This window comes from Rhizobium sp. H4 (genome assembly GCF_003013335.1).
Lineage (GTDB): Bacteria > Pseudomonadota > Alphaproteobacteria > Rhizobiales > Rhizobiaceae > Rhizobium > Rhizobium sophoriradicis.
Window position 1 is genome coordinate 114,221 of the sequence record NZ_PSOW01000010.1, and the last position, 54,896, is coordinate 169,116.

Below are 54,896 nucleotides of genomic sequence, written 5' to 3' on the forward strand. Positions count from 1 at the left end.
GATCCTGCAGCGCTTGAGCGACGGCCAGCTCTATGTCAATTCGGAAGGCGGCCCCGTTCTCGTGCAGGGCGGCACGGAGGACGAGCCGACTTATTCCGACCCGATCACCGGCGAGGCGGTCGCCGACATCGATCCCGACATGATGTCGAAGGTCAAGATCAACAATGCGCTGCGCACCACGATCACGACCATAATGAGTCAGTTGACGCTGCTGAGCCCGGATCGCTCCGCGCGGCTCGCAGCGGCCGAGGGCATGCTCAAGGACGCCGATCCCGCCAATCTCGATCTCCTGAATTCGGCCCTCTCGGCCGAGAAGGACGGCGAGATCAAAAACACGATGGAAGCGGCGCGCGCCGTGATGGTGCTGAAGAGCGACGCCGGCATCGAGGAGAAGAAGGCCGCGATTGAAACGGTCGCGGCGCGCGGCGGCCGCAATGCGCTGACGATCCTGTCGATGGCGATGGCGACCGCGCCCGACGATCTGAAGCCGGCAATCCAGGCCGAGATCGACTCGATCAAGCGCGACGTGGCGCTTTGGGATGTCGTCCAGAACGTCTGGTACGGCCTGTCGCTCGGCTCGGTGCTACTGCTTGCTGCAATCGGCCTGGCCATCACCTTCGGCGTCATGGGCGTCATCAACATGGCGCATGGCGAAATGGTGATGATCGGCGCCTACACGACCTATGTGGTGCAGGAAACGATCGCCTCGGCCTTTCCTTCGCTCGCCGATTATTCGCTGGCCTTCGCGGTGCCGGCCGCCTTCCTCTTCACCGGCCTCGTCGGCCTCGTCATAGAACGTTCGGTGATCCGCTATCTCTATGGCCGGCCGCTGGAGACGCTGCTTGCCACCTGGGGCGTTTCGCTGATCCTGCAGCAGGCAATCCGCAGCTATTTCGGCCCGACCAACCGCGAGGTTCGCAATCCGAGCTGGATGTCCGGCGCCTTTGATTTCGGCGGGCTGGTCATCACCTGGAACCGGCTCTGGATCATCGTCTTCTCGATGGTGGTGTTCCTGACATTGCTGATGCTGCTCAAGCGGTCCGCCTTCGGCCTGCAGATGCGGGCGGTAACGCAGAACCGGCGCATGGCCTCCTCCATGGGCATCCGCACCGGCTGGGTCGACGCCTTCACCTTCGCACTCGGCTCGGGCATCGCCGGCATGGCGGGCGTGGCGCTCTCGCAGATCGACAACGTCTCGCCGAACCTCGGCCAGAACTATATCATCGACAGCTTCATGGTCGTCGTCTTCGGCGGCGTCGGCAATCTTTGGGGCACGCTGGTCGGCGCCTTGTCGCTCGGTGTCGTCAACAAGTTCCTCGAGCCCTTCGCCGGCGCCGTGCTTGGCAAGATCCTGGTGCTCGTCCTCATCATTCTCTTCATCCAGAAGCGTCCGCGCGGGCTCTTCGCACTCAAAGGAAGGGCGGTGGAAGCATGATAACGGCCTTCCTTCTCCGGTCTCTCGATCGCAGGATCTCTATCGCCGTCGCCTTGTTGCTGGTGGTCGCCATCCTGGTGCCGGTTCTGAACCTTGCGACTGGCCCGAGCCATCCGCTGCACATTCCGACCTATATCATGGCGCTGTTCGGCAAATATCTGACCTATGCGCTACTGGCGCTGGCGCTCGATCTCGTCTGGGGTTTCTGCGGTATCCTCTCACTAGGCCACGGCGCTTTCTTCGCGCTCGGCGGTTATGCGATGGGCATGTATCTGATGCGTCAGATCGGCTCGCGCGGCGTCTATGGCGATCCCGTGCTGCCCGACTTCATGGTGTTCTTGAACTGGAAGGAATTGCCCTGGTTCTGGTACGGCTTCGACCAGTTCTGGTTCGCGGCGTTGATGGTGCTCGCCGTGCCCGGTCTGCTCGCCTTTGTCTTCGGCTGGTTCGCCTTCCGCTCGCGCGTCAACGGCGTCTACCTCTCGATCATCACCCAGGCGATGACCTATGCGCTGCTGCTTGCCTTCTTCCGCAACGACATGGGGTTCGGCGGCAATAACGGCATGACCGACTTCAAGGATATCCTCGGTTACAACATCCAGGCCGACGGCACGCGTGCCAGCCTCTTTGCCGCGACCGCGATCTTCCTGGCGCTGTCACTGACGATCGCCTCGGCGATCGTGCGCTCTAAGTTCGGCAAGGTGCTGGTCGGCGTACGCGATGCCGAGAGTCGCACGCGCTTCCTCGGCTACCGCGTCGAGCATTTCAAACTCTTCACCTTCGTTATATCGGCGATGATGGCGGGGATAGCCGGCGCGCTCTACGTGCCGCAGGTCGGCATCATCAATCCCGGCGAATTCGCGCCGGCCAATTCCATCGAAGTCGTGATCTGGACGGCGGTCGGCGGACGAGGGACGCTGATCGGGCCGATTATCGGCGCGATCCTCGTCAATGGCGGCAAGACGATCTTCACCGGCCTCTTTCCGGAGTTCTGGCTATTTGCGCTCGGCGGTCTTTTTGTCGCCGTCACGCTGTTCCTGCCGAAGGGCGTCGTCGGCACGGTCTCGCATTATTTCGCCAAGCGGAAAATCGTCACCGAGCCTGTGCCGCCGGCGGTGCAGGAAGACGGCATCGAGCCGAAAATTCAGGCAGCGGAGTGAAGGTCATGATCCCCGACGTCAAACCCACCAGCGTGCTTTATCTCAGCGGCGTCTCGGTTTCCTTCGACGGCTTCAAGGCGCTGAATTCGCTGTCGATCGTCATCGAACCGGGCGAACTTCGCGCCATCATCGGCCCGAACGGCGCCGGCAAGACGACGATGATGGACATCATCACCGGCAAGACCAGGCCTGACGAAGGCGAGGTGTTCTTCAACGGCACGATCGACCTCACCAAGAAGGACGAAGCCGATATCGCTGAGCTCGGCATCGGCCGCAAATTCCAGAAGCCGACGGTCTTCGAAAGCCATACGGTCTGGGACAATCTGGAGCTGGCGCTGAACCGCCGCCGCGGGGTGTTCTCGACCCTGTTCTACCGGCTGTCCGGCGAAGACAAGACGCGTATCGAGGAGATCCTGGAGACAGTGCGGCTCACGCATCGCCGCGACGAACTGGCCGCCAACCTCTCGCATGGGCAGAAGCAGTGGCTGGAGATAGGCATGCTGCTGGCGCAGGAGCCAAAGCTGCTGCTCGTCGACGAGCCGGTGGCCGGCATGACCGATGCTGAGACGGCGGAGACGGCGATCCTGCTCAAGGATATTGCCAAGACCCGTTCGGTCGTCGTCGTCGAACACGATATGGGCTTCATCCGCGACCTCGGCGTCAAGGTGACGTGCCTTGCGGAAGGCTCGGTGCTGGCGGAAGGATCGATCGATTTCGTGAGTTCGGATCCGAAGGTGATTGAGAACTATCTGGGGCGGTGAAGAATGCAACTTCGAGTCTTGAACCTGACAAGAGAAGACGCTCTAAAAGAGCGGGTTTATTGTGGGGTTTCATCATGGCTTTTCTCGGCATTCTGGTCGCGGCGATCAGCGGCGCGGTCATCTGGTATTGGCGTTTTAAAATGATGCGTGAGGCGGGAAACGAGATCATCGATTCCGTCGAGCGTATGCGGGCTGCCTATAAGCGCGGAAAGCTTCGCAAGCAGGCGGAGGCAGCGCCGCTGGCATCGATTGCCGATCCGGCAATTGCGGCGGTGGCCTTCTTCTTCTGCCTTGCCAAGGAAAAGCCGATCCATCTCGACGCTGCGAAGGATGTCGTCCGCAACCGCATGAAAGGTGTCATAAGGCCGGGCGACATGGAAGAGGTGTTGGTTTTCGGCGAGTGGGCGTCCAAGAATGTCACCAGTCCCGAAGATCCGATCCGCCGGTTCCGGGATCTCTGGATAAAGGCGCTCGACATGCAGGAACGCCAGCAGCTGATCGGTATTGCCGAGGACGTGGCCGCGGCCGGCGGCGAAAGAACAAAAGAACAGGAGTACGCCTTGCAGACGCTGAGGCGCACGCTGATGAACTGATGGGGAATGGGTGAACGAATGCTGACAGTCGAAAACGCAAATCTGCATTATGGCGCGGCGCAGGCGCTGCGCGGCATCTCGATCAAGGCGGAGATGGGCAAGATCACCTGCGTGCTCGGGCGCAACGGTGTCGGCAAGAGTTCGCTTCTGCGCGCGGTCACCGGCCAGCATCCGCTGTCGGCCGGCACCGTCACCTTCAACGACACCAGGCTGAACGGCCTGCCACCCTTCGCCCGCGCCAAGCAGGGCATTGGCTACGTGCCGCAGGGGCGGGAAATCTTCCCGCTGCTGACGGTCAAGGAAAATCTCGAAACAGGTTTTGCTCCGCTTGGCCGCCGCGACCGCAACATTCCCGACGATATCTTCAGTCTTTTCCCGGTGCTGAAGTCGATGCTGTCGCGGCGCGGCGGCGATCTTTCCGGCGGCCAGCAGCAGCAGCTGGCGATCGGCCGGGCGATGGTGACGCGGCCGAGGATCCTCGTGCTCGACGAGCCGACCGAGGGCATTCAGCCGTCGATCATCAAGGATATCGGCCGGGCAATCCGCTACCTGCGCGATTCCACCGGCATGGCGATCCTGCTCGTCGAACAGTACCTAGATTTCTGCCGCGAGCTTGCCGACTACGTCTACATCATGGATCGTGGCGAGATCGTGCATGAAGGACTTGCCGAGACGCTGGATACGCCGGAGGCTCGCCGTCATCTGACCGTCTGACCGGCAGCTGCCGCTTTTTACGGCAGACAGCGCAATGCTTTGCCAATCACCCGCGCGGGCTGACGGTTCTTGCCAGGCGGCATGGGAATTGCTTCCTTTCCGTCATCTGCGCGATTGAATGGAAGCGGCGGCGCGACTGAAAGGAACGATATGACGATTGTGGCGACAGCCACGCGACCGCAAAGAGCAGAAGGACGCGGGCATCTGGCAGCAAAACTGCTCGATGGCCGTACGCGTCTCCGTGAGCTCTATCAGGAGGGGGCGGCGAAGATCCGCTTGCCGGATACGTTCGACGCCTCGATGGAAGCCGTCATCATCAACACCGCAGGCGGGCTGACCGGCGGTGACCGGATGGACTGGAGCGTCGTTGCCGGCGCCGGCACGAAGATCGACGTCACCACCCAGGCCTGTGAAAAGATCTACAAGGCATCGGCCGGCGTCGCAGAGGTGGCGACCCGCATCGAGGTGGGGGCGGGGGCGCGCCTCGACTGGCTGCCGCAGGAAACGATCCTGTTCGACCGGGCAGCACTCTTCCGCCGGCTCGATGTGGATCTGGACGAGAGCGCCGAATTCCTGGCCGTCGAAGCCGTGCTGCTCGGCCGCAAGGCGATGGGCGAGACGGTGGACACGGGTCTCTTTCGCGACCGCTGGCGCATCCGCCGCGCGGGCCGGCTGATCCATGCCGAGGAGCTCAGGCTTTCCGAAGGTGTTGCGGCGCTGGCGGCGCGCCAGGCGGTGCTCGGCGGGCAGGTTGCCTTTGCGACGCTGCTTTATGCCGGGCCGCTGGCCGAGGCCTATCTCGGCAGGGTCCGTCCGCTCGTCGAGGGAATGATGGGCGGTGCAAGCGCCTGGAGCGACAAACTGATCGTACGCCTTGCGGCGGCCGACGGTTTCACGCTGAGAAAAATCCTGATCCCTGTCATTTCCGTCTTGCGCAATGGCGCGCGTGTGCCGAAAGTCTGGAATCTCTAAAGCTAAGCATCAAGCAGATGGGCAAGCAATGAACCTCACTCCGAGAGAAAAAGACAAGCTGCTGATTTCAATGGCGGCGATGGTGGCGCGGCGGCGGCTCGAGCGCGGCGTCAAGCTGAACTATCCCGAAGCGATCGCGCTGATCAGCGATTTCGTCGTCGAAGGCGCCCGAGACGGCCGTCCGGTCGCCGAGCTGATGGAGGCCGGCGCCCATGTGATCGGCCGTGATCAGGTGATGGAGGGAATTGCCGAGATGATCCACGATGTGCAGGTCGAGGCGACATTCCCCGATGGCACCAAGCTCGTCACCGTGCACGAGCCGATCCGGTGAGGAAATAGAATGCTGGAGCTCAGACCCAATTGCGAATGCTGCGACAAGGATTTGCCGCCGGAGAGCACCGAGGCGCGGATCTGCACCTACGAATGCACCTTCTGCGCCGATTGTGCAGACGATGTGCTGAAGGGCACCTGCCCGAATTGCGGCGGCAATCTTGTTGCCAGGCCCATCCGGCCGACTGATATGCTCGCCAAACATCCGGCGTCGACGAAACGTGTGCTGAAGGCCGAGGGCTGCGCGCCCAGGGCAGCTTGAGGGGAACAACATGATTCCAGGCGAAATCATTGCCGCAACCGGCGACATCGAACTCAATGCCGGCGCACCGACGGTAACGCTGGAAGTTTCCAATACCGGCGACCGGCCGGTGCAGGTCGGCAGCCACTATCATTTCGCCGAGACCAATGCCGGCCTCTCCTTTGACCGCGCGGCGGCGCACGGCAAGCGGCTCGACATTCCGGCGGGAACGGCGGTGCGTTTCGAGCCGGGGCAGACGCGCTCGGTGACGCTGATCCCGCTTGCCGGCAAGCGCGAGGTCTACGGCTTCCGTCAGCTGGTGATGGGCAAGCTTTAACGGGAGGGATGCATGCGTTTGAACATCTGCCTCATCGGGGCGGCGATGCTGCTGGCGGCGGGTAGTTCCTTTGCTCAGGACATCGATTGCCAGAACCCCAAGACGCAATCGGATATGACATCCTGCGAGGCGGCGCGCCACGAGACCGCGGACAAGGCGCTGAACGAGCAATACAAGAAAACCCGCGCCGCCATGGTGGCGATCGACAAGGATCTCGACGGCGACATGAAGGGCGCGGAAAAGGCGCTGGTGAAAGCGCAACGTGCCTGGATCGACTATCGCGACGCCCAATGCGACGCCTTCGGCTTTCAGGCTCGCGGTGGCACGATGGAGCCGATGCTGGTTGCGGGATGCCTGGCAGAAGAAACGGACAAGCGCACCAAAGAGCTGAAAGAGCTCGAAGAGACGATGGGCAACTGAGGTGATCAAGAAGATCGTGATCGTCGGCAATGGCGAGGTCGCAGAGGCGGAAGCACGCGTAATCGATGCCGCCGATTTCGTCATCCGCTTCAACGATTGCCGCTCCTATGGCGCCGGCGGTGGTCGCACGGATGCCGTTGCGGTCTGCAACACCGGCCGGCCGGCCAAGGCGATGCTCAGTTCGCCTGAGTGGCGCGCTCATCCCGGCGTCGTCTCGGCCCGCGAAATCTGGAGCGTGCGTGACCCGGAAAAATTCGCCGCGATGCGAGCGCCGCTTGCCATCTCGCATCCCGATCTCGACGATTTCTGCGACGACTATACGGAGGCGTTCGGCGCCTTCTGCGCGGAGGTCGGCAAGAAGCATGTGGTGATCGATCAATCAGTCCACGACGCCGTCGATGCCTCTCTTTCGGCCTTTGCGCCCACCCCCTATGTCGTGCCGAGCAGTGGCATGATCGTCATCGCCCAGGTACTGAGCAAATTTGCCGAGTCCGAGGTGGCGCTGGCCGGCTTCGGTCATGCCGGCTGGGAATGGCACCCCTTTGCCGCCGAACGGCAGCTTGTCGATGGTTATATTGCCGCGGGCCGCCTCAGGCGGCTCGGCGGAAAAATGCTTGTCTCTTCCTCCTACGGAGTCTGATGGATGCCCTATAAGATCTCGCGCGCCGCCTATGCCGGCATGTTCGGACCGACCACCGGCGACAAGGTGCGCCTCGCCGATACGGAGCTCTTCATCGAGATCGAGAAGGATTTCACCACCTATGGCGAGGAGGTGAAGTTCGGCGGCGGCAAGGTGATCCGTGACGGCATGGGCCAGAGCCAGGTGACGCGGGCAGACGGCGCGGTCGATACCGTCATCACCAACGCGGTGATCGTCGATCATTCCGGAATCTACAAGGCCGATATCGGCCTCAAGAACGGGCGCATCGCTGCGATCGGCAAGGCGGGCAATCCCGATACGCAGCCCGGCGTCAATATCATCGTTGGCCCTGGCACCGAGGCGATTGCCGGCGAAGGCAAGATCGTCACCGCCGGCGGCATGGACAGCCATATCCACTTCATCGCTCCGCAGCAGATCGAGGAAGCGCTGATGTCGGGCATGACCTGCATGCTCGGCGGCGGCACGGGACCGGCGCACGGCACGCTCGCCACGACCTGCACGCCCGGCCCCTGGCATATCGCGCGGATGATCGAAGCGGCAGACGCCTTCCCGATGAACCTCGCTTTTGCCGGCAAGGGCAATGCTTCGCTGCCGGGCGCGCTGACGGAGATGGTGCTGGCCGGCGCCACTTCGCTGAAGCTGCACGAGGACTGGGGCACGACGCCGGGCGCGATCGACTGCTGCCTCTCAGTCGCCGACGACTATGACGTGCAGGTGATGATCCACACCGATACGCTGAACGAAAGCGGCTTCGTCGAGGATACGATCGGCGCCATCAAGGGTCGCACCATCCATGCCTTCCACACGGAAGGGGCAGGCGGCGGGCATGCGCCGGATATCATCAAGATCTGCGGCCAGCCGAACGTCATCCCGTCGTCCACCAATCCGACGCGGCCCTATACCGTCAATACCATCGCCGAGCATCTCGACATGTTGATGGTCTGCCATCATTTGTCGCCATCGATCCCTGAGGATATCGCCTTTGCCGAAAGCCGCATCCGCAAGGAGACGATTGCGGCCGAAGACATCCTGCACGATATCGGCGCCTTCTCGATCATCTCGTCCGACAGTCAGGCCATGGGCCGCGTCGGCGAAGTGGCGATCCGTACCTGGCAGACGGCCGACAAGATGAAGCGCCAGCGCGGTCGGCTGAAGGAAGAGAAAGGCGACAACGACAATTTCCGCGTTCGCCGCTATATCGCCAAGTACACGATCAACCCGGCAATCGCGCACGGTCTCAGCCATGAGATCGGTTCCGTCGAGGTCGGCAAGCGCGCCGACCTGGTGCTTTGGAACCCGGCCTTCTTCGGCGTGAAGCCCGACATGGTGCTGCTCGGCGGCTCGATCGCGGCAGCGCCGATGGGCGATCCGAACGCCTCGATCCCGACGCCGCAGCCGGTGCACTACCGGCCGATGTTTGCTTCTTACGGCAAGAGCCTCACCAGTTCCTCCGTCACCTTTGTCAGCCAGGCCTCGCTCGATGCCGGTCTCAAGGGCAGGCTCGGAGTTGCGAAGGAACTGTTGGCGGTGAAGAATACCCGCGGCGGCATCTCCAAGGCATCGATGATCCACAACGACCTGACACCCGAGATCGAGGTCGATCCTGAGACCTATGAGGTCAGGGCGAACGGCGAGTTGCTGACATGCGAGCCGGCGACGGTGCTGCCGATGGCGCAGCGCTATTTCCTGTTCTAGGCCCCCTCGTTCCGTGCGCCGGACGGTTCCGATGAAAACAGGCATCCGCTGGATGTTGCGGACCATATTGCTGGTCGTCGCTCTGGCGACGGCCGGAACCTTCATTCCCCGGCCGCTGATCGCACCGGTCGAAGCATCGTCCGCGGTGGCAACCCACCGGATTCTGCTTCTGTCGGGAACGATCCATACGGATATTGCGATTCCACTCGACGAGGAGACGCGGGCGGCTTTTTCCTTTCTCGACGATTCCGGCTTTCCGCTCGGCCATCCGAACGCGGAATGGCTAGTCGTCGGCTGGGGCGGCCGCGCCTTCTATCTGGAAACGCCGACATGGTCGGAGCTAAAGCCGATGCCGGTGTTGCGGGCCCTGACGATCGACCGTTCGGTGCTGCACGTGGATCTCGCCGGTCATATCACCGAGCCGCAGCCGGCCATTATGGCCTTCGATATCGGTGACGAACAATTGGCGCGGCTGCGCAATTTCATCTCGGATAGTTTTGTCCGCGACGCGGGCGAGGTGAAGCCGATCTCAAACGCAGGTTACGGCGAGATCGACCGGTTCTTCGAGGCGGAGGGATATTTCAACGCCCTCTTCGGCTGCAACACCTGGACGGCTGCCGCGCTCCGCTCGGCCGGACTTCGAACCGGCTTATGGAACCCGCTTCCACAATCATTGCGACTATCTGTTGGTGTCTACAATTGACGCAGCTGTGGACCGGCGCGCCGTCGTGCACGAACGAGAGGGTCTCCATCATGCCTGGCACGGACTCGCCGATAATGGGCTCGATGCCAAGGGCAGGGGCGACAACGTGATGCAGGCTTACGGGACATAAAAGTCCTGACCTGAGAAAAAGGCCATTGGTGCTTGCATCGGGAAAGGCTATTTTGCATGGTCGTCTTAGCAATACGGACATATCATGCAGCGCGTCACTTCCTATCTTCCCGCCGGTACCCCATCCTCCCATCCGACCGCCCAGGTCAAGCTGCCGCACGATCTGCGCCATCTGCGCCGCAAGCTGCTGCATCTGGAAAATGGCGAGATGGTCATGCTCGATCTCAAGGACCCGGTGCTTTTTGCCAACGGCGACCTGCTGGTGCGCGAGGATGGCGAACTGATCGAAATTCTGGCTGCCGACGAGAAACTCTTCGAAATTCGCGGACGCGACCGCACGCATCTCGTCGAGCTCGCCTGGCATCTCGGCAACCGGCATCTTGCCGCGCAGATCGAGGAGGACCGCATCGTCATCCTGCGCGACCATGTCATTCGCTCGATGCTGCAGGGCCTCGGCGCCACCGTCCTCGACATCGACGAGCCCTTCCAGCCGGCACGCGGTGCTTATCATTCCCATGCCGCCCATTCGCACGATCACGGTCATGCGTCTCATGACCATAGGCATGAGCACAAACATGATCACGGCCACGACCATGTGCATGGGCCGGGATGTGACCATGACCATGATCATGATCACCACCACGGGCATCACGGCCACAAGCACGACTGAGGCTCGATGACTGGGGATCGCGAGCTGCAGGCAATGCTGCGCTTGACGGCATGGCTCTCGCCGGCCTTTCCGATCGGTAGCTTTGCCTATTCGGGAGGGCTGGAGCGGGCGGTGGCTGACAGGCTCGTCACGGATGCGGCCTCGCTTGCGGCGTGGATCGGCACGCTGATCGGCCATGGCGCGATCTGGAACGATGCGGTGCTGCTTGCCGAAAGCCACCGGTGCCAGGCAGAAGCCGCGCGCCTCGCCGAGGTTGCCGCACTCGCAGAGGCGCTTGCCGGATCACGCGAGCGCCATCAGGAAACCATGCTGCTCGGAGACGCCTTCCTAGCGGCGGCCCGGGCTTGGCCGGACGAAGTGTTCGAGAGGCTGACCGGCAAGACCGCTTATCCCGTCGCGGTGGGCGCGGTTGCCGGTGCGCATGGCATAGGGTCCGAACAGGTGCTCGCAGTCTTCCTGCACGCCTATGCCTCGCAAGCGGTTTCGTCCGGTATCCGCCTCGGCGTCGCCGGGCAGAGGGACGGTGTTGCCCTTTTGGCCGGCCTTGAAGGGCACATTGCGGAGGTTGCCCGGCGGGCGGCAGCGTCGTCGCTCGACGACCTCGGCTCGGCCACCGTGCAGGCCGATATCGCCAGCCTGCGCCACGAGACGCAGGCGACGCGGTTGTTCCGCTCGTGAGGAAGTCAATTATCCGCAGAAACTGCGTCATTTGACGGTGGCGCTCGCCGCCGCCGTCGCTATCATCCGGTTCGATTGGAGTGAAACACATGAAATCAAGGAACGGACCTCTGCGCGTCGGGATCGGCGGGCCGGTCGGCTCGGGCAAGACGGCGCTGACGGAAAAGCTCTGCAAAGCGATGCGCGACGATTATTCCGTCGCCGTCGTCACCAATGACATCTACACGACCGAGGATGCCGAGGCGCTGGTGCGCATGCAGGCCTTGCCCTCGGAGCGGATCGTCGGCGTCGAAACCGGTGGCTGCCCGCATACCGCCATCCGCGAGGATGCGACAATCAATCTGCAGGCGATCGCCGGCCTCAACGAGCGCATTCCCGATCTCGACGTCGTCTTCATTGAATCCGGCGGAGACAATCTGGCGGCGACCTTTTCGCCAGATCTCGCCGATATCACCATCTATGTGATCTCCGTCTGCCAGGGCGAGGAAATCCCGCGCAAGGGCGGGCCCGGCATCACCCGATCCGACCTGCTCGTCATCAACAAAAAGGATCTGGCGCCCTATGTCGGCGCCGATCTCGAGGTGATGGACCGGGATGCGACGCGCATGCGCGCGAGCCGCCCGTTCGTCTTCTCGGACATGAAGCGCGGCGACGGCATCAGTTCGATCGTCAATTTCCTCAGGGAGCAGGGCGGGCTCTGAGTCAAACCGCCGCCGGTCGAAACCGCCGGTGGCATGATTGACAAAACAAAACGGGCCGGGAGATCGCTCCCGGCCCGTTTGTTTTTTCTTGGGCTTTGCTCACTCCGCCGCAAACGGCGGTAGCCGGAGCACGTTGGTGTCGTTGCCTTTGGCGGTCTTGCGCTTGCCTTCCGGCTTTTCGATCGCCGTCAGGCGCTCGTCCAGCGCATCGATATCGCTGCGGTTCTCGCGGGCCACGCGGGTGAGATCCTCGGGCGACAGCGGCAGTTCCTCCTCGTCCTTCCTGCCGACCATGCGGCCGAACATCCAGCCGAGCAGGCGGGATAGATCGTCCATGATCAGGAAGAAGGAGGGCACGACAACAAGCGAAAGCACCGTCGAGACGATGATGCCGCCGATCACCGCGATCGCCATCGGCGCGCGGAACGAGCCGCCTTCGCCGACGCCGAGCGCGGAAGGCAGCATGCCTGCCGACATGGCGATCGAGGTCATGATGATCGGCCGGGCGCGCTTGCGGCCGGCTTCGACCATGGCCTCGACGCGGCCCATGCCCTGATGACGCATCTCAATCGCGAAATCGACGAGCAGGATAGCGTTCTTGGTGACGATCCCCATCAGCATCAGAATGCCGATCATCACGGGCATGGATAGCGGGTTGTTGGTTATGATCAGGCCCGCCGCAACGCCGCCGATGGCGAGCGGCAGCGAGAACAGGATGGTGAAGGGCTGGATCACATCCTTGAAGAGCAGGATCAGCACGGTCAGCACCAGCAGCAGCCCCATCAACATGGCGTTGACGAAGCTCTGCTGCATCTCGGTCTGCACTTTGGTATCGCCGCTTTCGGCAAGATGCACGGTGGCCGGAATGTTGGTCTCCTTGACGATCTCGCGGAAACGGGCCGAGGCGGTGTCGAGCGCCACGCCCTGCGGTAGGTCGGAGCCGATCGAGACGACACGGTTGCGGTTGTTGCGCTTAATCGAGCTGACGCCTTCCGAATAGTCGATATTGGCGACGCTCGAAAGCGGAACGGTGCCGCCGCTGGCGGTCTGGATCTTCAATGCCCGGAGGGCCGCAAGATCGCGGCGCATGTCGAGTGCCGCCTGCACCCGGATCGGGATCTGGCGATCGTCGAGCGAGATCTTGGCAAGCGCCGCATCGACATCGCCGATGGTGGCGACACGGATCGTTTCGGAGATCTGCTGCGGGGTGATGCCGAGGCGGGCGGCCTCGTCCTTGCGCGGGTAGACCTGCAGTTCCGGGCGGGGCAGGGCGCCGTCGGCGCTGACATTGGCGAGCAGCGGGTCGGCGCGGAGCTTGGATTCGAGAATGCCGACGGCGTCGTTCAAATCCTTCTCGTTTTTGGAGAGGAAGTTGAAGGAGAGGTCGCGTTCGCCCCGATCGTTGAGCTTCAGGATATGGACGTCGGGAATGTCGCGCACCTTGGCGAAGACTTCCTTTTCAATATCCCATTGCGGGCGTTCACGGCCGTGGACTTCCACCTTCGGCAGCATTGGGCCGATGACCGGGATGTCACCGAGCACATCGTTGACCACCTTCTTGACCAGCGACTGGTCGAGCTTGTGGAGAGCCAGCGTGATGGTTGCACGGCGTAGTTCGAGATCGCCCTTCGGCGACGCGCCGCCGAGGACGAAGACACTTTCGACGCCGTTGATGTCCTTGACCCTGTCATAGATTGCTTTTGTCGTCGTCTCGGTGTCGTCGAGCCGTGCGTTGGGCGGCAGTTCAACGGAGAGAACGATGCGCGAGGCGTCTTCGGGCGGCAGGAAGCTACCCGGAACCTTCATCAGCAGCATAACCGAACCAACGAGGAAGCCGACCGCCGCCAATAGTGTCAGATACCGGGAATATTTATGCCCGGTCGTCGCGCGGATCAGGCGCGTGTAGCCCTTCATCAGCAGACCGTCATTGTCGTGATGGTCGTCGACACCGTCTTCGGCGCGCATGAGATAGGCGGCCATCATCGGGGTGATGAGGCGCGCCACCATCAGCGAGAAGAAGACGGAGAAGGCGACGGTCAGGCCGAACTGAATGAAGTACTGGCCGGGAATGCCCGGCATGAAGGAAACCGGCACGAAGACGGCGATGATGGTGAAGGTGGTGGCAATGACGGCGAGGCCGATTTCATCAGCCGCCTCGATCGCCGCCCGATAGGGCGTCTTGCCCATCTTGATATGGCGGGCGATGTTTTCGATTTCGACGATCGCGTCGTCGACGAGGATACCGGTCGCCAGCGTCAGGGCCAGGAAGCTGACGAGGTTCAGCGAGAAGCCCATCATGTCCATGACCCAGAAGGTCGGGATCGCAGACAGCGGCAGCGCGATCGCCGAAATCAGCGTCGCGCGCCAGTTCCGGAGGAAGAGCAGGACGACGATGACGGCGAGCAGCGCGCCTTCGAGCAGCGTATGAATGGCCGCTTCGTAGTTGCCGTAGGTGAAATACACCGAATCGTCGATCATCTCGATCTTCACATTCGGGTTTTCGCTTCTGACCTTGTCGAGGCTCTGCGCTACGGTTTCGGCGACGCTGACCTCGCTGGCGCCCTTCGAACGAAAGACGCCGAAGGTGACAACAGGCGTATCGTTGAAGCGCGAGAAGGATTTCGGCTCCTCATAAGTGTCCTTGATGACGCCGAGGTCGGACAGCTTGACGAAACGGCCGTTCGGCAGTGCGATCGTCGTGTCTGCGAGTTCGGCAACATTGCGGGCATCGCCGAGTACGCGGATCGCCTGTTCGCTGCCCGCCACCTGGCCGCGGCCGGAGCCGAGGTCGACGTTGGTGCCGCGCAGCTGCTGGTTGACGCTTGCGGCGGTGATACCATGGGCATCGAGCTTGGCGGGGGTGAGTTCGATGCGCACTTCGCGCTCCGCGCCGCCGTAGCGGTCGACGCGGCCGATACCGGCCTGGCCCTGCAGGGCGCGCTTGACCGTATCGTCGACGAACCAGGAGAGTTCTTCGAGCGACATGTCGGGCGAGGAAACGGCGAAGGTCTGGATCGCCTGGCCCTCGACGTCGACTTTGGTGACGATCGGCGTTTCGGCTGTCGCCGGCAGATCGCTGCGGATGCGGTCGATCGCATCCTTGACGTCCTGCACGGCCTGTTCCGTCGGCACTTCCATGCGGAACATGACGTTGGTCTGCGAGCTGCCGTCGGTTACCGTCGACTGGATTTCGTCGATGCCGGTGATCGAGGCGATCGCGTCTTCGATCTCCTTGGTCACCTGCATTTCCAGTTCGGCCGGCGAAGCGCCGCTCTGCGTCACGCTGATCGAAACCAGCGGCACGTCGATGTTTGGGAAGCGTGTGATCGGCAGCGTGTTGAAGGACTGGATGCCGATGAATATCAACAGGCAGAAGGCCAGCAGCGGCGCGATCGGGTTTCGAATGGACCAGGCTGAAAAATTCATCGGATGGTCTCTTTAGTTGGAAGCCGAGGGCTGTTCACGCACCGGCGTGATGCGGTCGCCGTCGCGGACATAGGCGCCCGCCTTGGCCACGACCTCATCGCCGCTCTTCAATCCATTGACGATCTCGACATAGGCCCCGTCCTGGATGCCGGTCTCGATCTTGGCGAATTTTACCACACCATCCTCGACCTTCCGGGCCGACGAGCCTTCATTGCCGGTCAAGACCGCGGTCAAGGGAAGCGATACGCCTTGGGTCTCGCGCACGATGATCTCGGCACTGCCATACATGCCGGAGCGCGCCTTGCTGTCATCGTCGATGGAGATATGGACAAGGCCGAGGCGGGTGCCCGGATCGACGGTCGGCGACACGAGGCGCACGGCGCCGGAAAGCTTCTCGCGGCTGCCGGAAAGCGAAATCGTCGCCTTCTGGCCGGCCATGATCCTGACGATGTCGCTTTCGGCGACCTCGGCGACGAGCTCGATATCGCCGTCGCGGATGAGTGTGAACAGCGGGTCGCCGTTACCGGCGGCAATGGCGCCGACCTTGGCGTTCTTTGCCGAGATCGTGCCGGCGACCGGCGTCTTCACATCGGTGCGCGCCAGCTTCAGATCGGCATCGGCGATCTGGCTGTCGAAGACCTTGAGGTCAGCTTCAGCGACCTCGATCGCCTGCTCGGCGGAGACGACGCGGGCATTGGCGGCGGCGGCGGTCGCATCGGCCTGCTCGACCTGGGCGGTGGAAACCGTGCCCTTCTTGACCATTTCCTGGGCGCGGGCCTGCTGCTGCCTAGCCTGTTCGGCATTGGCCTGCGCCTCGATGAGCTGGGCGCGCAGCTGGGCGAGGCTTGCCTCGCCCTTGGCCTTCGTCGCCATCATCTGGCTCTTCTCCAGGACCAGCGCGTCATCGTTGAGCGTCGCCAATGTGCTGTCGGCCTGAACCTTGTCGCCGATATCGGCTCTCAGCGTGCGGATCGACAGGCCCTCGACCTGCGGCTGGATATAGACTTCTTCGACTGGCTTGACCGTTCCCGTGCCGATGACACGGTCGACGAGGGTGCGATTTACAGCCGTGGTGACGACGATCGCCGGCAGGTTCTGCTGCGGTTTTGCGACCGGCGTTTCCTGCGAAAAGGCGGAGGATGCAGCAAGTGCGGCTGCAAAGAGGGTGGATGCGCCTAGAATTCCAATCGGCTTGCGTGCCATTCGTCTTCGTCCAATCTTGTAACAAGGTTGGCCGAATTCGCGCGTCTGCAGATCAGCTCGCGATCAGGCCACTGCCTTCCTGTATTCTCAAGGGTATCCGCACTTCATTTGCCGTCTTCGTCCCTCACCGGAAAATCGGTCTCTAATTGGTATCGATTTGCTCGATATGCAAGTCCGGCAGAAAACAATTCCCCACGAGCTCATAATAATTACCATGCTAACTTGAATCAATCATCGGAAGGTTATGTGAGCATGACGATGATTGATCTCGCCTCTACCCAATGACGTTTGACGTCCGACAAATGCGACAGACGCGGGCCATTTATTTTCTAAGCACGGAAAAAGACGAAACGCGCGGAAATCTCCCCGCGCGTTTCCCGTTGCATTGCAGCGGATTTACTTGGAGGCGGCGTCGGTGATGTCGTGCGTCCAGGCGCCAGATGGCTCCTTGCTGATGATCTTCTGGTCGAGCAGCGCCTTTGCCGTGCGGGCATAGAGAGCTTCATCCAGCTTGCCGGAGCCGTCCCCGACGAGCTTGGCTACTTCGCCCATCATGCGCTTCTGGTGGTTTTCGTCCTGGCCGCCATTGTCCACGACGATCTCGGCGGCCTCGTCAGGATTATCGGTCGCATATTTCCAGCCCTTCATCGAGGCGCGGACGAACTTGACCATCTTCTCCTTGAAGGCCGGGTCCTTCAGCTTGTCCTCCATCGCATAGAGGCCGTCTTCCAAGAGGTCGTTGCCCATCTCGGTATAGTTGAAGACCGTCAGTTCCTCCGGCTTGAAGCCGGCATCGATCGCCTGCCAGTATTCGTTATAGGTCATGACCGAGATGCAGTCGGCCTGCTTCTGGACGAGTGGCTGCACATCGAAGCTCTGTTTCAGCACGGTGACGCCGTTCGGGCCGCCTTCCGTCGACAGGCCGAGCTTGTTCATCCAGGCGAAGAAGGGGTACTCGTTGCCGAAGAACCAGACGCCGAGCGTATGACCCTTGAAGTCGGCCTCGGTCTTAACAGGGCCGTCCTTCCGGCAGATCATTTGCAGGCCCGACTTCTGGAAAGGCTGAGCGATGTTGACGAGCGGAACGCCCTTTTCGCGGGCAACCAGAGCGCCGCCCATCCAGTCGACGATCACATCGGCGCCGCCGCCGGCGATCACCTGTTCGGGGGCGATATCAGGACCGCCCGGCTTGATGTCGACTTCGAGACCTTCCTCCTTGTAGAAGCCCTTGTCCTTGGCGACGTAATAGCCGCCGAACTGGGCCTGCGTGACCCATTTCAGCTGCAGCACCACCTTGTCGGCGGCCATCGCGTGCGCGGCGGCAAGCGTCATCGCGCTCGCCATCATTGCAACCATCAACTTTCTCATTTTCTTATCCTTACCCTCTGAAGTTATGCCCGGACCCGTTTGCGAGCCCGCGCGCGTCTAGCCACCACGGATAGACGGATGCCAGAATGTCATCGCCCGTTCGGTCAGGGCGATGACGCCATAGAAGATCGAGCCGGCCAGCGCCGCGACGGCGATTTCCGCCCAGACCATGTCGACATTCATGCGGCCGATCTCGGTGGAGATGCGGAAGCCCATGCCGACGATCGGCGTCCCGAAGAATTCGGCAACGATGGCACCAATCAGCGCCAGCGTCGAGTTGATCTTCAGTGCGTTGAAAATGAACGGCATGGCCGCCGGAAGCTTGAGCTTGAGCAGCGTCTGCCAGTCGCTCGAGGCATAGGTGCGCATCAGGTCGCGTTCCATGCTGCCGGAGGCTGCAAGCCCGGCGACGGTATTCACCAGCATCGGGAAGAAGGTCATGATAATGACGACGGCCGCTTTCGACGGCCAGTCGAAGCCGAACCACATGACCATAATGGGGGCGACGCCGATGATGGGCAGGGCCGAGACCATGTTGCCGATCGGCAGCAGACCGCGGCGCAGGAAGGTGATGCGGTCGGCCAGCACGGCGACGACAAAGCCGCTGAGGCAGCCGACGATATAACCGATCAGCACTGCCTTGAAGATCGTCTGCCTGACGTCGGCACCGAGGATCGGCAGGGAGGCGATGATACGGGCGCCGATGGCGCTCGGCGGCGGCAGGATGATGAAGGGAATGCCGGCGCCGCGCGTGGCTGCTTCCCAGAGGATCAGGATCCAGGCGCCGAAGATTGCCGGGATCAGCAGTTGAAGCGTCGATTTGCCGAAGGCGGTTACGGGCTGCTGTTTCGAAAGCTCGGTGACGCATCGCCAAGCCAGCAGCCAGCAGGCGAAGAGCAGCAGGAAGAACGCCCGACTGGCCATGCCCTCGTTGCCGGAGAGAGCGGAAAGCAGCATCCAGGCGGCGCCATGGGCGCCGATGAACAGCACGGTGGCACGATAGGCCGGCGGCTGCGGCGCAAAGGACAGCAGGGCGGCGGCGATAACGATGATGAAAACGAGGCTGGCCGCGCCGTCCGTCAAGGGCCGGGGTGCGCCCTCGGCCAAAAGCGGCAAGTTGATCAGTGCAGCCATACAGAGAAGGAGAGCGGTCACGCCCTGCCAGGAGAAGGACAGATGTCTCATGCCGGCCTCCCGCCCATGGCGCGGTCGACCATCTTCGCAGCAAGGCCGACGATTGCAACCAGGATGCCGGCCAGCAGCGATCCGGCGACGAGGGCCGCCCAGATGTCGACCGTCTGGCTGTAATAGGAGCCGGCAAGCAGCTTCGAACCGATGCCGGCGGTGGCCCCCGTCGGTAGCTCGCCGACGATGGCGCCGACCAGGCTTGCGGCGATTGCGACCTTCATCGAGGTGAAGAGGAAGGGGATCGATGCCGGAACGCGCAGCTTCCAGAAAGTCTGCATCGGGCTGGCATAATAGGTGCGCATCAGGTCGAGATGCATGATCTCAGGCGACCGCAATCCCTTCACCATACCGACGGCGACGGGAAAGAAAGAGAGGTAGGTGGAGATCAGCGCCTTGGAGGCGAGGCGGGAGGCGTCGGAATCGAGGTTCAGGAGATGGGCGAGCGCATTGTCGCCGGTCAGCACATTGTAGGAAATGATAACGATCATCGGCGCGATGGCGAGGATCGGTATGGTCTGGCTCGCCACAAGCCACGGCATCAGCGAGCGGTCCATGGCGCGGTTGTGCACGATCAGCACGGCAAGGAGAATGCCGAGCAGCATGCCGAAGCCGAAGCCGAGCAGGGTGGAGGAGAGCGTGACCCAGCTGTGATAGACGAGACTGCGATTGCTCGACAGGCTGCGCAGCACGGTGTTCTCGTAGACATTCTGCGCCACCTGATGCGGCGCCGGCAGGATCGGTTTCGGCTGCGCCAGCGTCTTGCCGATGAATTCGAACGTCGTCGGTGTGGCGCCGGCACGGCTGTCCATGTCGCGCTGGAACGGCGCGTTCATCAGGACCGCGGCGACATACCAGATGGCGACGAGGACGAGCAGGATGGTGGTGACGGGGACGACCTTGTTTTTGAAAGTATCGGGTTTCACGCGACGCGCTCCTTCAAAAATGGAGCGGCGTGTTTTTCGATGGTGATAAACACGTAGTCGGGTCCGTCGAGCACCAGGGCGTTGTCGAAGCGCAGCACTGTGAAACCTTGACTGCGCAGGAATGCATCGCGGGCGAGATCATGTCGCCGACCCTCGACCGTCTCGTGACTGTCGCCGTCGACTTCGACAATCAGTCTTGCTGAAAGCCAAGCGAAATCCGCGATATAGGGACCAATTGGCGTCTCACGCCTGAATCTCGCGCCATAGGGCCTGAGATCGCGCAGCATGTCCCCCATCGCGGCCTCGGCTTTCGTGAGTTCACGACGAAGGCGCTTTGCCGTGTCGCGGGTTTTGGGGGTGATGTTTGAATGTGGCATTTAAACCCCTCCCCAACCCCTCCCCACAAGGGGGAGGGGCAAACCTGCCGCGCTCGCCGAGTTCTCCAGCGACGGTCGCGAAATAGAATCAAGGCTGGCGGCGGGTTCGGCGCTCAAGCCCCTCCCCCTTGTGGGGAGGGGTTGGGGAGGGGTCTTTTCCGACAACACGCGCCTAAACCTCATGGCTATGCCCCGTCCTCAGCCCCTCGCGGACGCGATGGGCGATCTCCAGGAATTCGGGGGTGTCGCGGATGTCGAGCGGGCGTTCGGCCGGCAGGGGCGAGTCGATCACGTCGGTGACGCGGCCCGGGCGCGGCGACATCACCACGATCTTGGTGGAGAGATAGACCGCCTCGGGAATGGAGTGGGTGACGAAACAGATCGTCTTGTTGGTGCGCGCCCAGAGTTTCAGCAGCTCTTCGTTCAGATGGTCGCGGACGATTTCATCCAGCGCGCCGAAAGGCTCGTCCATCAACAACAGATCGGCGTCGAAGGCGAGCGCGCGGGCGATCGAGGCGCGCTGCTGCATGCCGCCGGAAAGCTGCCAGGGGAATTTCTTCTCGAAACCGGAAAGGCTGACGAGATCGAGCGCTTCGGCGATGCGCCTCGCCCGGTCGGCGCCGGAATAACCCATGATCTCCAATGGCAGGGCGATGTTGTTTTCGATGGTGCGCCAGGGATAGAGCGCCGGCGCCTGGAAGACATAGCCGTAGGCGCGAGCCTTGCGGGCTTCTTCCGGCGTCATGCCGTTGATCGAAATCTCGCCCGACGTGCTCTTTTCGAGATCGGCGATGACGCGCAGGAAGGTCGTCTTGCCGCAGCCCGACGGGCCGATGAAAGAGACGAAGTCGCCCTTGCGGACATCGAGATTGACATCGCTGAGGGCCTGCACCGGGCCGTCATTCGCCTGGTAGGTGAGACAGAGATCCTTGGCGGATACGACGGAGGGTGCTTGCATCAATGCGACCGTTCTTGTTTTCGCCGCGGGGAGGCGGTTTGCATGTTACCATCGCCACAGGCACTGCCGGCGGCACATTTCATGGAGGAAGAGAATGGACGCGACATCACAACCTACCTGCCACATCGTTCGCCCCAAGCATGCCTATGACGGCAAGCAGGGGCTCAGCTACTTCGAAGGGATAGCGGCCGAGACGGTCGGCGCCAAGGGCATCTGCATGCACCTCCTGACGATCCCGCCCGGCGTACGCGCCAAGGCGCATCTGCACGAGGCGCACGAGACGGCGATCTACGTCCTCTCCGGCGAGGCCCATACCTGGTACGGGGACCGGCTGGAGCATCACGTCATCACCCATGCCGGCGAGCTCTTCTACATCCCGGCCGGCGTGCCGCATATGCCGGCGAACCTCAGCAGCACGCCATGCACGGCAGTTATTGCCCGCACCGATCCACACGAGCAGGAAAGCGTCGTGCTTCTCCCGGAGCTGGACGCGCTGGTGCCGGCGTGAGGTCATCCGCATGAAGGCGTCGTTCCCCGGTTGATGGCCGTATCATTATGCTCCATCGTCATACGCCGGTTGCCGGAATGCCGCTTCGTTCCACCTTGCGCGGAGAGGTGATCTCCTTCCAGGTGGATAGTGCCTTGCTGACGGCAGTGACCGGTTCGCGCCTCACGAATTCGCCGTGGCCCTCGCGGGTTTTGATCGTGCTTTCCTCGATGGCGACCACGCCGCGCGTCAGCGTGAAGCGTGGCAGGCCCGTCACTTCCTTGCCCTCGAAGACGTTGTAATCAATCGCCGACTGCTGGGCCTTGGACGAGATGACCTTCGAACGGTTTGGGTCCCAGACAACGATGTCCGCATCGGCGCCGACGAGGATCGCGCCCTTCTTCGGATAGATGTTGAGAATCTTGGCGATATTGGTCGAGGTGACGGCGACGAATTCGTTCATCGTCAGCCTGCCGGTGTTGACGCCGTGGGTCCAGAGCATCGGCATGCGGTCTTCGAGACCGCCGGTGCCGTTCGGGATCTTGGTGAAGTCGCCGACGCCGAACCGCTTCTGTGCCGTGGTGAAGGCGCAATGGTCGGTGGCGACCACCTGCAGCGAGCCGGAGGCAAGCCCGGCCCAGAGGCTGTCCTGATGCTGCTTGCTGCGGAAGGGCGGCGACATGACGCGGCGGGCGGCGTGATCCCAGTCGGGATTGGAATATTCGCTTTCGTCCAGCGTCAGATGCTGGATCAGCGGCTCGCCATAGACGCGCATGCCCTTGGCGCGGGCGCGGCGGATCGCTTCATGCGCCTGTTCGCAGGAGGTATGGACGATATAGACTGGGCAGCCGGCCATGTCGGCGATCATGATGGCGCGGTTGGTGGCCTCGCCCTCGACTTCAGCCGGACGGGAATAGGCATGCGCCTCGGGGCCGTTATTGCCTTCGGCGAGCAGCTTTGCCGACATCGAGGCGACGACGTCGCCATTTTCGGCATGCACGAGCGGCAGCGCGCCGAGTTCGGCGCAGCGCTGGAAGGAGGCGAACATCTCGTCGTCATCAACCATCAGTGCGCCCTTATAGGCCATGAAGTGCTTGAAGGTGTTGATGCCCTTGTCGCGGACGATGGTCTCCATCTCCTTGAAGACCTGCTCGCTCCACCAGGTGACTGCCATGTGGAAGGAATAGTCGCAATTGGCCCGCGTCGATTTGTTGTCCCACATGGTCAGCGCTTCGAGCAGCGACTGGCCCGGGGCGGGAAGGGCGAAATCGACCACCATGGTCGTGCCGCCGGAAAGGGCCGCGCGCGTACCGCTTTCGAAATCGTCGGAGGAATAGGTGCCCATGAAGGGCATTTCCAAATGGGTGTGCGGGTCGATACCACCAGGCATGACATAACAGCCGGAGGCATCGAGCGTCTCGTCGCCGGAGAGGTCCGGACCGATCTCGACGATCTTGCCGCCGTCGATCTTGACGTCAGCCTTATAGGTGAGGTCGGCCGTGACGATGGTACCGTTTTTGATGACTGTGGTCATGATCGTTGCCTATCCTTATTTGTGAATGCGGCTGGCGAATAGAAGCCGGGCAGTTCGGGACTGAATTCGAGTCGGCCCTGCAAGGCCGCAAGGATCGTTTCGAGTACGGAGCGCCGCTCGCGCGAGATTTCCTGATTCCAGAAGCGCAGGACCGAATAGCCATTTGGCATTGAGCCATTCGGTTCGGCGTTGATCCGTCGTGGTTTCGGCGTGCTGGAAGCCGTCGACTTTGGGAGAAGGGGGAAGACGCAACGTTAGCCGCTCCCTTCTCCCCAGCGGGGAGAAGGTGGCCGAAGGGTCGGATGAGGGGGCTCCGGGCGAGACATCAGACATCACACCACGATCTCCGCCGTCTCGACCACCGCATGGAACAGCACATCGGCGCCCGCCGTCGCCCATTCCTTGGAAATCTCTTCCGCTTCGTTGTGCGAGAGGCCGCCGACGCAGGGGCACATGACCATCGTCGCGGGCGCGACCTTGGCGGCCCAGCAGGCGTCGTGGCCGGCGCCGGAGATGAGGTTCATGTGGGTGTAGCCGAGGCGTTCGGCGGCGGAGCGAACCGCGGTGACGAGCTTTTCGTCGAAGCTGACGGGGGCGAAATGGCCGATCGCCTCGATGGAGCAGCCGACACCCAGGGCATCGCAGATGCCAGGCGCTTCCGACTCGATCTTTGCCCGCATGCGGTCGAGCTTGGCCTTGTCGGGCGAGCGGATATCGACGGTGAAGACCACCTTGCCCGGCAGCACGTTGCGGGAATTCGGCGAGAAGAAGACTTGGCCGACGCCGCCGACTGCGCCCGGTTGCTCGCCCATCGCCACGCCCTGAACCATTTCCAGGATGCGCGACATCGCAAGGCCGGCATTGACGCGCATGTTCATCGGCGTCGAGCCGGTATGGGCCTCCTTGCCGGTAAGGGTGAATTCCAGCCACCACAGGCCCTGACAGTGGGTGACGACGCCGATCTGCTTGTTCTCGGCTTCGAGGATCGGGCCCTGTTCGATGTGATATTCGAAATAGGCGTGCATCTTGCGGGCGCCGACCTCTTCGTCGCCGACCCAGCCGATGCGCTTCAGCTCGTCGCCGAACAGATTGCCCTCGGGATCCTTGCGATTATAGGCAAAGTCGAGGCTGTGCACTCCGGCGAAGACGCCCGAGGCCAGCATGGCCGGGGCAAAACGGGCGCCTTCCTCGTTCGTCCAGTTGGTCACAACGATCGGGTGTTTGGTTCTGATGCCGAGGTCGTTCATGGTGCGCACGACCTCGAGAGCCGCGAGCACCCCGAGAACGCCATCATATTTGCCGCCGGTGGGCTGAGTGTCGAGATGCGAGCCGACATAGACGGGCAAAGCATCGGGATCGGTGCCGGGGCGGGTGGCGAACATCGTGCCCATCTGGTCGATGCCCATGGTGAGGCCCGCGTCGTCACACCATGTCTTGAACAGGCTGCGGCCTTCGGCATCCGAATCCGTCAGCGTCTGGCGATTGTTGCCGCCGGCGATGCCCGGTCCGATCTTCGCCATGTCCATGAGACTGTCCCAGAGACGGTCGCCATTGACGCGCATGTTCTCGCCTGGTGCTGCCACCATTTTTCAAGCCCTCACCTGTTTGCGGCAGTCATGCGAAGTGGCATGCCTGCCTGTTCCCGTGGTCTATTCCTGCGCCTCTTATTGGTTTTGTCGAGCGCCGGAAAATCGCCAGTTGCCTTTGTTTTTCATCTGGCGGATAATTTGACCGATTGGTAAACATTACAACTTCCATCGCCGGGCTCAAGACGAAAATCACGAAAATTGCCGATAAAAATACGGGCAGTTGCTCAAGCAAGCGGCAGGGTCGCCGCCAGTCGAAAACTTGAGCGAAGAAGTTGAATTTCAAGGGGAAACGACAGCCTGTGACCATACCGAGAGCAGCGAAAACCCTGAGGCGGACGCGAATCCAGGAGGAGAAGGAAGAGCAGATCCTGGAAGCGGCGCTCGACGTGTTTTCGGCAAGCGGCTTCCGCGGCTCGACCATCGACCAGATCGCCGAAGTGGCCGGCATGTCGAAACCCAACCTGCTTTATTACTTTCGCACCAAGGAAGCCATGCACCGGGCGCTGATCGACCGGGTGCTTTACACCTGGCTGGAGCCGTTGCGCGCCTTCGACGCCGAAGGCAATCCGGAAGAGGAAATCCGCAGCTATATCAGACGCAAGCTGGAGATGGCCCGCGATTTTCCACGGGAAAGCCGGCTCTTCGCCAATGAGGTGCTGCAGGGCGCGCCGCATATCGAGGACGAGCTGAAGGGTCCGCTGAAGGAACTGGTCGACGAGAAGGCGGAGGTCATCCGCGCCTGGACGAAATCGGGCAAGATCATCGAATGCGACCCATACCACCTGATCTTCTCGATCTGGTCGACGACCCAGCATTATGCGGATTTCGACGTACAAGTGCGTGCTGTGCTCGGACAGGAGCATGCCGGCGAGGGCCGCTTCGAGGATGCGGCGCGGTTTCTGGAACAGCTCTTCATCGGCGGGCTGCGGCCGGATCGCTCCGAAAGCTGATGTCTACCTACGTTTAGGAAGCGGCAGACGGGCGAGACTGTCCGTCACAGCTTCCATCGTATAGGGCTTTTGTAAAACGGGCGCATCCGAATGGCTGTTCGCCTGGGCGATGCCCTCGCCATAGCCTGTGGCAAAAATGAAGGGCACACCTCCGGCTGCCAGTCGGTCGGCAATCCCGAAGCTGGTCTCATCGCCGAGATCGACATCGAGAAGCGCCAGGTCGAAGGACCGGTGGTCCAGGATTTCCATGGCCTCGGCAACGCTTGGTACGGTTGCTACTTCGGCGCCTAGCCGGCGCAATATATCTTCGCCGTCCATGGCAATGATCAGGTTGTTTTCCACCAGCAGCACGCTCAGGCCGGAAAGCGGCTGTCGACCGCCTGCAATCAGCTTGGGTGCAGCTGCGCCGAACGGTGTTGAATCTGATCGCTCACTCGTCGGGCGGACAACATACCGCCCCGGAATGAAGAAATCCGCTTCGAGCCCGTTCCTGTTGTAGCGCACTTCGGCCTTGCCGCCGAGGTCATAGGGAATTGAGCGCCGAATGATCGTCGAGCCGAAGCCGTGATGCGTGGGTTCGGTGACGGGGGGGCCATCCTTTTCGCGCCAGCCAATGCGCAGATTGCCTTCGTCATCGCGGGACCAGCCGAGTTCGACGATGCCGCTGCCAGTGCCGGAAAGGCTGCCATATTTGGCGCTGTTGGTCATCAGCTCGTGGAAAACAAGGGCAGCGGTGGAAAAGGCCTGCGGCTCTAGCAGCACGTCCTCGCCGCGCATCTGAATGCGTTGCGCATATTTGCCAAGATAGGCGGCGGTCTCGGCCAGCAGCAATTGCCGAAGCGAAGCAGGCGCCCAGTGATCGCGGGTAATCTGGTCATGAGCACGGGCGAGTGACTGGACGCGGCCCTCGATCTGGCGGATGTAGTCGCTGAGGCTCACGGAGGTTGTCTGCGACTGGCGGATGATGCCGGTGATCAGGCTCAGTATGTTGCGGACGCGGTGGTTGAGTTCGGCGATCAGCAGCTCTTGTCGCTCATTTGCCATCTGGCGCGCCATGCTGGCCTCGTCCGTCAGGCGCAAAACCACCTCGATCAAAGTGGCGCGGATCGTTTCGGCGACGCGGCGCTCCGCTTCCGTGAACGGAAGTGAGCGGCCGCGCACCAGTTCCGACCAGGCCTCGAAACTCTTGCGCGGCGTCAGCCTCGGGCCGTTGGGTCCATATTCCACCGGCTTGTGCGGGTCGCCGCCCCAACGGACGGTCCGCACCAGCTCCTGGCGGAAGAGCACGACATAATCGCGCGGCGAGCGCGAGATCGGGATCGCCAGCATGCCCGCCACCGCACCGTCGATCCCCAGCTCCGGATAGGTTTCGGAAAGCCTGTCGACGGCATAGATGCGGCCGGCGGCGTTGCGATTGAGATGGCGGACGAGAGCTGCAAAATTTTTCTCATCCGGCCCGATGCCGGCAAGCGCCAGCCGTCCGTTGATCCACACACCGATCCCGTCGGCAGGAATGGCGTCGGCGAGCGCCTCGATCAGCCAGGCCGGGTCGTCGAGCAGACTGGCATTGTCGGCGACGGAGGTGAGAAGCCGGTCGGCGATGCGACGCGCCTTGGTCTCATAGTCGAGCGCCAACCGCCGTTCCCGGCTTTCCAGACGCGACGCGAACATCTGACCGAAGAGTTCGGCGGTGGAGCGGCTTTGAGCCGACGGCAGGCGCGGGCCGTAATGGTGGCAGGCAAATAGGCCCCAGAGCTTGCCATCCACCACGATCGATATGGAGAGCGAAGCGCCGACGCCCATATTCTTCAGATATTCGATGTGGATCGGCGAAACCGAGCGCAGCACCGACATGGAGAGATCGAGCGGCTGGCCGCGTTCGTCGCGTTCCGGAAGGACCGGGACCGGAACGGCATCGACATCGGCAATGATGCGGAACAGGTTGCGCAGGTAAAGCGCTCGCGCCTGCACCGGGATGTCGGAAGCGGGATAATGCAGTCCCAGGAACGAGCCGATGCCGCTGCGGGCGGCTTCGGCTACAACCTCGCCGGAACCGCCTTCGTCGAAACGATAGACCATGACCCGATCGAAGCCGGTCAGGGCGCGCGCCTGTCTTGCCCCCTCGCGGAAGAAGGCATCCAGCGTTTCCGTTTGGTCGAGGCGGGAGATCATGCTGCGCATGGAGAGGGAAGGGGCGTTGCGCCTGTCTTCCTGGCAGCGCTCGCCTTCGATGATGACCTGATCTTCATTGAAGTGCACGGCAACGTCAAACTTGGATTGATCGGGCGTCAGGGCGATCGCGAAAATGCGCTCGACGACATCGGCACCGCGCAAGGTGGTGAGCTTATTGCGGATCGCATGGAGCGCTTCGGGCATGATCAGCGTGGAAGCGGGACGGCCGAGAGCATCGGCCTGTGTCACGCCCAGAAAGTCTGCAAGGTTTACGGAGGCGCGTGTGACGATCCAATCCGAAGATACTGCCAGCAGAAAGCCGAAGGGCTGGATTGCGCCGAGCTGATGGATCGGCTCGCGGTCGCAATTGGTGAGGTCGACGGGTTCGCGTGTGCCGCTCATGGGACGGCTTCCAGTTCAAGCTGACCGGCTTTGAGGAAGAGATCGAAGACGGTGCGGGCCGCGGAGACGGCTGCCGCGGGGTCGTCGACATCGCTCGCGTCGAGGCGCTCCATGAAGAGACGCATGGCGCCCTTCGGCCCTCGCGGCGCGAGATAGCTGCTCGGCAGGTGATCCGGCACGGACTTGGCGAGCAGAGCGCCGCCGAGCTTGGAGCCTTCGAGCACATAGAGCGCTCCCCAGAGTGCCGCTTCGCAGCCGAGCGCCGGCGGCGGAAGGAGCGCCGGCATTTGATCGCCGAGCGCGCGGATATCGGCAAAGAGCAGCGGCGCGCGTCTGCGTTCCGACCAGTCGGGCAGCAGGCGGAGGATTCCGGCATTCTCGATCGCATTTTCGGCGGCCGGCACGATCCGGGCATGCGCGCGCAGGAATGTCCTATACCGCTCTCTATTGGAAAGATCGAACGTGCCGAAAAGCATATCGACCTCGGCGTGGCAATCTGCTGTTTGTGCGCGAAGCACGCTGCGAAGTGACATGCGGACCGGTCTACGGATTATGGCATAGGGTGCCGTTCATCTGAGGATGAACTAGCGATATATTGCAGCATTCCCGTATTTCCAGGGAAACCCATAGAAAAACATGGGCTTCCCTCAACTCCATGTGACCGCATGATGAGGGCATTGTCCGTCTTATTCGGCAGCTATGGCCGCGCTTTCGAAGGCAAAGCCCTCGTCGGCCCAGCCGGTCATGCCGCCGATCATCAACTTCGTCCTCAGGCCGAGCTTGGCGAGGCGGAAAGCGGCCTTATCGGCGCCGTTGCAGTGGGGACCGGCGCAATAGACGACGAACAGCGTGTCCCTTGCCCATTCCGACATGCGGTGCGCGGTCATCTTGCCGTGCGGAAGATTGATCGCGCCAGGTACATGGGATTGCGCAAACAGGGCCGGCGAGCGCACGTCGAGGAGAACGAAATCGACCTTGGCGCCGGCAAAGGCAGCATGGACATCCGAGCAATCGGTTTCGAAGGCGAGCTTGGCGGCATAATGGGCGGCGGCGAGATCGGGCTCGGCGGCGGGTATTTCGGCGACAGGGCTTGGCATATGTCTTTCCTTTCGTGTTGGAATTGCAGCCTGGTATCGCCGATGCTACAGCTTTGCGAAATTGGCCATCATGACTGACACCGTAAAAATCATGCCAAACACATCGCCGCATCAGACGAAAGGCCCCCTGGTCGCAGCCCTTGCCTATGATGGGCTTTGCACCTTCGAATTCGGCATCGCCTATGAGGTCTTCGGCCTGCCGCGCCCGGAGATGGGCGAAGGCTGGTATCGCTTCTCCGTCTGCGGTATCGAGCCGGGGCCGCTGCGCGCCGCCGGCGGGTTGACGGTCGCCGTCGGCAAGGGACTGGAGGTGCTTGAGGAGGCGGACCTGATTGTCGTGCCGGGCTGGCGGGCGATCGATGCGCCGGTGCCTGCGCCGCTCGCCGCAGCGCTTAGGGCAGCCCATCAGCGCGGCGCGCGCATCATGTCGCTCTGCTCCGGCGTTGCCGTGCTTGCTGGGGCCGGTCTGCTCGCCGGACGGCGGGCGACCACGCATTGGCGCTACGTCGCCTCGGTCGCAGCGCGTTATCCCGACATCACTCTTGACGCCGATGTTCTCTACGTGGACGAGGGCAGCATTCTGACGGCGGCGGGAAGCGCGGCCGGCATCGATCTCTGCTTGCATGTGGTGCGCAGTGATTTCGGCCCGGATGCCGCAAACAGCGTTGCGCGACGTCTCGTCGTTCCGCCGCATCGTGAGGGCGGGCAGGCGCAGTTCATCGCGGCTCCCGTGCCGGAAGAGCGCGAGGGCCTCCGTCTCGGGCCGCTGATCGAATGGATGCGGGAAAGCCTGTCCGAGGAGCAGCCGATCAATCTGCTCGCCAAAAGAGCGGGCATGAGCATGCGCACCTTTCAACGCCGCTTCGAAGCCGCAACGGGTGAGAGTGTCGGCGAGTGGCTGCTGAAGGAGCGGCTGCGGCACGCGCGCGATCTTCTCGAGAAAGAGCTTGCGGTATCGCTCGACGACATCGCGATATCAAGCGGCTTCGGCACGCTGGCGACCATGCGGCATCATTTTCGTCGGAGGCTGGGGACGAGCCCAGGCGCCTATCGGAAATCATTCTGCGGTTAGCACGCCTCATGCTTGCAATTCCCAGCACCGCAACAAAGCCCTGGCGCTTCGGCGCCTTCAAGCAATGTTGCACCAAATCGAGGCTGAGAAGCAGGCGGCGGCGAAATCCGGACGTTTCGTCGCCAACCGGACCATCGAGCGGGGCAACGAGGTCAAGGCTTTCCAGCTGTGATCCGGCATGTTGCTCTGCCCGCATGATGAGGGGGCGCCCTTCTGTAAAGGGCGCCGCCACCTTCAGTCACGGTTTCTAAAAATAGTAATCCCGTTGAATGCCGTCATAGCGGCCGGAATGCAGGCAGCAATTCTTGAAACCGCCTCCTGGAACCGCAGGGGCAGGGATCGTTGCGGCCGAGTTTTTCGATCAATTCGACATCGCCATGAACGATCTGCGAACCGGTCTTGACCCGGGCTTCGGACGGGAAGGATTTACGTCGTTTCGACGTGACCTCAAAAGCTGAAGTCGGTGAGGTGTTTGCGAGCCATGGCTGCCTCCTCTGCGGTACACGCTGCGATCGTGCAGCGAGTTCGACATAAATCTATTGCCGGTTCAATGCAACGCTGCGGATCACCTTTGTCAACGGCGTTGCAAAGCCGTCACTCTGGTCCCGGCGAGACCTGCCATGTTCGTTTCGGAGCTTCACTCAGACGCTTATGGCGAACGCCTCGTATGGCTTGAGCTCAATGGTTTCGCTGATCGTCGCTATCGAGCGTACGGGTATAGACGAAGACATTGGGGTGTTGGTCGAGCCAGGATCGGTATTCGCGGTAGACGATGAGCGGGTGCGTCTTCCGGAGGGCGATCAGCTTGCGATAGTGGTTCCAGATCGACTTCTCGTCCATAGTGGCCGCTTCGGCATTGACTTTCGAATAGTTGGGATTGACTTCGATCCAAGGCACACCGGTCGAAAAGCCGCCATAGGGGGCGGTGCTCCAATGCATTGGAGTGCGAGCGCTATCGCGGCCGTTCTCGTTTGCTCCGCGGATGAACTCCTCCGGTGCCGGCAGGTTCCGACAGGAAAAACACCCTCCATCATCCTGCGACGCCAGTGAACCTGAGAGGATCCAAGGAACTCAGCCCCTCCGGAACCGTTAGATGTTTCCAGCAAGGACTAACAGGAGACCGTCGTGGAGCCGAACCGAAGCAGTAGCTGGTATAAGGAGGCCGTGATCTACAGTATAGATGTTGAGAAATTTGCGGATGGCAATGGCGACGGCATTGGTGACTTCATCGGTCTTGCGGAAAAGCTGACATATCTTTCGGAGCTTGGCATCACCTGCATCTGGCTCCTTCCGTTTTATCGCAGTCCTGACCGCGACAACGGTTATGACGTCAGTGATTTTTACTCGATCAACCCGAAGGTGGGGACGCTTGAAGATTTCCTGGCTTTTCTGCACAGCGCTGGTGAGCACGGCATTCGCGTCATTATCGACCTCGTCGTCAATCACACCTCTGATCAGCACCCCTGGTTCCAAGCCGCCAGACACGACGACGAGACGCGCTACCGCGATTACTATGTCTGGAGCGCCGACCCTCCACCCGTCGCTTCCGGGGCGAAGTCGATTTTTCCGGGCGAAGTGAACAGCCTCTGGACCTACGATGAGGTGGCGAGAGCCTATTATTTCCATAACTTCTACGACTTTCAGCCTGAACTGAATATTGCAAATCCGCAGGTGCGTGAAGAGATATTGCGTATCGTCGATTACTGGATTGCATTCGGCGTCAGCGGGTTCAGGCTGGACGCGGCTCCACTTATTATTGCCGACAAGGGGTTCGAACACGCCAACCCCCGCGATCCACATGGCGTATTGAGGCAGATTGGAAGCTATCTGCACAGCAGGCGACCGGGCGGTGTGCTTCTCGGAGAAGTCAATCTTCGGCCGGAGGCTTCCGACGCCTTCTTTGGAGAGGGGGACCAACTTCATCTTCTGCTGAATTTCATGCTCGCCTGCTACCTCTTCGCAGGTTTCGCCAGAGAGGACGCGGCCTCCATCAACCAAGGACTGAGCCTGCTTCCGGAGCCGCCAGCGGGTTGCGGCTGGGTAAATTTCTTGCGCAACCTCGATGAGCTCGATTTTTCACAGGTTCCGGCGGATTTGAAGAAGAATGTCTTCGACGCCTTTGCGCCGAAGGAAGAGATGCAGGCCTTCGGCCGCGGCATCCGCCGCCGCGTCGCGCCCATGCTAGGTGGCAATCAGCAGCGGATCGAACTTGCCTTCAGCATCATCTTTTCTCTGAGCGGGCCGCCGCTTATCGTCTACGGGGACGAGATTGGCATTGGGGAGGACCTCTCTCAGCCCGGACGCAGCACCGTGCGGGTACCGATGCAGTGGTCAGGGGAGAGGAACGCGGGGTTCTCCAGCGCCAGCAGCGGAAAGCTATGCCAGCCGCTCGTCGTCGAGGGGCCGTTTTCCTATAGAAAGGTGAACGTGGCCGACCAGTGTGAGGACCCGAATTCTCTATTGAACAGGGTTAAGCGCTTTATTTTCCTACGCAGGAACCAGCCGCTTTTCACCAAGGGCCGGCTGGTGAGGCTGAGCGCCGGCGATCCGGCTGTTTTGGTCCACGGTTTTGAAGCGGCCGGCGCGCTTCTGCTGCTCGTCCATAATCTTGCGGATCGGCACATCAGAACAGAAATCAACTTCGGCGGCATGCAACCCAAACGCTTTCGAGATCTCATAGGCAACATGGAGTACGAGGGGGTCGCCCATCCGCGCCTTGAGCTTGAGCCCTACGCCTATCACTGGTTTATTTCGGAAGGGAACGGATCATGACGCTGATCGGTTATCACGCGTCCCACGAACAATTTTCGCCAAGCGAGCTCCTCGGACATGTGCAAGCCGCAGAGGCCGCAGGTTTCCAGGCGGTGATGTCGTCGGACCACCTGACGCCATGGAGCGAGAGGCAAGGTCAGTCTGGCTTTGCATGGGCTTGGCTAGGGGCGGCGCTCCAGGCCACGCACTCTATTCCGTTCGGTATCATTACCGTTCCGATGGGCTGGCGTTATCATCCGGCAATGACCGCACAGGCGGGCGCGACGGTCGCGCAGATGTTTCCAGGGCGCTTGCCGTGGATTGCCGTCGGCAGCGGGCAGGCGATGAATGAGCATGTCACCGGCGACCGCTGGCCCTCGAAACCCGAAAGAAATGAGCGGCTGAGGGCGGCGGTGGAAATCATGCGGGATTTATGGTCGGGGAAGCTTGTCAGTCGCGCAGAGCCCATCAAAGTCGATCAGGCACGCGTTCATACACTTCCCGACGACCTTCCACGGATTGTCGCCGGCGCGCTGTCGCCAAACACGGCAGAGTGGGCAGGCAGTTGGGCGGATGCGCTCATCACCATCAATCAGCCGCGGTACAAGCTTGGCGAGATCGTCGATGCCTTCCGGCGTGGAGGCGGGGCAGGAAAGCCACTCTACTTACAGACGCACATTTCCTATGCCGGGTCCGAAGACGAAGCCAGGACAAACGCCTACGACCAGTGGCGCAGCAACGCGATTTCCGCCGCTATCTCCGAGACGCTTCGATTGCCGGAGGAGTTCGACGAGGCCTGCCTCAAGGTGCGGCCGGAGGATATGGATGAGCACGTTCGCATCTCGGCCGAGCCGCATCGGCATGTCGAATGGCTGGAAGCCGATGTCGCGATGGGATTCGAGCAGATCTATATTCACAATGTCGGGCGCAATCAGCGCGAGTTCATCGAAATCTTCGGACGCGAGGTACTGCCGAACTTCCAGGCTGGAGCGTCGGTTGCTTCCTTCGATCGCTCTGCGCGGGATGACTTGGAAGGCAGGTCAGGGATCAGCTGATGAGCATGTCGGCAAATGCGGCTGGTCTCTCACACAACCGCACTCGAGAATAGACCTGTCTAAGGAGGTATCATGTTCAAAAAGTACGCCTATGCCTGGATCACCGTTGGCTTCTTCCTATTTTCGCTCGCCGGCCATTGGCTGTTTGGCTGGTTCGCCTTTGTCGGCGAGCAGCAGAGCCACGGGCAAACGCCTGAGATCAACGCCTACCTCATGGAAATGAGCAGAGACACTTTTGAAAACTGGCAGTCCGAATTCCTGCAATTGCTCTGGCAGGTCGTTGGTCTTGCCTACTTCCTCTATATCGGCTCCCCCTCTTCGAAAGAAAACGACGATCGTACGGAAGCAAAATTGGACGCTCTCATCAGATTGAATGGTGGAGAGAAGGCTGAAGCGATCATCGCTGAGATAGATAGGCACTTCATGAGAACGGGCGGGCATGCCGGCCCATACGCTCACGAACTGGAGACGCGCCGGGGACGTGAAAGGATCGGTGACGCCACCTGAACCGCTCAGGAGGATGGCGCCCGCATCGCATATCGGCTCGATCACGGTTGAGCTGGGCAACCCGTTCGTTGCGCCGGAATATCGATGAGCGTCGGCTTGTCGTCTGGACCCGCCTTATCGACCGCATGTCGGTTTTCTTTGCCCTGAGAGGATGCTGCACAAACCGGCCTCTACAGAGCGAGCGATGTTTTCGGTTAGGGGCCGGAGTTTTCGTCTCGCGAGATTCCGGCTTAACGGTCGTTCGTGGGGCCGGGTGAGGCCGGTCGACCGTTGCTCACCTTTACGGAGGCGAGAACCAAAGCAATATCCCCATTCAACACCCAACGCTTCTGAAAGTCATAAGGTCGGCGTCCGCTGCCGCCGTAAGAAGCGTCCTCGCTCGACCAGCAAAGACGCCATTGCTGGCATTGTGGTGGAGCAAAAAGCGGATCCGGCAGACTATCGATGACGAGGTCCTTGCCGAAGTTGATTAGCAGCAGCCTCTCGTCAGACTGTTGCTCAGCGAAAAACCTCAGGAGAAAGGCGGAGCTCGATAGGACGCTGCCGTCTATCTGGCCATCACGAGCGCAGGCTTGGCGAGAAAAGGCCTTGTGTGTTTGACGCAGTTTGAGCAGGTCGCGATGAAGAAGAACGACAGCCGCGTTGTTTTCACATTCAGCCCAATCAAGCTTCGCGCTGTCGAACGTCTCGCGGGCACATGGGTCCGCCATCTGGATGATGAGCCGTTTGTCCCTCAGATTGGGGAATTGGCTGATGAATTCACGCCGACCCTGCCGTACAGTGTCGGCGAATTCTCCGTCATGATCTGCGAAATAACAGAAGGGAGATGAGGCGCCAAACTCCTGCCCTTGAAAGAGCATGGGTGTCTGCGGGCCCAGCAACTGGAGAGCTGTCAGGGCCCGAAGGCGGGCTGGCGACGTTATCTGGCCGATCCTGGCGCCGGTGCCGGAATTGGCGATCTGGTCGTGATTTTGGAGGAAGTGCACGAAATTCCACGGTTTGAGGTCGAGCCCGGCGGTTCCCCTCGGTCGGTCTTGCCAGTCATATCGCTGCCCCTGAAACAGACAGCCATATTTGGCGGCGGACACGAATTCCTGCGCTGTACCGCGATGATCATGGTAGTACCCTTCGTTGCGCCCGGTCAGAGCGACGGTGGCGGAACGATGGAAATCATCATTCCACAAGGCGTCCAGCCCATGCCCTCCCGTCGCTGCCGGCCGCACCATGTCGGTTTGTTGCGGCTCATTTTCGCTCACGAGATAGATCTGCCGTTGTCCTGCCGCGGCCCGCGCTTCCCTGGCGATGACCGTGACGATGTGTTCCAGGCTCGAGTCGAACAAGGCCTGGGTTGCATCGATACGCAGACCATCGAAATGGTATTCGTCGATCCAATAGGCCGCGTTTTTTGCGACATATTCCCGAACGCCGTGGCTGTTCGGGCCATCGAAGTTGATCGACTTACCCCACTCGTTCGAGTAGCGCTCGGTGAAATAATCGGGCGTTAACTCGCAGAAACGCTCGCCGTGACCGAAGTGGTTGTAGACCACGTCGAGGATCACCCCGATGCCGATCCGGTGCGCCTCGTCGATGAAGGCGCGCACGTCATCCGGAGTTCCATAGAGGCGCGTCGGAGCATATAGCAGTGTGCCGTCATATCCCCAGCCGAATTCGCCTTCGAATTCATTGATCGGCATTATTTCAAGGCAGTTGATGCCGATTGCGCGCAGTTTCGCCAGCTTCTCCTTGGCCGCGACAAACGTACCTTCCCTAGTGAAGGTGCCGATGTGCATCTCGTAGAGAACAACTCCGATTGGGCGGATGCCTCGCCAATCACGATCATTCCACTGATAACGCCCCGGATCCACGACAACAGAAGGCCCCGATGGGCCATCGGGCTGAAAGCGCGAAGCAGGATCGGCAAGAAGATCGGTCGCGTCTCCGAAGTGGAACCGGTATCTCGCGCCTGCAGCGTGACCAACGAGATAAAGGTGAAAATATCCGCCATCCTCCGCCGTCATCTCATACTCGACGTCGTCAATCACGAGGAAACAGCGTTCCCGCGCAGGAGCCCATATGCGGAATGAAACACCTCCAGCATCAACCTCCGCTCCGATCGGGAGACGTCGGCCTGAACCAGGGGGCATCGATTTCAAGTTTTCGCTGCTAGGGTTGTCGCGCATAGGTCTCTCGTGGAGATCGCCTGCGCTAACTTCGGCAGCGTCATGATGTTCCCAGAAGCGCCCTCGTCACCTCCGAGCTGCCAATCAAGCTCGGATGGCATTCGCGGCAGCACAACGCCGCGGACTAGGCATGTCCGCAGCGTTGCAAAGCCGTCACTCCGCCGCCTGGCGGGCCATCGGATTGTTCGGGTGGGTCGTCCAGTTGGCATAGTTCGGATCGACGACGCGGCCGGTGCGTTTGTCGAGGCTCCCGGCGGCCAGCGGTTCCATGGTGATGCAGTTCTCGACCGGGCAGACGTTGACGCAGAGATTGCAGCCGACGCATTCCTCTTCGATCACCTCGAAATGGCGCAGGCCATTGACGACATTGGTGATCGCCTGGTGCGAGGTGTCCTCGCAAGCGATATGGCAGCGCCCGCATTTGATGCAGGCATCCTGGTCGATCTTCGCCTTGGCGATATAGTTGAGGTTCAGATACTGCCAGTCGGTGACGTTTGGCACGGCGCGGCCGGTGATGTCGTAGAGAGTGCGATGACCCTTTTCGTCCATCCAGTCGGAAAGGCCCGAGATCATCTCGTCGACGATCTTGAAGCCGTAGGTCATCGCCGCGGTGCAGACCTGGACGTTGCCGGCGCCGAGAACGAGGAATTCGGCGGCGTCGCGCCAGGTGGTGATGCCGCCGATGCCCGAGATCGGCAGGCCGTAGGTTTCAGGATCGCGGGCGATCTCGGCCACCATGTTGAGGGCGATCGGCTTGACCGCCGGGCCGCAGTAACCGCCATGGCTGCCCTTGCCGCCGACCGTTGGGTTGGGGGCGAAGTTGTCGAGGTCGACGGAGACGATCGAATTGATCGTGTTGATCAGCGAGACGGCGTCGGTGCCGCCGGCCTTGGCGGCGCGGGCTGGGCGGCGGATATCGGTGATGTTCGGCGTCAGTTTGGTGATGACGGGCATGCGGGTGTACTGCTTGCACCAGCGCACGACCATTTCGATATATTCCGGCACCTGGCCGACTGCCGAGCCCATGCCGCGCTCCGACATGCCGTGCGGACAGCCAAAATTGAGCTCGATGCCATCGGCGCCGGTCTCTTCGACGAGCGGCAGGATCGATTTCCAGGCCTGCTCTTCGCAGGGCACCATGATCGAGGCGATCAGCGCCCGGTCCGGCCAGTTCATCTTGACCTGCTTCATCTCCCGCAGGTTGGTGTAGAGGTCGCGGTCGGTGATGAGCTCGATATTGTTGAGGCCAAGCAGGCGGCGGTCGGCGCCCCAGATGGCGCCGTAGCGGGGGCCGTTGACGTTGACGACGGGCGGGCCTTCTTCGCCGAGCGTCTTCCATACCACGCCGCCCCAGCCGGCCTTGAAGGCGCGCTCGACATTATAGGCCTTGTCGGTCGGCGGCGCAGACGCCAGCCAGAACGGATTCGGGGATTTGATGCCGACGAAATTATTGCGCAGATCAGCCATGGTTCATTCTCCCCTTCAAGCAACCGCGACAGCCGGAGCGGCTGCTGCGGAGAGGGCGCGATGGATGGATTCAGCCGCGTCGCGGCCATGGGCAACAGCGGAAACCGTGAGGTCCTCGCCGCCGAAGACGCAGTCGCCGCCGGCCCAGACGCCGTCGAGGGAGGTGCGGCCTTCGACATCGACGGCGATGCGGCCGGATTCCATGCGCAGCGAACCGAGGCCGGAGGCGTCGAAGCTCTGGCCGATCGCCTTGAAGATCTGGTCGGCGGCGATCACGCCGGTCTCGCCGGTACCGACCAGGCGACCTTCGACGAGCTTGGTGTATTCCACTTCGATGGCGGCGACCTTGCCGTCCTGCGCCAGGATCGATTTTGGCGCCAGCCAATGGCGGATAATGACCCCCTTGGAGCTGGCCAGATCCTGCTCGAATTCCGAGGCGTTCATATGCTCCTTGCCGCGGCGGTAACAGATCGTCACCTCTTCGGCGCCGAGCAGCTTTGCCTGCACGGCAGCGTCGATCGCCGTCATACCGCCGCCGAGCACGACGACACGGCGGCCGATGGCGATGTCGCCCTTGTCTTCGGCCTGGCGCAGTGCGGCGATGAAATCGACGGCGTCGTCGACCCCGGCAAGGTTCTCGCCCTCGATGCGCAAGGCGTTCACGCCGGCAAGGCCGATGCCGAGGAAGACGGCATCATATTGCGCCTGCAGGTCGGCAAGCGAGAAATCGCGGCCGAGAAGGGTGCCGTGGCGGACTTCGATGCCGCCGATCGAAAGGACGTAATCGACTTCCTTCTGGGCGAAATCGTCGACCGTCTTATAGGTGGCGATGCCGTATTCGTTGAGGCCGCCAGATTTTTCCCTGCCATCGTAGATGGTGACGGAGTGGCCTTTCACCGCCAGGCGATGGGCGGCGGCAAGGCCTGCCGGGCCGGCGCCGACGACGGCGATGTTCTTTCCCGTGGCGTCGGCCCTGATATAGAACTGTCGGCCTGCCTGCATGGCGGCATCGGTCGCATAACGCTGCAGCCTGCCGATCTCGACCGGACGCTCTTCGGCGGTGTTGCGCACGCAGGCCTGTTCGCAGAGCTCTTCGGTGGGACAGACGCGGGCGCACATGCCGCCAAGGATGTTCTGATCGAAAATCGTCTTCGCCGAGCCGATCGGGTTGCCGGTTGAGATCTGCCGGATGAACAGCGGAATGTCGATCGAGGTGGGACAGGCCGTCATGCACGGCGCGTCATAACAGAAATAACAGCGATCGGCGGCGACCAGCGCCTCGTGATTGTCGAGGCGTGGATGAAGATCGGAAAAGTTAGCCTCATACTCGGCGGGCGAAAGCCGGCCGGCATGAATCCCAGTTTCCAGTCGTTCCATTGAAGTTCCCTCATTATTGGTAAACGGCCTGTGAGGGAAAGCCTAACTCAGGTTTAAAAATTTATCAAACGGTAAAATTTCCACGATCCGCTCTTACGGGCGTCCGCGCAAGCTTCTGTTTTCACAGGAGAAATTCTCCCGCTTTGGGTAAGTGAAATATTTGCGGGTTCGGCTCAGGCAGGGCGTCCGAAAAAAGATTCAAAAAGTGGATTTTTTTTACGATCCCAGGGAACCAAACTTGGACGTCCTCGTTAATGCGATATCCGGATGGTGATCGCATCGACCCAACATGCGCGCCCCCAACCCACTATCCGGACGTACTCACGGTCCCCTCCCGGTGAGTGAAGACAGCCGGTGCGCCGCCCTCGCACCGGCTGTTTTTCCGTTTGCCGTTTATCATTGAGGCTTTCACACACGCCTGAAGATTTCGAATTCTGTTTCCGGAATGCACAGCCGATATTCGATGCGACCGGGCACAAGGTTCAGTTCCGCTTTGCCGTTGACCGACGAGGGCACGACACGCTCCAGCACGGTGCGGCCGAAGCTGTTGTCGCTGAATTCGTGGACTTCCGACTGATCCTGCAGCACTTCAGCCCAGGCGATTTCGATCGCCCTTCTGTCGCCAATCGCAGCCTCCCGGCAGTTGAGCGTGATGGAGGCAGCGCCGCCGGCAATTGCGCCATAGGAGGCGGAGTTGACGATGAGTTCGTGGAGGGCGAGCCCGAGATGTACGGCGGCATTCGGCGTCAGATGCGCGTTGATGCCGTAGATCGGCATGGAGCCGGCTGTCTCCGGCCAGTAGGGGGCGAATTGTTTTTCGGCGAGTTCGAAGAGATAGGCGCCGCGCCAGCTCGAATCCGTGATCAGGTCCTGGGAATTGGAAAGCGATTGCAGCCGCCCGCGGAATTTCAGGAGGAAGCTGTCGAGAGAGAGTGTGTTGCGCGCCGTCTGCGTAGCGATGCCCTGGATGATGGCGAGAAGGTTCTTCGAACGGTGCGAGAGTTCGCGCAGCAGCGATTTCAGTACTTTTTCACGATGCCGGCTTTCGGTGACCTCAGTCATGACGGACAGAAGCCCGTGCCTGCCACGGTCACCGGTGCGCTGGATTTTCAGTTCATAGGTGCGCATTTCGCCGTCGACGTCGATCTCGACCTCGGCATTGTTGGGGATGCCGGTCTCCAGAACCTTGTGTTTCAGCGCTGTCAGATACTGCCCATGGATGTCACCGAAAAGGCCGGCATCAGTGCCGCCGGGCATGAAAAGCGCTGCGAAATGCGGCGGCAGATTTTCAGCGTAGAAAATCGAAAGCCGGGCGTCCTGGCAGAGAATTGAAATACCGGCGCTCCCGAGCGCCCGTTCCATCATTGCGGCTTTGCCTTCGAAGGTGAAAGGCGTGCCCGACAATGGTTCAGTCGTATTCACTCGGCCGCCTTTCCTTGTGACATCTTGAACGTCGCTGAAGGGAACGCCTTCCAGAAACCGCCTGCCAACTCTAGAACAAAGCGCTGCAAAAACCGTTAAGGCCGTCAGCGCGTCCCGGCAGCACCGGAACGCCTGTTTCGACGGTTTGGTTCCGAAGGCCGGAAAATTGCGTCTCAGGCGGCTACTTTGGTCGATTCATTGAAGAAAAGCGCTTGGCTGATCAGTGCCTTGACCATGTCGGGGTTGAAAGGTTTGGTGACGAGGAAAGTGGGTTCGGGGCGCTCGCCCGTCAGAAGCCGTTCCGGGAAAGCGGTGATGAAGATCACCGGCACGCTCGACGTCTTGAGAATGTCGTTGACCGCATCGATGCCGGAGCTGCCGTCGGCAAGCTGGATGTCTGCGAGCACCATGCTTGGCTTCGTCTTGTTGTAGAGCGCGACGGCTTCGGCATGGGTGCGGGCGATGCCGGTGACGCGGTGGCCGAGGCTTTCGACCATCTGTTCGATATCCATGGCGATCAACGGCTCGTCCTCGATGATCATGATATCGGTTGCCACCTGGCGGGAAATCTCCTGCGAAGCCTTGTCGAGCAGCTGCATGACATCCTGTTCGTCGAGCTCGAGAATTTCTGCGATTTCAGCGACCCGGAAATTCTCCACGGAAGCGAGCAAAAAGGCCTGACGGGCGCCGGGCGAAACTTTGGACAGATTGAGGGTGGCGCGCTGTTCCCACGCATATGGCGAGGTCGGCTCTGGAATCTGGACTGCAGTGGAACCAAACAGTTGCGTAAACAGTTTGTAGAGGGCGACCCGGTCATTCGCCGTATCCGGGAAAATCGACAGATCGGCGATGATTGCTTCAAGAACGGCGGCGACATAGGCGTCACCTGAAGTCTGGGTACCGGTCAGCGCGCGGGAATAGCGACGCAGGTAAGGCAGGTGCGGCGCAATTCGAGTAGAAAGTGTCATAAATGGCTCCTGTATACAGGCCGGCATTGGCTTCAATGAGCGGTTAACGTCATCTTGATAAAAAAGTTCCGGAAAAGCAGGAACTTTTTTGGGCGCGCCGCATTATTCCAGCCGACAAAGAAAGGGCGTAGCATTTTGACCCACGCCGCGGCAAACTCGGCGACATCGACAGTCGAAAGCCTCGGTGTCGCGGGTTCAAGTTGTGATTATGCCGTGCACGCCTCTGGAACAGACAACCGGCGAGAAGACGAATTGATGACCACACGCAAGAAAGAAGCAGCCGATCAGCGACAGCTGGAGCTGCGGGCAAGCGATATCCTGGACCCGAACAATCAGATCGGCGTCAAATTGCGCTCGCTTTATGCGGCCGCACAGGGTGAAGCGATCCCGGATCGTTTTCTCGATCTTCTCGAAAAGCTCGACCATGCCGAGATGATGGCTTCCGCCAAGATGGCCGAATAGGACCGCCCGCATGGAAGATAAAGTGCAACCCAGCTTCAAGCGGGAACTGCTGGCGGCCCTCCCAAGCCTTCGCGCATTCGCTATTTCTCTGATCGGCAGGCATGATCGTGCCGACGATCTCGTTCAAGACACCATCATGAAGGCCTGGGCCAAACAGGATCATTTCGAGATGGGCACCAATATGAAGGCCTGGCTCTTCACGATCCTGCGCAACGAACTCTACAGCCAGATGCGTAAAAGCGGCCGCGAAGTGCAGGATAGCGACGGCCTGTTCACCGAATCGATGGCGATGCACCCCTCGCAATATGGTGCGCTCGATCTGCAGGATTTCAAGAAGGCCCTCGACCAGCTGCCGCCTGACCAGCGCGAAGCGATTATCCTCGTCGGCGCCTCGGGTTTTTCCTACGAGGAGGCCGCCGAAATCTGCGGCTGCGCCGTCGGCACCATCAAGAGCCGCGTCAACCGCGCCCGCCAGCGGCTGCAGGAGTTGCTGCAGATCTCGGGCGAAGCAGATTTCGGCCCGGATGCCACATCGGCGCCGCTGACGTCGAAGGCGTTTGCGTTTTGAGGAGAGATCGAGAGGCCGGCTGCCTGTTGCGGCGCCGGCTTTTTGCATCGTTTTAGAGAGCGATCGTCATTCGGGCATTACCTCTCCACCCTCATTCCTGTGCTTGTCACAGGAATCCAGCGCGCCCAAGTCCTTGGGCGCGAAAGACTCATGCCATTCCGATATGATTCAATCACGGCGCGGACTGACGATCTCGGCGCCGTGGCTGGATTCCTGTGACAGGCACAGGAATGAGGAGGAGAGGTGAATGCTTCACCTCTTCGGAATCGGGGACATCTCCTTCTCCTCAACCCTCCCGCTTCGACCCCACCAGATTGGCCGCGACAATGGCCGCCAGCACGCCGGCGGTCAGGAGCGGCTGGGCCCGGACGAGGCCGAGCCCAACGGCTGCCAGCGATTCCAGCGCTGCGCGGCGCTCGCGGGCGCGGCGTTTGTCCTGGGCGTTGATCATCACCATCACCACCACCAGGATGACGGCGATCAGCAGCGCGCAGGCGGCCAGGAAGAGGGCGGCGCCGACCGGGCCGTAGATGCCGGCGAGCCAGATGGCGCCGGCAGTGACGGCCAGCGCATAGGCGGTGAGAATGAAGAGCAGGGCGAGCGCAAGGAAGATGCTGGTGCGCTTGGCGCGCGCGACGGTCCGGTGCACGCTTGCGCCCGTCAGCAGGCTGAGGATCGAGAGCATCGCGCTTCCTCAGCGCCGCGCGAGGAAGGCGATGGCCAGGCCGAAGGCGGCTGCGGCGCCAATCGTTGCCAGTGGATGTTTGCGCACGGTCTCGCGCATCTCGGTCGCGCCGCGCTCGTAACCATGCTGCAATTCGCGTAAGAGATCTTCGCTGCGGGCGAGTAGTTCGTCATAGCCGGCGCTTGCCTGGCCGCGGATTTTATCGCCGTGAAGGCGGGAACTCTTGCCGACGAGGCGCGTCAGTTCCGCGAGTTCGTCGCGTAGTGCCTCGATCTGTTCCTCGATGCCGGATTCGAAATTGTGGAAGGTGCCGTTGCGGCGGCTGCGGCCGGAGTGAAAAATGGAATAGGTCATGGCTGTCTCCATTTGGCTGGGGCGCGCGCAAGCCCGCCTGTTTTGCACGGGGTCACGACCGTTCGTTGCATAGATGAGGCCGCCCGGCATAGACTCAAATCACTGCCGACAACGTGCTGGGGGCTCAAAAGTTCCGCCCTACGCGGTGGTTAGCGCTGGGAAGCGGCGCTGTGGGCGAGCACGAAGGGCGTGCCGTCGGCGGGCACCTGATTGATGCGCAGCGCGCAGCCGAAGACCGAGAGCATGGCCTCATCGGTCAACACCTCATTGATGCCGCCGGCGGCGGCGAGGCGGCCGGATTTCATCAGCACGACTCGGTCGGCAAAGAGCGCCGTCAGGTTGAGGTCGTGCATGACGGCGATGACTCCGCCGCCGCGTTCGCAGAAATCGCGGGCGAGCGACATGATGGTCAACTGATGGCTGATGTCGAGGCTGGAGACCGGCTCGTCGAGCAGCAGCCAGCGGGACTTGCCGTCGACGACGGGCTCGGCGATCTGGCAAAGCACGCGGGCAAGCTGCACACGCTGTTGCTCGCCGCCTGAGAGTTCCTGATAGAAACGGCCTTCGAAGCCAGTCAGGTCGACGGAAGCAAGAGCTGCAGCCGCCGTCTCCTCGGCCTTGTCGGGACTGAGATTGATGCCCGAGGTCAAGCCCATGCGGACGATCTCGCGCACGGTGAAGGGAAAGGAGATGTTACTTGCCTGCGGCAGCACGCCGCGAATGGCGGCAAGCTGCCAGGGTTTCAGTCCTCGCACCTCGCCGCCGCCGATGCGCACCGAGCCGCCATAAGCAAGCTCGCCGGAGATCGCTTTCATCGTCGTCGTCTTGCCGGAGCCGTTCGGCCCGGCAATCGCCATCAGCTCGCCGGCCTTGGCGGTGAAGGCGACGTCGCTGATGATTAATTTGCCGGAAAGGCGCACGGAAAGGCCGGACACTTCGATCATCTGCACGTCACTCACAAGATCGCTCACAGGGCAAGGCGCGAACGCTGCTTCAGCAGGATCCACAGGAAGAAGGGGCCGCCGACCGCCGCGGTGATGATGCCGATCGGCAGTTCGGCAGGGGCGACCAGGGTGCGCGCCAGCACGTCCGCGAAGATCAGCAGCGATCCGCCGAGAAGGGCTGCGGCCGGCAGCAGGAAACGGTGATCCGGGCCGATCGCCATGCGCAGGATATGCGGCACGACGATGCCGACGAAACCGATGCCGCCGCTGACGGCGACGGACGCGCCGGTCGCCGCGGCGACGCCGACGATCGCGACATTCTTCAGCCGCTGCACCGGCACGCCCATATGAAAGGCGGCTGCCTCGCCGAGCGTGATGGCATTGAGGCCGCGGGCCATGAAGGGCAGCGCCATGAAGGACAGCAGGATGATCGGGCCGGCGGCGGCGATCTTCGTCCATGTGGCGCCGGCAAGCGAGCCCATGCTCCAGAAGGTCAGGTCGCGCAGCTGCTGGTCGTTGGCCACGTAGATCAGCAGGCCGGTCAGGGCGAGGGTGAGCGCGCCGAGCGCGATGCCGGCAAGCAGCATCGTCGCCACCGAGGTCTGGCCGTGACGGGTGGCGATCCTGTAGAGCAGCAGCGTCGTGACCAGACCGCCGCCGAAGGCGGCCACCGGCAAAGCATAGATGCCGAAGAACGCCTGGAACGGTGCCGAGAGGCCGCTGCCGAGCACGATCATGGCGACCGCGCCGAGGCTTGCGCCGGAGGAGACGCCGACAAGGCCCGGATCGGCGAGCGGATTGCGGAACAGGCCCTGCATCACCGTGCCGGAGACGGCCAGCGAGGCGCCGATCAGAAAGCCGAGGATCGTGCGGGGAAGGCGGATATCGAAGATGATGATCCGGTCACGGGCGCTCAGCGCCGCCTCCGACCCGGTCATGTTGCCGACGACGTCGAGGATCGAGGCATCCGAGGCGCCTGTCGTCACCGAAAACAGCACCGCGAAGGCGGAGCCGGCGACAAGCAGCGCGATCGCCAGTACGGCGAGCCGCGTTCTGTCGCCCGCCCGCCTGGTTTCGCCGATCTCTGCCATCGCAAAGCGTCGCCCTCGTTGCGTCATGGCTTGCGGCAGGGCCATGATCAGCCCCCGTAGATCGCCGCGTTGAGCTCGCGCGCGGCGGCGGCCGTGCGCGGGCCGAAGCCGAGCAGGTAGATGCCGTCCATCCGGACGATCGCCTTCTTCTCGCCGGCCGGCGTCAGCGCGATCGCCGGCTGGGCCAGCAGATCCTCGTTCTTGGTGCCGGCGCCGTCGCCACGGTTCATCATCAGGATGATGTCGGGCTTGGCTTCGATGATCGCCTCGTCGGTCAGCGGCTTATAACCGGGGAATGCGCCGACGGCATTGACGGCGCCGGCAAGCTGGATGATGCCGTCGGCCGCCGTGCCGGTGCCCGAGGCCATGATTCGGCCGTTCTGGGCGCTGAGGATGAAGAGAACGCGCTTGCGTTCGGCCTCCGGGCGTTTTTCGGCGTCGGCGATCGCCGCGTCGAGATCGGCCGCGACCTTTCCTTCAAGCGCCTTCGCCTTGTCGGGCACGCCGAGCAGCGCGCCGACGCGATCGATCTTGGCGATGATGCCGTCGCGCGTGAACGGGCTCGGCACGGTCTCGAAGGGCACGCTGGCATTCTTCAGCACGGCCAGCGCCTCCTTCGGGCCCGAACCCTCGACGGCGATGATCGCCGTCGGGTTCATGGCGAGGATGCCTTCGGGCGAGAGCGCGCGCATATAACCGACATTGGGCAGTTTCAGCGCCGCTTCCGGATAGGTGCTCGTCGTGTCGCGGGCGATCAGCCGGCTTTCCTCGCCGAGCGCATAGACGATCTCGGTGATATCGCCGCCGACCGCAACCAGGCGCGACGTGTCGAGCTTCCTGTCCTCGGCGCGAGCGGCGCGGACAAAGGCGATGCCTTTGACCGCCGGTGCCGAAGGGATCAGCGGCAGCGCCATGACGGCCGCCGTCAGCGCCAGTTGCCAGGGGCGGATTCGGCGCAGATTGTTACGCATCGTCATCATTGCGATCCTTATGCGGCGACACTGGCTGCCCGCGGCAGGTTTTCGATGATCTCGCGCCATTCCACGCGTTCGTCGGAGCCTTCCTTGCGCTTGCCGAAGAACTGGATGATCATCTCGCCGTCGGCATTGTAAGCCTCGAGCGAAGTGACGTGGCCGTCCTTGGTCGGCTTGCGCACGGCCCAGGTCTCGGCGATGTGATCCTGGCGCAGATGCAGGTGGAAGGTCGGGTCCATGATATTGATCCACGGGCCCATGGTCTGCACATTAACGATCGGGCCGGAATGGATCTGGACGATGCCGTTGTTGGCGACGAAGCACATGATCGGCAGGCCTGATTTCACCGAGGCATGCATCATCTCCGCCGTCGCGCCGTTGTCGAGCTTCCAGGCATAGTCGTCGCCGACGCTGCGGATGGCCGCCTGGCGGCCGATCTTCAGGCGCTTCAGCATGCCGAAGAACTCATGCGTGTCGGTGAGCCTGCTCCAGTTGTCGCGCAACTCGTCGCGGTCGACATCGGCGGTCTCATCGGCGGCATTCGAAATCTCCGCCTCGACGAATTCCTGCGACTGGTCTTCGAGCTTCAATTCGGCGACGATCGCGTGATAGGCCTCGACATTCGAATTCGGTCGCAGATGCACCTTGTGCACGGCGTTGCCCGCCTTGTCGAAATATTGCAGGCTGAGACGCTCCTGGTCGCCATCCCTCTTGGAGACGGCGAAGCCATGCTCCCAGCGGTTGGGGAAAATGCGCAGGTCGATGTTCTCGCCGAGCACGATGGCGCTCTGCATGCCCATCTTGATGTTTTCGAAGACGCCGATCTTCTCGTGCACGGCGCTTTCGTTGCGCGACAGCGCCATCACTTCGCCGAGGCCTGCGACGCGTTCCAGAAGCTTCAGCGCGCTGCCGTCGATGCGGGTGACGCTGATACCGGTTTCGGCGGCGACGAGGGCTGCCTCGGAAATCTTCAGCCGGGCGGCGATATCGCGCTCGCGCATCTTCGAATTTTCGGCGCGAAACGCACGGATTTCGGCCGGCGCCGGTCTTTTCTGTTCAGTCATGTCTTACCTACTTATTGGCCCTATTTATTAAGAATGAGCTTGCCCTGGCGGGTGATCTTCAGGCGGTAGACCAGCCCGTCGTGTTTGATCACGATCTCGTTCGTGCCGCGGAAAAGATCCGCGCTATCGACGATCCGCTGTTGCGCCGCCGGCTCGCTGGGCAGCGGCGCATGCTTAAAGCTATCTGGCTTTTCAACCATCATGTCGGTTGGCAATTCCGTGAAGCCGGGGATCGGTGGTCCCCGGTGTGGTGACAATTAACTTGACTTTCTTACTCATAGTTTTTTAAAGACGCAATAGGAGACTAACGTAGTCAAGTTTTTGAGATTGCTGATTTGCGGCTGCCTGCCGGCGGCCGGCGACAATGGCGGAGAAGATTATGACGGGTAGGTTTGCGGCCGTTGCGGCCGGCTGGGTAATGGCGGTTGCAAGCGTATGCCAGGCACAGGAGACGGCGCCGGCAGCCTCTCTCAATGTCGAGCTCAACGCGCTGGCGCCCTCGCAGAAGGGCTGCATGATGACCTTCGTCGCGCTCAACCAGCTGCCCGCCGCCATCCATAAGGTGTCCTTCGAACTCGCCTTCTTCAACGACAAGAATGCCGTCGACCGCATCACCGTCCTCGACTTCCGCGATCTGCCGCAGGGCAAGAAGCGGGTGCGTCAGTTCGACATGCCGAATGTCAAATGCGAGAGCGTGACCCGCATCCTGATCAACGATACGCCGGTCTGCGACGGGCCGGCGGCCGGCGAATGCATGAAGGGCCTCGTCGCCCGCTCGCAGATTTCCGTTCCCTTCGAGGGCTAAGATAACGCCGGGGATGAACCCCGGCGGACATGTTTCAGGCTGTCCGAGGCGTAGACAATGGCGATTTCAGCGAAAACCAGATCGAGACAGGTGCTCATCGGGGAGGCGGACGCCGGCGGCAGCCTGAACGACAACACGCCCGGCATGCATCCCGGCCACGAGCTTCCCGAACTGCTTAACGCGCAGCGGCAGCCGGCCGGCGAAACGGTGGTCCACTACACTCGTTTTGCGCAGATATCCTCCTTCCCCGACCATCCGGAAAGCGTACCGGCAGCTACCGTTCCGCCGCCGCCGATGGATGCGGCGGTGGAAAAGCAGGAAGACGAGAAGGCGCCGGTGCGACGCCGGGTGGCGCTGACTTGTGTCGGCTCGTTCTTCTTTCATGCAGGGTTAGCGATCGCTCTTGCCCTGTTCGCACCGAAACCACCGACTGAAGTAATCGAAGATGCCGGTGAAGCTGTGAGCGTCATCGTGTTTGGCGATTACGATATCGACCAGACTTCGGCAGGTGATCCCGAGCTGGAATTGAAGCCGGATGAAATTGCCACCGAGGAAGTTAAACCGGATACGGTTCAACCCGTTGAGGTAGAATCTGTAGACGCGATGCAGCCAGCACAGGAGGTGACGCGTATTTCCCCTGAGACAGTTGTGGCTGCGGAACCGGAGATTCTTGTGTCTCAGAACCCCGCCGACACTTTCGTCGCTCAGCCAATGGGAGCGGCGGTCCCGGAACAGCCTGTGCCTGATATCATGCCAACTACAGCGCCAGAACAGGTGGCGCCTGCAGTGCAGCCGACCGAAGTCCTGCCAGAAGAAGTGAAGCCCGTCGAAGCCGCTGAAGTTTCGTCGAAGCCTGAGGAAAAGCCGGAGCTGAAACCGAAGTTGAAGGTGGAGAAGCCGAAACCGGATGAAAAAAGGCAGTCTCGGAAGAAAGAGGAGCCTACGGGCGGAAAAAATGGCTCGGATCGCAAAGACACGGCGAGAGGCGTAGCGACCGGTCAGGACGCGCCAGAGTCTAGCGGTATGTCAACGGGAGCCGGCAGGGGCGATGGCGCCGGGAGCGCAGCTGTAGCCAATTATCCTGGGAAGGTGCAGAAGCGTATTCGCCGCGCTATTCGAGTGCCTAGCGAATACAAGAGGATGGGCGAGGCCATTTCCGTGCGCCTCAGATTGACGATTGATGGAACGGGCAGGCTGTCGTCAGTTTCCGTTGCCGACAGCTCAGGTATTCCAGACTTGGACAAGGCTGCTCTCGATGGCGTACGCCGCGCTGCGCCGTTTCCGCCGTTGCCGCCTGAGTGGGGTAAGACCAGTTGGAGCTTCACCCAGGAGGTTCAGGTCACCTCGCAATAAATATGATAAACGCATTCAACTTTATACTTTACTCCAAAAATCAAGTTTAATAAGGTCCGTTCGCACACGCAGGAATCGTGTGACGATCAACGAGCGAACGGGTGGTAAATGGCTCGCAAGGGCAAGAAGGGTTCGAACCGGGAGGTCCGCGACAGCGCGGGCGAGGACGCAAGTCAGGCATCCCCCGGACGGTCCAAACTGGATGGCCGCAGTTTCCTCTATGTCGGCGGGCGTGACTGCCAGGTGGCGCATCTTCGCCAAATCTGCAGCAATTTCGGCGCAGAGCTCATTCATCACGACGGCGGCCTGCGCGAAGCGGTGTCCCGCATCGATACCGTGCTTCCCTCGGTCGACTGCGTCTTCTGCCCGATCGACTGTATCAGCCACGATGCCTGCCTTCGGGTGAAGACCGGCTGCAAGAAGTTCGGCAAGGCCTTCATCCCGCTGCGCAACGGCAGCAAGTCCAGCCTGGAGCGTGCGCTGCAGACGATGAACGAACGAGACAATTCCCGATGAACGACCAGCATCCCGACGGCTTCACCATGATCGGCCTGCACAAGCTCGCCGCGCAGAGCGGCGACGCCCTCGTGCCGGAACTCTACGAACTTTTTCAGCAGCATGCCGAACGCCAGCGGATCTATCAGAATGTGACGCTGTTCCCGACCTGGGAGACGCGCATGCCCGGAGAAGCGACGACGAGAGCACTTGGCCCGGCGGCGGCAAACGGCAATAATATTCTCGCCTTTCCCGCGCTTGCGGCAAGGGCGGATAAGCGGAAGGCGTAGGGAGATTTCATGTATATCGCAATGAACCGCTTCAAGGTCGCAACCGGGAGCGAGAGTGATTTCGAGACGGTCTGGCGCAATCGCGATTCCAGCCTGGCCGAGGTGCCCGGCTTCGTCGAATTCCGCCTGCTGCGCGGCAAGGCCAACGAAGAGGAGGGCTATACGCTCTATTCCTCGCACACGCTCTGGAAGAGCGAAGCGGATTTTCAGAACTGGACGAAGTCTGAGAATTTTCGCGCCGCCCACCGCAATGCCGGCGACCGCAAGGCGATGTACAAGGGGCCGCCGGTGTTTGAGGGCTTCAATGTGGTCGATGGGATATAGCTGCTGACAGTTAGCTCGGCGTTCGTAGCCCCCTCATCCGCCCCTTCGGGCACCTTCTCCCCGAGGGTAGAAGGACGTGCCGCAGCGCTCGTTTTCCCCTCTCCCCTCGGGGAGAAGGTGGCCCGAAGGGTCGGATGAGGGGGCTGCACGCACACCTTCATGCGACTCCTAGTTTGCTCTTGAGCAACCGGCAGCGATTGCCAAACTCTACGCCCGAACGCGCAACACCGCACCTGCCGCAACCGCCAGCCAGCCAAGCATCATCGCCCAGCCGCCGGTCGGGGCGGCATAGGGGAAGAGGCCTGAACCGGCAAAACGCAGCGAGACCAGGTCGCCCGCAAAGAGCAGCGTGCCGACGATCATGAGGAAACCGGCCAGCCAGGCGGTTTTGAGTCTCGTGGTGCCGAAAGCCAGTGCCAATAGGGCAGGGGCGTGCGCCAGGCACATGGCGGATGCGGATGCCGCGAGACTGGCTTGCCCGCCGCCATGGGCGGCAACGGCGGCAAGCGCCACGCCGGCCACGCCGAACAGGCCGGCAAAGAGATAGAGCACTGGCTCCAGACGCGCATTCAGGCTCATGGCTGTTCCTTGTTCTGCATATGGTAGGCGAGGCGCTCGACCGGCGCCCAGATGAGATCGCGCAGTGCCTGGGTCGCAATCGTCTCGTCCAGGGCGCGGCGGAAGCAGAGCAACCATTCGTCGCGCTCGACAGGGCCGATCTCGGCGACGAAGTGGCGGCTGCGCAGCCGCGGATGGCCGCGCTTGTCGGTATAGAGCGGCGGCCCGCCGAGATAACCGCTCATATATTCGTAGAATTTCTCTTCGCTCTCCTGAAGGCTCGGCGGGTGCACGGCGCGCACGCTGCTTGCCTCCGGCAGCCTGTCCATCAGCTCATAGAAACGGCGCGTCAGCGCCCGCACGGCGGGATCGCCGCCGATCGCTTGATATAGAGTGGTGACCTTCTCCGTCACGAAACCATCCCAGATGCATTCCCCGTCTGCCGACCTTCATGCACCGGGCGGAAAATGATCGCAACCGTCATCAAGCTGCCGCGGCATTTCGCGCATAATGCCGGCTCCATAGGGTTTCCACAGATTCTGCTTGACAAAACCGTCCAGACGGTATCTTTAATCCCATATGTCCAACGCTTATCACCGAAAGAAACAACCGGCCCTCGTGCGCCAGCAATTGCTGGATGTCGCCGCGCGCCTTGCCGCGAGCGAAGGCATGGCCGCGGTCACACTCGATGCGGTGTCCGCCGCCTCCAGCGTCAGCAAGGGCGGGCTGCTGCATCACTTCCCGACGAAGAATGCGCTGCTCGACGCCCTGTTCGAGAGCCTGCTTGAAAAGTTCGACGCCGATATAGAGGAACTGATGCGGGGTGATCCGCTACCGCAGGGCCGTTTCACCCGGGCCTATGTCAAGGCGGTATCCGGCCTCAAGGATCATCCCGATGATTCCAGGAACTGGACGCAGGTGACGATCGCGCTGCTTGCCGAACCTCGGCTGCGTCTGCGCTGGCGCCAGTGGGTGCAGGCGCGGGCGGAGGAATATGTCGGCACTGATTCCTCGCTCGACGCCCAGATCGTGCGGTTTGCCGCCGACGGGCTTTGGTTCGCGGACACGCTGGAAAGCCACGATATCGACGGTGCCCTGAGGCGCGATCTCATCGGCCGCCTTGTGGAACTGACGGGCAAGTAATCCGATAAGGAATTCGTCATGAGCCAGGCCGCCGTTTACGGGCTGCTTTTTGCAGCCGTCGTGCTTGAAGTCATCGGCACGACCGCACTGCAACTGTCGCAGCAGTTCACCCGCATCGGACCGACGGCGCTCGTCGTCGCCTGTTATGCGGCCGCCTTCTACTGCCTGTCGCTGACCCTGAAAAGCATCCCCGTGGGCATCGCCTATGCGATTTGGAGCGCTTTGGGAATCGTGCTGATTTCCTCCGTCGGCCTTGTCTTTTTCAAGCAGCGGCTCGACCTGCCGGCAATCATCGGCCTCGCGTTGATCATCTCCGGCGTCGTCGTCGTCAACCTGTTTTCGAAGTCCGTTTCCCATTGATATTGCTTCGATATTTTATGAAACCGTCTCCCACTTCACGAGAGAAATTTTCCCCTTTGTCAAATTCCTGACAAAGGGCTATGTGTTGCTTGGACGTGGTGGAGAGCGAGGCGCACACAGCGCCGTTCTCCAAAGCGCTTTGGATCCACTTTCCCGCCTATCGAGACTTCCACTCTACAGGAGCACACCATGGCCATTCGCACCGTCGTCTGGGGTGAAAACATCCACGAGAATACCAATGAGATCGTCCGCGGCATCTATCCCGAGGGCATGCACACGACAATCGCCAATGCGCTGAATGCCGATCCCGGCATCTCGGCGACGACGGCGACGCTGCAGGAGCCGGAACATGGGCTGAGCGAAGCCCGGCTTGCCGACACCGACGTGCTGACCTGGTGGGGGCACAAGGATCACGGTGCGGTCTCCGACATCGTTGTTGAGCGTGTCGCCAAGCGCGTCTGGGAAGGCATGGGCCTGCTCGTGCTGCATTCCGGCCATTTCTCCAAGATCTTCAAGCGGCTGATGGGTACGCCCTGCGCGCTGAAGTGGCGAGAGGCCGGCGAGCGTGAGAGGCTGTGGACGATCAACCCACGCCATCCGATCGCCGCTGGCATAGACGAGCATTTCGAGCTCGAGAATGAGGAAATGTATGGCGAACAGTTCTCGGTGCCGGAGCCGCTCGAAACGGTGTTCATCTCCTGGTTCCAGGGTGGGGAAGTGTTCCGCTCCGGCCTCACCTGGCGGCGCGGCGCC

At 61.6% G+C, this 54,896-nt stretch carries 60 protein-coding genes and 2 pseudogenes (2 of these 62 running past the window's edge); 33 read left to right on the plus strand and 29 right to left on the minus strand.

Annotation, left to right across the window (positions count from 1 at the left end; all coding sequences use genetic code 11):
• The 17 genes and pseudogenes from urtB to ureG all read left to right on the plus strand — a co-directional run.
• On the plus strand, positions 1-1,435 hold the 3' portion of the coding sequence (urtB, locus tag C4N04_RS17005) for an urea ABC transporter permease subunit UrtB (RefSeq protein ID WP_077990057.1). 188 nt of this gene lie to the left of the window's left edge; the window shows 1,435 of its 1,623 coding nt (coding positions 189-1,623); its start codon lies beyond the left edge, outside the window; its stop codon occupies positions 1,433-1,435.
• Entirely contained in the window at positions 1,432-2,595 is a 1,164-nt protein-coding gene (urtC, locus tag C4N04_RS17010; protein WP_106796576.1) for an urea ABC transporter permease subunit UrtC, read from the plus strand. Before urtB ends, urtC begins: the two co-directional genes overlap by 4 nt.
• A 5-nt stretch (positions 2,596-2,600) precedes the next feature.
• The gene (urtD, locus tag C4N04_RS17015) at positions 2,601-3,356 is read left to right on the plus strand and encodes an urea ABC transporter ATP-binding protein UrtD (RefSeq protein WP_077990059.1); all 756 of its coding nucleotides are present in this window, start codon (positions 2,601-2,603) and stop codon (positions 3,354-3,356) included.
• Between the two features lie 74 nt (positions 3,357-3,430).
• A complete protein-coding gene (locus C4N04_RS17020; RefSeq protein ID WP_106796620.1) occupies positions 3,431-3,949 on the plus strand; it encodes a hypothetical protein in 519 nt (172 codons plus the stop codon).
• 18 nt (positions 3,950-3,967) lie between these two features.
• Positions 3,968-4,663 (plus strand): urea ABC transporter ATP-binding subunit UrtE, encoded by a 696-nt coding sequence (urtE, locus tag C4N04_RS17025; protein ID WP_003581844.1) that lies wholly within the window; start codon positions 3,968-3,970, stop codon positions 4,661-4,663.
• Positions 4,664-4,813: 150 nt separating this feature from the next.
• Positions 4,814-5,635, plus strand: coding sequence for an urease accessory protein UreD (locus C4N04_RS17030; protein ID WP_106796577.1), 822 nt, complete (start codon positions 4,814-4,816; stop codon positions 5,633-5,635).
• Between the two features lie 28 nt (positions 5,636-5,663).
• Positions 5,664-5,966 carry an urease subunit gamma gene (locus C4N04_RS17035; protein WP_003561955.1) on the plus strand — a complete coding sequence of 101 codons (303 nt, stop codon included), beginning with the start codon at positions 5,664-5,666 and terminating at the stop codon, positions 5,964-5,966.
• A gap of 9 nt (positions 5,967-5,975) precedes the next feature.
• Positions 5,976-6,227 carry a DUF1272 domain-containing protein gene (locus C4N04_RS17040; protein ID WP_077990061.1) on the plus strand — a complete coding sequence of 84 codons (252 nt, stop codon included), beginning with the start codon at positions 5,976-5,978 and terminating at the stop codon, positions 6,225-6,227.
• Between the two features lie 10 nt (positions 6,228-6,237).
• Positions 6,238-6,543, plus strand: a complete 306-nt coding sequence (locus C4N04_RS17045; RefSeq protein ID WP_038690840.1) for an urease subunit beta — start codon at positions 6,238-6,240, stop codon at positions 6,541-6,543.
• A gap of 12 nt (positions 6,544-6,555) precedes the next feature.
• Positions 6,556-6,963, plus strand: coding sequence for a lysozyme inhibitor LprI family protein (locus tag C4N04_RS17050; RefSeq protein ID WP_039621643.1), 408 nt, complete (start codon positions 6,556-6,558; stop codon positions 6,961-6,963).
• Between the two features lie 16 nt (positions 6,964-6,979).
• Positions 6,980-7,603: a Urease operon accessory protein gene (locus C4N04_RS17055; protein ID WP_179363868.1), complete on the plus strand. Its 624-nt coding sequence runs from the start codon at positions 6,980-6,982 to the stop codon at positions 7,601-7,603.
• A 3-nt stretch (positions 7,604-7,606) separates the two neighbouring features.
• The gene (ureC, locus tag C4N04_RS17060; protein ID WP_106796578.1) at positions 7,607-9,319 is read left to right on the plus strand and encodes an urease subunit alpha; all 1,713 of its coding nucleotides are present in this window, start codon (positions 7,607-7,609) and stop codon (positions 9,317-9,319) included.
• Between the two features lie 31 nt (positions 9,320-9,350).
• On the plus strand, positions 9,351-10,022 hold the full coding sequence (locus C4N04_RS17065; protein ID WP_106796579.1) for a TIGR02117 family protein: 672 nt from the start codon (positions 9,351-9,353) through the stop codon (positions 10,020-10,022).
• 4 nt (positions 10,023-10,026) lie between these two features.
• Positions 10,027-10,152: pseudogene (locus C4N04_RS32185) on the plus strand (GGDEF domain-containing protein); the annotation flags it as partial.
• A gap of 84 nt (positions 10,153-10,236) precedes the next feature.
• Positions 10,237-10,821: an urease accessory protein UreE gene (gene ureE / locus C4N04_RS17075; protein ID WP_038690834.1), complete on the plus strand. Its 585-nt coding sequence runs from the start codon at positions 10,237-10,239 to the stop codon at positions 10,819-10,821.
• Positions 10,822-10,827: 6 nt separating this feature from the next.
• Complete coding sequence (locus C4N04_RS17080) at positions 10,828-11,499, plus strand: urease accessory protein UreF (protein WP_106796580.1); 672 nt, start codon at positions 10,828-10,830, stop codon at positions 11,497-11,499.
• 89 nt (positions 11,500-11,588) lie between these two features.
• Positions 11,589-12,200, plus strand: coding sequence for an urease accessory protein UreG (ureG, locus tag C4N04_RS17085; RefSeq protein ID WP_038690830.1), 612 nt, complete (start codon positions 11,589-11,591; stop codon positions 12,198-12,200).
• 99 nt (positions 12,201-12,299) lie between these two features.
• Here ureG and C4N04_RS17090 read toward each other — a convergent pair whose 3' ends face one another.
• From C4N04_RS17090 to C4N04_RS17125, 7 genes are all read right to left on the minus strand, one after another.
• Complete coding sequence (locus C4N04_RS17090; protein WP_106796581.1) at positions 12,300-15,626, minus strand: efflux RND transporter permease subunit; 3,327 nt, start codon at positions 15,624-15,626, stop codon at positions 12,300-12,302.
• Positions 15,627-15,638: 12 nt separating this feature from the next.
• Entirely contained in the window at positions 15,639-16,829 is a 1,191-nt protein-coding gene (locus C4N04_RS17095) for an efflux RND transporter periplasmic adaptor subunit (protein ID WP_106796582.1), read from the minus strand.
• A gap of 396 nt (positions 16,830-17,225) precedes the next feature.
• Complete coding sequence (locus tag C4N04_RS17100; RefSeq protein ID WP_086156349.1) at positions 17,226-18,197, minus strand: ABC transporter substrate-binding protein; 972 nt, start codon at positions 18,195-18,197, stop codon at positions 17,226-17,228.
• Between the two features lie 57 nt (positions 18,198-18,254).
• Complete coding sequence (locus C4N04_RS17105) at positions 18,255-19,382, minus strand: ABC transporter permease (protein ID WP_096771463.1); 1,128 nt, start codon at positions 19,380-19,382, stop codon at positions 18,255-18,257.
• Positions 19,379-20,308, minus strand: coding sequence for an ABC transporter permease (locus C4N04_RS17110; RefSeq protein ID WP_106796583.1), 930 nt, complete (start codon positions 20,306-20,308; stop codon positions 19,379-19,381). The genes C4N04_RS17105 and C4N04_RS17110 overlap by 4 nt, the downstream gene beginning before the upstream one ends.
• Positions 20,305-20,685: a DUF559 domain-containing protein gene (locus C4N04_RS17115; protein ID WP_106796584.1), complete on the minus strand. Its 381-nt coding sequence runs from the start codon at positions 20,683-20,685 to the stop codon at positions 20,305-20,307. Before C4N04_RS17115 ends, C4N04_RS17110 begins: the two co-directional genes overlap by 4 nt.
• A 172-nt stretch (positions 20,686-20,857) precedes the next feature.
• Positions 20,858-21,643 carry an ABC transporter ATP-binding protein gene (locus C4N04_RS17125; protein ID WP_096771460.1) on the minus strand — a complete coding sequence of 262 codons (786 nt, stop codon included), beginning with the start codon at positions 21,641-21,643 and terminating at the stop codon, positions 20,858-20,860.
• A 94-nt stretch (positions 21,644-21,737) separates the two neighbouring features.
• On the opposite strand from C4N04_RS17125, the gene C4N04_RS17130 reads away from it, so the two are divergent.
• Complete coding sequence (locus C4N04_RS17130) at positions 21,738-22,151, plus strand: cupin domain-containing protein (RefSeq protein ID WP_038690814.1); 414 nt, start codon at positions 21,738-21,740, stop codon at positions 22,149-22,151.
• Between the two features lie 58 nt (positions 22,152-22,209).
• Here C4N04_RS17130 and hydA read toward each other — a convergent pair whose 3' ends face one another.
• The 3 genes and pseudogenes from hydA to C4N04_RS17145 all read right to left on the minus strand — a co-directional run bounded on the left by hydA (position 22,210) and on the right by C4N04_RS17145 (position 25,250).
• A complete protein-coding gene (gene hydA / locus C4N04_RS17135; RefSeq protein WP_096763769.1) occupies positions 22,210-23,664 on the minus strand; it encodes a dihydropyrimidinase in 1,455 nt (484 codons plus the stop codon).
• Positions 23,661-23,997, minus strand: a pseudogene (locus C4N04_RS17140) (DUF559 domain-containing protein). Before C4N04_RS17140 ends, hydA begins: the two are co-directional and overlap by 4 nt.
• On the minus strand, positions 23,997-25,250 hold the full coding sequence (locus C4N04_RS17145) for a Zn-dependent hydrolase (RefSeq protein WP_106796586.1): 1,254 nt from the start codon (positions 25,248-25,250) through the stop codon (positions 23,997-23,999). The pseudogene C4N04_RS17140 and the gene C4N04_RS17145 overlap by 1 nt, the downstream one beginning before the upstream one ends.
• Before the next feature lie 275 nt (positions 25,251-25,525).
• Here C4N04_RS17145 and C4N04_RS17150 point away from each other — a divergent pair, with 275 nt between their 5' ends.
• A complete protein-coding gene (locus C4N04_RS17150) occupies positions 25,526-26,203 on the plus strand; it encodes a TetR family transcriptional regulator C-terminal domain-containing protein (protein ID WP_106796587.1) in 678 nt (225 codons plus the stop codon).
• Between the two features lie 3 nt (positions 26,204-26,206).
• On the opposite strand, the gene C4N04_RS17155 is transcribed toward C4N04_RS17150, so the two are convergent.
• The 3 genes from C4N04_RS17155 to C4N04_RS17165 form a co-directional block, all read right to left on the minus strand.
• Entirely contained in the window at positions 26,207-28,777 is a 2,571-nt protein-coding gene (locus C4N04_RS17155; RefSeq protein ID WP_106796588.1) for an HWE histidine kinase domain-containing protein, read from the minus strand.
• Positions 28,774-29,310 carry a biliverdin-producing heme oxygenase gene (locus C4N04_RS17160; protein WP_106796589.1) on the minus strand — a complete coding sequence of 179 codons (537 nt, stop codon included), beginning with the start codon at positions 29,308-29,310 and terminating at the stop codon, positions 28,774-28,776. The genes C4N04_RS17155 and C4N04_RS17160 overlap by 4 nt, the downstream gene beginning before the upstream one ends.
• A gap of 153 nt (positions 29,311-29,463) precedes the next feature.
• Positions 29,464-29,874, minus strand: coding sequence for a rhodanese-like domain-containing protein (locus tag C4N04_RS17165; protein ID WP_106796590.1), 411 nt, complete (start codon positions 29,872-29,874; stop codon positions 29,464-29,466).
• A gap of 70 nt (positions 29,875-29,944) precedes the next feature.
• On the opposite strand from C4N04_RS17165, the gene ftrA reads away from it, so the two are divergent.
• A complete protein-coding gene (ftrA, locus tag C4N04_RS17170; protein ID WP_106796591.1) occupies positions 29,945-30,946 on the plus strand; it encodes a transcriptional regulator FtrA in 1,002 nt (333 codons plus the stop codon).
• 275 nt (positions 30,947-31,221) lie between these two features.
• Here the strand turns inward: ftrA and C4N04_RS32190 are convergent, their stop codons facing one another.
• Positions 31,222-31,311 (minus strand): SEC-C metal-binding domain-containing protein, encoded by a 90-nt coding sequence (locus C4N04_RS32190; RefSeq protein WP_225880876.1) that lies wholly within the window; start codon positions 31,309-31,311, stop codon positions 31,222-31,224.
• 313 nt (positions 31,312-31,624) lie between these two features.
• Positions 31,625-31,885 (minus strand): hypothetical protein, encoded by a 261-nt coding sequence (locus C4N04_RS17185; RefSeq protein ID WP_245425595.1) that lies wholly within the window; start codon positions 31,883-31,885, stop codon positions 31,625-31,627.
• Positions 31,886-32,071: 186 nt separating this feature from the next.
• On the opposite strand from C4N04_RS17185, the gene C4N04_RS17190 reads away from it, so the two are divergent.
• The 3 genes from C4N04_RS17190 (at position 32,072) to C4N04_RS17200 (ending at position 35,259) form a co-directional block, all read left to right on the plus strand.
• Positions 32,072-33,718, plus strand: a complete 1,647-nt coding sequence (locus C4N04_RS17190; RefSeq protein ID WP_039621605.1) for an alpha-amylase family protein — start codon at positions 32,072-32,074, stop codon at positions 33,716-33,718.
• Positions 33,715-34,752 (plus strand): TIGR03885 family FMN-dependent LLM class oxidoreductase, encoded by a 1,038-nt coding sequence (locus C4N04_RS17195; protein WP_106796592.1) that lies wholly within the window; start codon positions 33,715-33,717, stop codon positions 34,750-34,752. Before C4N04_RS17190 ends, C4N04_RS17195 begins: the two co-directional genes overlap by 4 nt.
• 72 nt (positions 34,753-34,824) lie before the next feature.
• Positions 34,825-35,259: a DUF6766 family protein gene (locus C4N04_RS17200; RefSeq protein ID WP_009990469.1), complete on the plus strand. Its 435-nt coding sequence runs from the start codon at positions 34,825-34,827 to the stop codon at positions 35,257-35,259.
• A gap of 230 nt (positions 35,260-35,489) precedes the next feature.
• Here C4N04_RS17200 and treZ read toward each other — a convergent pair whose 3' ends face one another.
• The 5 genes from treZ to C4N04_RS17225 form a co-directional block, all read right to left on the minus strand.
• Complete coding sequence (gene treZ, locus C4N04_RS17205) at positions 35,490-37,439, minus strand: malto-oligosyltrehalose trehalohydrolase (RefSeq protein ID WP_199852477.1); 1,950 nt, start codon at positions 37,437-37,439, stop codon at positions 35,490-35,492.
• Between the two features lie 153 nt (positions 37,440-37,592).
• Positions 37,593-38,906, minus strand: a complete 1,314-nt coding sequence (gene preA, locus C4N04_RS17210) for an NAD-dependent dihydropyrimidine dehydrogenase subunit PreA (RefSeq protein WP_106796593.1) — start codon at positions 38,904-38,906, stop codon at positions 37,593-37,595.
• Positions 38,907-38,921: 15 nt separating this feature from the next.
• On the minus strand, positions 38,922-40,283 hold the full coding sequence (locus C4N04_RS17215) for an NAD(P)-dependent oxidoreductase (protein ID WP_077990079.1): 1,362 nt from the start codon (positions 40,281-40,283) through the stop codon (positions 38,922-38,924).
• 408 nt (positions 40,284-40,691) lie between these two features.
• Positions 40,692-41,687 carry a sensor histidine kinase gene (locus tag C4N04_RS17220; RefSeq protein ID WP_038690792.1) on the minus strand — a complete coding sequence of 332 codons (996 nt, stop codon included), beginning with the start codon at positions 41,685-41,687 and terminating at the stop codon, positions 40,692-40,694.
• Between the two features lie 191 nt (positions 41,688-41,878).
• Positions 41,879-42,673, minus strand: coding sequence for a response regulator (locus tag C4N04_RS17225; protein WP_020922074.1), 795 nt, complete (start codon positions 42,671-42,673; stop codon positions 41,879-41,881).
• A gap of 255 nt (positions 42,674-42,928) precedes the next feature.
• On the opposite strand from C4N04_RS17225, the gene C4N04_RS17230 reads away from it, so the two are divergent.
• Positions 42,929-43,135 carry a NepR family anti-sigma factor gene (locus C4N04_RS17230; protein WP_038690788.1) on the plus strand — a complete coding sequence of 69 codons (207 nt, stop codon included), beginning with the start codon at positions 42,929-42,931 and terminating at the stop codon, positions 43,133-43,135.
• A 10-nt stretch (positions 43,136-43,145) separates the two neighbouring features.
• On the plus strand, positions 43,146-43,703 hold the full coding sequence (locus C4N04_RS17235) for an RNA polymerase sigma factor (protein WP_004677121.1): 558 nt from the start codon (positions 43,146-43,148) through the stop codon (positions 43,701-43,703).
• Between the two features lie 286 nt (positions 43,704-43,989).
• On the opposite strand, the gene C4N04_RS17240 is transcribed toward C4N04_RS17235, so the two are convergent.
• The 7 genes from C4N04_RS17240 to C4N04_RS17270 form a co-directional block, all read right to left on the minus strand.
• Positions 43,990-44,388: a hypothetical protein gene (locus tag C4N04_RS17240; protein ID WP_096763764.1), complete on the minus strand. Its 399-nt coding sequence runs from the start codon at positions 44,386-44,388 to the stop codon at positions 43,990-43,992.
• 9 nt (positions 44,389-44,397) lie between these two features.
• Positions 44,398-44,742, minus strand: a complete 345-nt coding sequence (locus tag C4N04_RS17245) for a DUF883 family protein (RefSeq protein WP_038690785.1) — start codon at positions 44,740-44,742, stop codon at positions 44,398-44,400.
• A 149-nt stretch (positions 44,743-44,891) separates the two neighbouring features.
• Entirely contained in the window at positions 44,892-45,686 is a 795-nt protein-coding gene (locus tag C4N04_RS17250) for a heme ABC transporter ATP-binding protein (RefSeq protein WP_077990098.1), read from the minus strand.
• A 23-nt stretch (positions 45,687-45,709) separates the two neighbouring features.
• On the minus strand, positions 45,710-46,822 hold the full coding sequence (locus C4N04_RS17255) for an iron ABC transporter permease (protein WP_086156347.1): 1,113 nt from the start codon (positions 46,820-46,822) through the stop codon (positions 45,710-45,712).
• Positions 46,823-46,824: 2 nt separating this feature from the next.
• Positions 46,825-47,754 carry an ABC transporter substrate-binding protein gene (locus C4N04_RS17260; protein ID WP_106796622.1) on the minus strand — a complete coding sequence of 310 codons (930 nt, stop codon included), beginning with the start codon at positions 47,752-47,754 and terminating at the stop codon, positions 46,825-46,827.
• A gap of 11 nt (positions 47,755-47,765) precedes the next feature.
• Positions 47,766-48,815 carry a ChuX/HutX family heme-like substrate-binding protein gene (locus tag C4N04_RS17265; RefSeq protein WP_106796594.1) on the minus strand — a complete coding sequence of 350 codons (1,050 nt, stop codon included), beginning with the start codon at positions 48,813-48,815 and terminating at the stop codon, positions 47,766-47,768.
• 20 nt (positions 48,816-48,835) lie between these two features.
• Entirely contained in the window at positions 48,836-49,018 is a 183-nt protein-coding gene (locus tag C4N04_RS17270) for a hemin uptake protein HemP (protein WP_106796595.1), read from the minus strand.
• Positions 49,019-49,194: 176 nt separating this feature from the next.
• Here C4N04_RS17270 and C4N04_RS17275 point away from each other — a divergent pair, with 176 nt between their 5' ends.
• From C4N04_RS17275 to C4N04_RS17295, 5 genes are all read left to right on the plus strand, one after another.
• Positions 49,195-49,620, plus strand: a complete 426-nt coding sequence (locus tag C4N04_RS17275) for a hypothetical protein (RefSeq protein WP_106796596.1) — start codon at positions 49,195-49,197, stop codon at positions 49,618-49,620.
• A 57-nt stretch (positions 49,621-49,677) separates the two neighbouring features.
• Complete coding sequence (locus tag C4N04_RS17280) at positions 49,678-50,973, plus strand: energy transducer TonB (RefSeq protein ID WP_106796597.1); 1,296 nt, start codon at positions 49,678-49,680, stop codon at positions 50,971-50,973.
• A gap of 108 nt (positions 50,974-51,081) precedes the next feature.
• Positions 51,082-51,489 carry a DUF2325 domain-containing protein gene (locus tag C4N04_RS17285; protein WP_039621588.1) on the plus strand — a complete coding sequence of 136 codons (408 nt, stop codon included), beginning with the start codon at positions 51,082-51,084 and terminating at the stop codon, positions 51,487-51,489.
• Entirely contained in the window at positions 51,486-51,758 is a 273-nt protein-coding gene (locus C4N04_RS17290) for a hypothetical protein (protein WP_009990334.1), read from the plus strand. Before C4N04_RS17285 ends, C4N04_RS17290 begins: the two co-directional genes overlap by 4 nt.
• Before the next feature lie 9 nt (positions 51,759-51,767).
• Entirely contained in the window at positions 51,768-52,082 is a 315-nt protein-coding gene (locus C4N04_RS17295; protein WP_096771450.1) for an antibiotic biosynthesis monooxygenase, read from the plus strand.
• 207 nt (positions 52,083-52,289) lie between these two features.
• On the opposite strand, the gene C4N04_RS17300 is transcribed toward C4N04_RS17295, so the two are convergent.
• A complete protein-coding gene (locus C4N04_RS17300) occupies positions 52,290-52,661 on the minus strand; it encodes a DUF423 domain-containing protein (protein WP_009994468.1) in 372 nt (123 codons plus the stop codon).
• Positions 52,658-53,053 carry a group II truncated hemoglobin gene (locus C4N04_RS17305; RefSeq protein ID WP_106796598.1) on the minus strand — a complete coding sequence of 132 codons (396 nt, stop codon included), beginning with the start codon at positions 53,051-53,053 and terminating at the stop codon, positions 52,658-52,660. The genes C4N04_RS17300 and C4N04_RS17305 overlap by 4 nt, the downstream gene beginning before the upstream one ends.
• Positions 53,054-53,219: 166 nt before the next feature.
• Between C4N04_RS17305 and C4N04_RS17310 the strand changes: the two genes are divergently transcribed.
• The 3 genes from C4N04_RS17310 to C4N04_RS17320 all read left to right on the plus strand — a co-directional run.
• On the plus strand, positions 53,220-53,783 hold the full coding sequence (locus C4N04_RS17310) for a TetR/AcrR family transcriptional regulator (protein WP_106796599.1): 564 nt from the start codon (positions 53,220-53,222) through the stop codon (positions 53,781-53,783).
• A gap of 18 nt (positions 53,784-53,801) precedes the next feature.
• On the plus strand, positions 53,802-54,143 hold the full coding sequence (locus tag C4N04_RS17315) for an SMR family transporter (protein WP_096768889.1): 342 nt from the start codon (positions 53,802-53,804) through the stop codon (positions 54,141-54,143).
• Between the two features lie 189 nt (positions 54,144-54,332).
• Positions 54,333-54,896 carry the 5' portion of a ThuA domain-containing protein gene (locus C4N04_RS17320; RefSeq protein WP_106796600.1) on the plus strand. 222 nt of this gene lie beyond the right edge of the window, so 564 of the gene's 786 nt are visible here — the first part of the coding sequence; the start codon lies at positions 54,333-54,335; the stop codon falls past the right edge of the window.

Bases quoted from the DNA above. Each gene is read 5' to 3' on its own strand.
- C4N04_RS17230 (WP_038690788.1), top strand. From the start codon at position 42,929: ATGACCACACGCAAGAAAGAAGCAGCCGATCAGCGACAGCTGGAGCTG.
- urtD (WP_077990059.1), top strand. From the start codon at position 2,601: ATGATCCCCGACGTCAAACCCACCAGCGTGCTTTATCTCAGCGGCGTC.
- C4N04_RS17165 (WP_106796590.1), bottom strand. From the start codon at position 29,874: ATGCCAAGCCCTGTCGCCGAAATACCCGCCGCCGAGCCCGATCTCGCC.
- C4N04_RS17185 (WP_245425595.1), bottom strand. From the start codon at position 31,885: ATGCATTGGAGCACCGCCCCCTATGGCGGCTTTTCGACCGGTGTGCCT.
- C4N04_RS17090 (WP_106796581.1), bottom strand. From the start codon at position 15,626: ATGAATTTTTCAGCCTGGTCCATTCGAAACCCGATCGCGCCGCTGCTG.
- C4N04_RS17265 (WP_106796594.1), bottom strand. From the start codon at position 48,815: ATGACTGAACAGAAAAGACCGGCGCCGGCCGAAATCCGTGCGTTTCGC.
- C4N04_RS17080 (WP_106796580.1), top strand. From the start codon at position 10,828: ATGACTGGGGATCGCGAGCTGCAGGCAATGCTGCGCTTGACGGCATGG.
- C4N04_RS17100 (WP_086156349.1), bottom strand. From the start codon at position 18,197: ATGAGAAAGTTGATGGTTGCAATGATGGCGAGCGCGATGACGCTTGCC.
- C4N04_RS17030 (WP_106796577.1), top strand. From the start codon at position 4,814: ATGACGATTGTGGCGACAGCCACGCGACCGCAAAGAGCAGAAGGACGC.
- C4N04_RS17300 (WP_009994468.1), bottom strand. From the start codon at position 52,661: ATGAGCCTGAATGCGCGTCTGGAGCCAGTGCTCTATCTCTTTGCCGGC.
- C4N04_RS17050 (WP_039621643.1), top strand. From the start codon at position 6,556: ATGCGTTTGAACATCTGCCTCATCGGGGCGGCGATGCTGCTGGCGGCG.
- C4N04_RS17270 (WP_106796595.1), bottom strand. From the start codon at position 49,018: ATGATGGTTGAAAAGCCAGATAGCTTTAAGCATGCGCCGCTGCCCAGC.
- C4N04_RS17280 (WP_106796597.1), top strand. From the start codon at position 49,678: ATGGCGATTTCAGCGAAAACCAGATCGAGACAGGTGCTCATCGGGGAG.
- C4N04_RS17045 (WP_038690840.1), top strand. From the start codon at position 6,238: ATGATTCCAGGCGAAATCATTGCCGCAACCGGCGACATCGAACTCAAT.
- ftrA (WP_106796591.1), top strand. From the start codon at position 29,945: ATGACTGACACCGTAAAAATCATGCCAAACACATCGCCGCATCAGACG.
- treZ (WP_199852477.1), bottom strand. From the start codon at position 37,439: ATGCGCGACAACCCTAGCAGCGAAAACTTGAAATCGATGCCCCCTGGT.
- C4N04_RS17130 (WP_038690814.1), top strand. From the start codon at position 21,738: ATGGACGCGACATCACAACCTACCTGCCACATCGTTCGCCCCAAGCAT.
- C4N04_RS17295 (WP_096771450.1), top strand. From the start codon at position 51,768: ATGTATATCGCAATGAACCGCTTCAAGGTCGCAACCGGGAGCGAGAGT.
- urtE (WP_003581844.1), top strand. From the start codon at position 3,968: ATGCTGACAGTCGAAAACGCAAATCTGCATTATGGCGCGGCGCAGGCG.
- C4N04_RS17225 (WP_020922074.1), bottom strand. From the start codon at position 42,673: ATGACACTTTCTACTCGAATTGCGCCGCACCTGCCTTACCTGCGTCGC.
- C4N04_RS17260 (WP_106796622.1), bottom strand. From the start codon at position 47,754: ATGACGATGCGTAACAATCTGCGCCGAATCCGCCCCTGGCAACTGGCG.
- C4N04_RS17275 (WP_106796596.1), top strand. From the start codon at position 49,195: ATGACGGGTAGGTTTGCGGCCGTTGCGGCCGGCTGGGTAATGGCGGTT.
- C4N04_RS17240 (WP_096763764.1), bottom strand. From the start codon at position 44,388: ATGCTCTCGATCCTCAGCCTGCTGACGGGCGCAAGCGTGCACCGGACC.
- C4N04_RS17255 (WP_086156347.1), bottom strand. From the start codon at position 46,822: ATGGCCCTGCCGCAAGCCATGACGCAACGAGGGCGACGCTTTGCGATG.
- C4N04_RS17200 (WP_009990469.1), top strand. From the start codon at position 34,825: ATGTTCAAAAAGTACGCCTATGCCTGGATCACCGTTGGCTTCTTCCTA.
- C4N04_RS17065 (WP_106796579.1), top strand. From the start codon at position 9,351: ATGAAAACAGGCATCCGCTGGATGTTGCGGACCATATTGCTGGTCGTC.
- ureC (WP_106796578.1), top strand. From the start codon at position 7,607: ATGCCCTATAAGATCTCGCGCGCCGCCTATGCCGGCATGTTCGGACCG.
- C4N04_RS17115 (WP_106796584.1), bottom strand. From the start codon at position 20,685: ATGCCACATTCAAACATCACCCCCAAAACCCGCGACACGGCAAAGCGC.
- ureG (WP_038690830.1), top strand. From the start codon at position 11,589: ATGAAATCAAGGAACGGACCTCTGCGCGTCGGGATCGGCGGGCCGGTC.
- C4N04_RS17160 (WP_106796589.1), bottom strand. From the start codon at position 29,310: ATGTCACTTCGCAGCGTGCTTCGCGCACAAACAGCAGATTGCCACGCC.
- urtC (WP_106796576.1), top strand. From the start codon at position 1,432: ATGATAACGGCCTTCCTTCTCCGGTCTCTCGATCGCAGGATCTCTATC.
- C4N04_RS17145 (WP_106796586.1), bottom strand. From the start codon at position 25,250: ATGGTGGCAGCACCAGGCGAGAACATGCGCGTCAATGGCGACCGTCTC.
- preA (WP_106796593.1), bottom strand. From the start codon at position 38,906: ATGGCTGATCTGCGCAATAATTTCGTCGGCATCAAATCCCCGAATCCG.
- C4N04_RS17245 (WP_038690785.1), bottom strand. From the start codon at position 44,742: ATGACCTATTCCATTTTTCACTCCGGCCGCAGCCGCCGCAACGGCACC.
- ureE (WP_038690834.1), top strand. From the start codon at position 10,237: ATGCAGCGCGTCACTTCCTATCTTCCCGCCGGTACCCCATCCTCCCAT.
- C4N04_RS17285 (WP_039621588.1), top strand. From the start codon at position 51,082: ATGGCTCGCAAGGGCAAGAAGGGTTCGAACCGGGAGGTCCGCGACAGC.
- C4N04_RS17235 (WP_004677121.1), top strand. From the start codon at position 43,146: ATGGAAGATAAAGTGCAACCCAGCTTCAAGCGGGAACTGCTGGCGGCC.
- C4N04_RS17125 (WP_096771460.1), bottom strand. From the start codon at position 21,643: ATGCAAGCACCCTCCGTCGTATCCGCCAAGGATCTCTGTCTCACCTAC.
- C4N04_RS17215 (WP_077990079.1), bottom strand. From the start codon at position 40,283: ATGGAACGACTGGAAACTGGGATTCATGCCGGCCGGCTTTCGCCCGCC.
- C4N04_RS17095 (WP_106796582.1), bottom strand. From the start codon at position 16,829: ATGGCACGCAAGCCGATTGGAATTCTAGGCGCATCCACCCTCTTTGCA.
- C4N04_RS17020 (WP_106796620.1), top strand. From the start codon at position 3,431: ATGGCTTTTCTCGGCATTCTGGTCGCGGCGATCAGCGGCGCGGTCATC.
- C4N04_RS17035 (WP_003561955.1), top strand. From the start codon at position 5,664: ATGAACCTCACTCCGAGAGAAAAAGACAAGCTGCTGATTTCAATGGCG.
- C4N04_RS17195 (WP_106796592.1), top strand. From the start codon at position 33,715: ATGACGCTGATCGGTTATCACGCGTCCCACGAACAATTTTCGCCAAGC.
- C4N04_RS17290 (WP_009990334.1), top strand. From the start codon at position 51,486: ATGAACGACCAGCATCCCGACGGCTTCACCATGATCGGCCTGCACAAG.
- C4N04_RS17315 (WP_096768889.1), top strand. From the start codon at position 53,802: ATGAGCCAGGCCGCCGTTTACGGGCTGCTTTTTGCAGCCGTCGTGCTT.
- C4N04_RS17105 (WP_096771463.1), bottom strand. From the start codon at position 19,382: ATGAGACATCTGTCCTTCTCCTGGCAGGGCGTGACCGCTCTCCTTCTC.
- C4N04_RS17250 (WP_077990098.1), bottom strand. From the start codon at position 45,686: ATGATCGAAGTGTCCGGCCTTTCCGTGCGCCTTTCCGGCAAATTAATC.
- C4N04_RS17155 (WP_106796588.1), bottom strand. From the start codon at position 28,777: ATGAGCGGCACACGCGAACCCGTCGACCTCACCAATTGCGACCGCGAG.
- C4N04_RS17310 (WP_106796599.1), top strand. From the start codon at position 53,220: ATGTCCAACGCTTATCACCGAAAGAAACAACCGGCCCTCGTGCGCCAG.
- hydA (WP_096763769.1), bottom strand. From the start codon at position 23,664: ATGACCACAGTCATCAAAAACGGTACCATCGTCACGGCCGACCTCACC.
- C4N04_RS17040 (WP_077990061.1), top strand. From the start codon at position 5,976: ATGCTGGAGCTCAGACCCAATTGCGAATGCTGCGACAAGGATTTGCCG.